Source organism: Domibacillus aminovorans, assembly GCF_001643235.1.
GTDB lineage: Bacteria > Bacillota > Bacilli > Bacillales > Domibacillaceae > Domibacillus > Domibacillus aminovorans.
Genome location: NZ_LQWY01000007.1, coordinates 57672 through 115342, shown reverse-complemented (window position 1 = coordinate 115342; position 57671 = coordinate 57672). Strand labels below are relative to the sequence as shown.

Annotated in this window: 55 protein-coding genes, 1 pseudogene and 3 riboswitches (2 of these 59 cut by a window edge); of the genes and pseudogenes, 14 read left to right on the top strand and 42 right to left on the bottom strand. The window is 41.8% G+C overall.

Annotated elements, in window-relative coordinates:
* A protein-coding gene (locus tag AWH49_RS04410) for a glutamine--tRNA ligase/YqeY domain fusion protein (RefSeq protein WP_063964778.1) crosses the window boundary here: on the top strand, positions 1 to 1021 show its 3' portion. The gene continues 629 nt to the left of window position 1, outside the view; the window shows 1021 of its 1650 coding nt (coding positions 630–1650); its start codon lies off the left edge, out of view; its stop codon occupies positions 1019 to 1021.
* A gap of 36 nt (positions 1022 to 1057) precedes the next feature.
* Here AWH49_RS04410 and AWH49_RS04405 read toward each other — a convergent pair.
* A pseudogene (locus tag AWH49_RS04405) lies at positions 1058 to 1366 on the bottom strand (5-methyltetrahydropteroyltriglutamate--homocysteine S-methyltransferase); the annotation flags it as partial.
* Complete coding sequence (locus tag AWH49_RS04400) at positions 1363 to 3270, bottom strand: sigma-54 interaction domain-containing protein (RefSeq protein WP_063964776.1); 1908 nt, start codon at positions 3268 to 3270, stop codon at positions 1363 to 1365. The pseudogene AWH49_RS04405 and the gene AWH49_RS04400, both read right to left, overlap by 4 nt.
* Before the next feature lie 238 nt (positions 3271 to 3508).
* On the opposite strand from AWH49_RS04400, the gene AWH49_RS04395 reads away from it, so the two are divergent.
* Both AWH49_RS04395 and AWH49_RS04390 read left to right on the top strand, forming a co-directional pair.
* Positions 3509 to 3865, top strand: a complete 357-nt coding sequence (locus AWH49_RS04395) for a DMT family transporter (RefSeq protein ID WP_063964775.1) — start codon at positions 3509 to 3511, stop codon at positions 3863 to 3865.
* A complete protein-coding gene (locus AWH49_RS04390; RefSeq protein WP_018395562.1) occupies positions 3865 to 4176 on the top strand; it encodes a DMT family transporter in 312 nt (103 codons plus the stop codon). The genes AWH49_RS04395 and AWH49_RS04390 overlap by 1 nt, the downstream gene beginning before the upstream one ends.
* A gap of 84 nt (positions 4177 to 4260) precedes the next feature.
* Here AWH49_RS04390 and metE read toward each other — a convergent pair whose 3' ends face one another.
* The 3 genes from metE to AWH49_RS04375 form a co-directional block, all read right to left on the bottom strand.
* A complete protein-coding gene (metE, locus tag AWH49_RS04385; RefSeq protein ID WP_063964774.1) occupies positions 4261 to 6522 on the bottom strand; it encodes a 5-methyltetrahydropteroyltriglutamate--homocysteine S-methyltransferase in 2262 nt (753 codons plus the stop codon).
* A gap of 168 nt (positions 6523 to 6690) precedes the next feature.
* A riboswitch (cobalamin riboswitch) is annotated at positions 6691 to 6879 on the bottom strand.
* 45 nt (positions 6880 to 6924) lie between these two features.
* Positions 6925 to 7028: riboswitch (SAM riboswitch) on the bottom strand.
* Between the two features lie 58 nt (positions 7029 to 7086).
* Positions 7087 to 8559 carry an alpha-amylase gene (locus tag AWH49_RS04380; RefSeq protein WP_063964773.1) on the bottom strand — a complete coding sequence of 491 codons (1473 nt, stop codon included), beginning with the start codon at positions 8557 to 8559 and terminating at the stop codon, positions 7087 to 7089.
* A gap of 263 nt (positions 8560 to 8822) precedes the next feature.
* Positions 8823 to 9281: an N-acetyltransferase gene (locus AWH49_RS04375; RefSeq protein ID WP_034288794.1), complete on the bottom strand. Its 459-nt coding sequence runs from the start codon at positions 9279 to 9281 to the stop codon at positions 8823 to 8825.
* 167 nt (positions 9282 to 9448) lie between these two features.
* Here AWH49_RS04375 and argJ point away from each other — a divergent pair, with 167 nt between their 5' ends.
* From argJ to AWH49_RS04355, 4 genes are all read left to right on the top strand, one after another.
* Complete coding sequence (gene argJ, locus AWH49_RS04370; protein ID WP_063964772.1) at positions 9449 to 10597, top strand: bifunctional glutamate N-acetyltransferase/amino-acid acetyltransferase ArgJ; 1149 nt, start codon at positions 9449 to 9451, stop codon at positions 10595 to 10597.
* Positions 10598 to 10682: 85 nt separating this feature from the next.
* Positions 10683 to 11231: a TetR/AcrR family transcriptional regulator gene (locus AWH49_RS04365; RefSeq protein WP_063964792.1), complete on the top strand. Its 549-nt coding sequence runs from the start codon at positions 10683 to 10685 to the stop codon at positions 11229 to 11231.
* Positions 11232 to 11238: 7 nt separating this feature from the next.
* Positions 11239 to 11592: a DMT family transporter gene (locus tag AWH49_RS04360; protein WP_018395556.1), complete on the top strand. Its 354-nt coding sequence runs from the start codon at positions 11239 to 11241 to the stop codon at positions 11590 to 11592.
* Positions 11589 to 11903 carry a DMT family transporter gene (locus AWH49_RS04355; protein ID WP_034288788.1) on the top strand — a complete coding sequence of 105 codons (315 nt, stop codon included), beginning with the start codon at positions 11589 to 11591 and terminating at the stop codon, positions 11901 to 11903. The genes AWH49_RS04360 and AWH49_RS04355 overlap by 4 nt, the downstream gene beginning before the upstream one ends.
* 79 nt (positions 11904 to 11982) lie before the next feature.
* Here AWH49_RS04355 and AWH49_RS04350 read toward each other — a convergent pair whose 3' ends face one another.
* From AWH49_RS04350 to AWH49_RS04310, 9 genes are all read right to left on the bottom strand, one after another.
* Entirely contained in the window at positions 11983 to 13314 is a 1332-nt protein-coding gene (locus AWH49_RS04350; RefSeq protein ID WP_063964771.1) for a DUF2252 domain-containing protein, read from the bottom strand.
* A gap of 181 nt (positions 13315 to 13495) precedes the next feature.
* Positions 13496 to 14389: an acyl-ACP desaturase gene (locus AWH49_RS04345; protein ID WP_063964770.1), complete on the bottom strand. Its 894-nt coding sequence runs from the start codon at positions 14387 to 14389 to the stop codon at positions 13496 to 13498.
* 96 nt (positions 14390 to 14485) lie between these two features.
* Positions 14486 to 15175, bottom strand: a complete 690-nt coding sequence (locus tag AWH49_RS04340) for a phosphoribosylaminoimidazolesuccinocarboxamide synthase (protein ID WP_063964769.1) — start codon at positions 15173 to 15175, stop codon at positions 14486 to 14488.
* A 73-nt stretch (positions 15176 to 15248) separates the two neighbouring features.
* Positions 15249 to 16265 (bottom strand): ABC transporter substrate-binding protein, encoded by a 1017-nt coding sequence (locus tag AWH49_RS04335; RefSeq protein ID WP_063964768.1) that lies wholly within the window; start codon positions 16263 to 16265, stop codon positions 15249 to 15251.
* Positions 16262 to 17005: an ABC transporter permease gene (locus AWH49_RS04330; RefSeq protein WP_018395550.1), complete on the bottom strand. Its 744-nt coding sequence runs from the start codon at positions 17003 to 17005 to the stop codon at positions 16262 to 16264. Before AWH49_RS04330 ends, AWH49_RS04335 begins: the two co-directional genes overlap by 4 nt.
* Positions 17002 to 17763, bottom strand: a complete 762-nt coding sequence (locus tag AWH49_RS04325) for an ABC transporter ATP-binding protein (protein ID WP_018395549.1) — start codon at positions 17761 to 17763, stop codon at positions 17002 to 17004. Before AWH49_RS04325 ends, AWH49_RS04330 begins: the two co-directional genes overlap by 4 nt.
* A complete protein-coding gene (gene tenA / locus AWH49_RS04320; RefSeq protein ID WP_018395548.1) occupies positions 17756 to 18430 on the bottom strand; it encodes a thiaminase II in 675 nt (224 codons plus the stop codon). Before tenA ends, AWH49_RS04325 begins: the two co-directional genes overlap by 8 nt.
* Positions 18417 to 19712 carry an acetylornithine deacetylase gene (locus tag AWH49_RS04315; RefSeq protein ID WP_094777137.1) on the bottom strand — a complete coding sequence of 432 codons (1296 nt, stop codon included), beginning with the start codon at positions 19710 to 19712 and terminating at the stop codon, positions 18417 to 18419. Before AWH49_RS04315 ends, tenA begins: the two co-directional genes overlap by 14 nt.
* An 84-nt stretch (positions 19713 to 19796) precedes the next feature.
* A riboswitch (TPP riboswitch) is annotated at positions 19797 to 19902 on the bottom strand.
* 46 nt (positions 19903 to 19948) lie between these two features.
* Complete coding sequence (locus AWH49_RS04310) at positions 19949 to 20941, bottom strand: zinc-binding dehydrogenase (protein ID WP_018395546.1); 993 nt, start codon at positions 20939 to 20941, stop codon at positions 19949 to 19951.
* 73 nt (positions 20942 to 21014) lie between these two features.
* On the opposite strand from AWH49_RS04310, the gene AWH49_RS04305 reads away from it, so the two are divergent.
* The 3 genes from AWH49_RS04305 to AWH49_RS04295 are packed head-to-tail and all read left to right on the top strand — an operon-like array spanning position 21015 to position 23020.
* The gene (locus AWH49_RS04305) at positions 21015 to 21821 is read left to right on the top strand and encodes an arylamine N-acetyltransferase family protein (RefSeq protein ID WP_063964766.1); all 807 of its coding nucleotides are present in this window, start codon (positions 21015 to 21017) and stop codon (positions 21819 to 21821) included.
* Positions 21818 to 22417 (top strand): class I SAM-dependent methyltransferase, encoded by a 600-nt coding sequence (locus tag AWH49_RS04300; RefSeq protein ID WP_063964765.1) that lies wholly within the window; start codon positions 21818 to 21820, stop codon positions 22415 to 22417. Before AWH49_RS04305 ends, AWH49_RS04300 begins: the two co-directional genes overlap by 4 nt.
* 39 nt (positions 22418 to 22456) lie before the next feature.
* Positions 22457 to 23020, top strand: a complete 564-nt coding sequence (locus AWH49_RS04295) for a DUF3267 domain-containing protein (protein WP_063964764.1) — start codon at positions 22457 to 22459, stop codon at positions 23018 to 23020.
* A 165-nt stretch (positions 23021 to 23185) separates the two neighbouring features.
* On the opposite strand, the gene AWH49_RS04290 is transcribed toward AWH49_RS04295, so the two are convergent.
* The 11 genes from AWH49_RS04290 to AWH49_RS19860 all read right to left on the bottom strand — a co-directional run bounded on the left by AWH49_RS04290 (position 23186) and on the right by AWH49_RS19860 (position 34444).
* Positions 23186 to 23857 carry a thermonuclease family protein gene (locus AWH49_RS04290; RefSeq protein WP_063964763.1) on the bottom strand — a complete coding sequence of 224 codons (672 nt, stop codon included), beginning with the start codon at positions 23855 to 23857 and terminating at the stop codon, positions 23186 to 23188.
* Between the two features lie 79 nt (positions 23858 to 23936).
* The gene (locus AWH49_RS04285) at positions 23937 to 24329 is read right to left on the bottom strand and encodes a hypothetical protein (protein ID WP_063964762.1); all 393 of its coding nucleotides are present in this window, start codon (positions 24327 to 24329) and stop codon (positions 23937 to 23939) included.
* 241 nt (positions 24330 to 24570) lie between these two features.
* Positions 24571 to 26193: a hydroxysqualene dehydroxylase gene (locus AWH49_RS04280; protein ID WP_063964761.1), complete on the bottom strand. Its 1623-nt coding sequence runs from the start codon at positions 26191 to 26193 to the stop codon at positions 24571 to 24573.
* A gap of 194 nt (positions 26194 to 26387) precedes the next feature.
* Complete coding sequence (locus AWH49_RS04275) at positions 26388 to 26894, bottom strand: (2Fe-2S)-binding protein (protein ID WP_063964760.1); 507 nt, start codon at positions 26892 to 26894, stop codon at positions 26388 to 26390.
* Positions 26885 to 29158, bottom strand: coding sequence for a xanthine dehydrogenase subunit D (gene pucD / locus AWH49_RS04270; protein WP_063964759.1), 2274 nt, complete (start codon positions 29156 to 29158; stop codon positions 26885 to 26887). The genes AWH49_RS04275 and pucD overlap by 10 nt, the downstream gene beginning before the upstream one ends.
* Positions 29159 to 29172: 14 nt before the next feature.
* Complete coding sequence (locus tag AWH49_RS04265) at positions 29173 to 30069, bottom strand: FAD binding domain-containing protein (protein WP_082862665.1); 897 nt, start codon at positions 30067 to 30069, stop codon at positions 29173 to 29175.
* A complete protein-coding gene (locus AWH49_RS04260; RefSeq protein WP_082862664.1) occupies positions 30066 to 30716 on the bottom strand; it encodes a nucleotidyltransferase family protein in 651 nt (216 codons plus the stop codon). Before AWH49_RS04260 ends, AWH49_RS04265 begins: the two co-directional genes overlap by 4 nt.
* Positions 30713 to 31759 carry an XdhC family protein gene (locus tag AWH49_RS04255; RefSeq protein ID WP_063964758.1) on the bottom strand — a complete coding sequence of 349 codons (1047 nt, stop codon included), beginning with the start codon at positions 31757 to 31759 and terminating at the stop codon, positions 30713 to 30715. The genes AWH49_RS04260 and AWH49_RS04255 overlap by 4 nt, the downstream gene beginning before the upstream one ends.
* 563 nt (positions 31760 to 32322) lie before the next feature.
* A complete protein-coding gene (gene rlmD, locus AWH49_RS04250) occupies positions 32323 to 33699 on the bottom strand; it encodes a 23S rRNA (uracil(1939)-C(5))-methyltransferase RlmD (protein WP_063964757.1) in 1377 nt (458 codons plus the stop codon).
* A 167-nt stretch (positions 33700 to 33866) separates the two neighbouring features.
* Entirely contained in the window at positions 33867 to 34223 is a 357-nt protein-coding gene (locus tag AWH49_RS04245; RefSeq protein ID WP_063964756.1) for a DUF2085 domain-containing protein, read from the bottom strand.
* Entirely contained in the window at positions 34220 to 34444 is a 225-nt protein-coding gene (locus AWH49_RS19860; RefSeq protein ID WP_157723661.1) for a hypothetical protein, read from the bottom strand. The genes AWH49_RS04245 and AWH49_RS19860 overlap by 4 nt, the downstream gene beginning before the upstream one ends.
* A 211-nt stretch (positions 34445 to 34655) precedes the next feature.
* Here AWH49_RS19860 and AWH49_RS04235 point away from each other — a divergent pair, with 211 nt between their 5' ends.
* Positions 34656 to 35078: a pyridoxamine 5'-phosphate oxidase family protein gene (locus tag AWH49_RS04235; protein WP_063964754.1), complete on the top strand. Its 423-nt coding sequence runs from the start codon at positions 34656 to 34658 to the stop codon at positions 35076 to 35078.
* Between the two features lie 117 nt (positions 35079 to 35195).
* Here AWH49_RS04235 and AWH49_RS04230 read toward each other — a convergent pair whose 3' ends face one another.
* From AWH49_RS04230 to AWH49_RS04205, 6 genes are all read right to left on the bottom strand, one after another.
* Entirely contained in the window at positions 35196 to 36926 is a 1731-nt protein-coding gene (locus AWH49_RS04230) for an ABC transporter ATP-binding protein (RefSeq protein WP_082862663.1), read from the bottom strand.
* Entirely contained in the window at positions 36907 to 38637 is a 1731-nt protein-coding gene (locus AWH49_RS04225; protein ID WP_063964752.1) for an ABC transporter ATP-binding protein, read from the bottom strand. Before AWH49_RS04225 ends, AWH49_RS04230 begins: the two co-directional genes overlap by 20 nt.
* Before the next feature lie 127 nt (positions 38638 to 38764).
* Positions 38765 to 39964 carry an MFS transporter gene (locus AWH49_RS04220; protein ID WP_063964751.1) on the bottom strand — a complete coding sequence of 400 codons (1200 nt, stop codon included), beginning with the start codon at positions 39962 to 39964 and terminating at the stop codon, positions 38765 to 38767.
* Complete coding sequence (locus tag AWH49_RS04215; RefSeq protein WP_063964750.1) at positions 39957 to 40400, bottom strand: MarR family winged helix-turn-helix transcriptional regulator; 444 nt, start codon at positions 40398 to 40400, stop codon at positions 39957 to 39959. Before AWH49_RS04215 ends, AWH49_RS04220 begins: the two co-directional genes overlap by 8 nt.
* Positions 40401 to 40531: 131 nt before the next feature.
* Positions 40532 to 41449 carry a diacylglycerol kinase gene (locus AWH49_RS04210; protein ID WP_034288729.1) on the bottom strand — a complete coding sequence of 306 codons (918 nt, stop codon included), beginning with the start codon at positions 41447 to 41449 and terminating at the stop codon, positions 40532 to 40534.
* Positions 41450 to 41471: 22 nt separating this feature from the next.
* Positions 41472 to 42035 carry a thioredoxin family protein gene (locus tag AWH49_RS04205; RefSeq protein ID WP_063964749.1) on the bottom strand — a complete coding sequence of 188 codons (564 nt, stop codon included), beginning with the start codon at positions 42033 to 42035 and terminating at the stop codon, positions 41472 to 41474.
* Positions 42036 to 42201: 166 nt separating this feature from the next.
* On the opposite strand from AWH49_RS04205, the gene argC reads away from it, so the two are divergent.
* Genes argC through AWH49_RS04190 form a run of 3 tightly spaced genes read left to right on the top strand, consistent with a single transcriptional unit; the run spans position 42202 to position 45180 of the window.
* Positions 42202 to 43239: an N-acetyl-gamma-glutamyl-phosphate reductase gene (gene argC / locus AWH49_RS04200; protein ID WP_063964748.1), complete on the top strand. Its 1038-nt coding sequence runs from the start codon at positions 42202 to 42204 to the stop codon at positions 43237 to 43239.
* 16 nt (positions 43240 to 43255) lie between these two features.
* Positions 43256 to 44023: an acetylglutamate kinase gene (gene argB / locus AWH49_RS04195; RefSeq protein ID WP_063964747.1), complete on the top strand. Its 768-nt coding sequence runs from the start codon at positions 43256 to 43258 to the stop codon at positions 44021 to 44023.
* Positions 44020 to 45180: an acetylornithine transaminase gene (locus AWH49_RS04190; protein ID WP_063964746.1), complete on the top strand. Its 1161-nt coding sequence runs from the start codon at positions 44020 to 44022 to the stop codon at positions 45178 to 45180. The genes argB and AWH49_RS04190 overlap by 4 nt, the downstream gene beginning before the upstream one ends.
* Positions 45181 to 45210: 30 nt before the next feature.
* On the opposite strand, the gene AWH49_RS04185 is transcribed toward AWH49_RS04190, so the two are convergent.
* The 11 genes from AWH49_RS04185 to ligA form a co-directional block, all read right to left on the bottom strand.
* Positions 45211 to 45972: an alpha/beta hydrolase gene (locus AWH49_RS04185; protein ID WP_063964745.1), complete on the bottom strand. Its 762-nt coding sequence runs from the start codon at positions 45970 to 45972 to the stop codon at positions 45211 to 45213.
* A 339-nt stretch (positions 45973 to 46311) separates the two neighbouring features.
* Positions 46312 to 47739: an Asp-tRNA(Asn)/Glu-tRNA(Gln) amidotransferase subunit GatB gene (gene gatB / locus AWH49_RS04180; RefSeq protein WP_063964744.1), complete on the bottom strand. Its 1428-nt coding sequence runs from the start codon at positions 47737 to 47739 to the stop codon at positions 46312 to 46314.
* Positions 47740 to 47752: 13 nt separating this feature from the next.
* Positions 47753 to 49198 (bottom strand): Asp-tRNA(Asn)/Glu-tRNA(Gln) amidotransferase subunit GatA, encoded by a 1446-nt coding sequence (gene gatA, locus AWH49_RS04175; protein ID WP_063964743.1) that lies wholly within the window; start codon positions 49196 to 49198, stop codon positions 47753 to 47755.
* 12 nt (positions 49199 to 49210) lie between these two features.
* Positions 49211 to 49501: an Asp-tRNA(Asn)/Glu-tRNA(Gln) amidotransferase subunit GatC gene (gatC, locus tag AWH49_RS04170; RefSeq protein ID WP_018395518.1), complete on the bottom strand. Its 291-nt coding sequence runs from the start codon at positions 49499 to 49501 to the stop codon at positions 49211 to 49213.
* Between the two features lie 166 nt (positions 49502 to 49667).
* Positions 49668 to 50468, bottom strand: coding sequence for an ATP-binding cassette domain-containing protein (locus tag AWH49_RS04165; RefSeq protein ID WP_063964742.1), 801 nt, complete (start codon positions 50466 to 50468; stop codon positions 49668 to 49670).
* A gap of 16 nt (positions 50469 to 50484) precedes the next feature.
* Positions 50485 to 51243 (bottom strand): aliphatic sulfonate ABC transporter permease SsuC, encoded by a 759-nt coding sequence (gene ssuC, locus AWH49_RS04160; RefSeq protein ID WP_063964741.1) that lies wholly within the window; start codon positions 51241 to 51243, stop codon positions 50485 to 50487.
* Between the two features lie 5 nt (positions 51244 to 51248).
* A complete protein-coding gene (gene ssuD, locus AWH49_RS04155) occupies positions 51249 to 52403 on the bottom strand; it encodes an FMNH2-dependent alkanesulfonate monooxygenase (protein WP_063964740.1) in 1155 nt (384 codons plus the stop codon).
* A gap of 44 nt (positions 52404 to 52447) precedes the next feature.
* Entirely contained in the window at positions 52448 to 53434 is a 987-nt protein-coding gene (locus tag AWH49_RS04150) for a sulfonate ABC transporter substrate-binding protein (protein ID WP_063964739.1), read from the bottom strand.
* Between the two features lie 407 nt (positions 53435 to 53841).
* Entirely contained in the window at positions 53842 to 54651 is an 810-nt protein-coding gene (gene zupT, locus AWH49_RS04145; protein WP_063964738.1) for a zinc transporter ZupT, read from the bottom strand.
* Positions 54652 to 54772: 121 nt separating this feature from the next.
* Positions 54773 to 55942 (bottom strand): CamS family sex pheromone protein, encoded by a 1170-nt coding sequence (locus AWH49_RS04140; RefSeq protein ID WP_244886769.1) that lies wholly within the window; start codon positions 55940 to 55942, stop codon positions 54773 to 54775.
* Between the two features lie 12 nt (positions 55943 to 55954).
* Positions 55955 to 57671 carry the 3' portion of an NAD-dependent DNA ligase LigA gene (gene ligA / locus AWH49_RS04135; RefSeq protein ID WP_063964737.1) on the bottom strand. 293 nt of this gene lie beyond the right edge of the window, so only the last 1717 of its 2010 coding nucleotides appear in the window; the start codon falls outside the window, past its right edge; it ends in the stop codon at positions 55955 to 55957.

Below are 57671 nucleotides of genomic sequence, written 5' to 3'. Positions count from 1 at the left end.
TCACCCGCTCGAAGATGCCATTGAAAGTGTGACACATTCTCTTTGTACGACTGAATTTGAAGACCACCGTCCTCTTTATGAGTGGGTTGTGCGTGAATGCGAAATGGACACTCAGCCGCAACAAATTGAGTTTGGCCGTTTAAATATTACGAATACGGTTATGAGTAAGAGAAAGCTGAAGCAGCTTGTCGATGGTGAGTTTGTGGACGGCTGGGATGATCCGCGCTTACCAACAATTTCTGGAATGCGCCGCCGTGGTTTTACAGCAGAGGCAATCCGTGACTTTGTGAAAGAAACAGGAGTCTCAAAAGGGTCCGGTACGGTTGATTCAGCAATGCTTGATCATTTCGTTCGGGAAGATTTGAAGCTGAAAGCACCACGCACGATGGGCGTGCTTCGTCCATTGAAGCTTGTCATTACGAACTATCCGGAAGGACAAGTCGAATGGCTTGATGCGGAAGTGAATCCTGAAAATCCCGAGATGGGTACACGAAAGATTCCTTTTTCTCGTGAAATTTATATTGAGCAGGAAGACTTTATGGAAGAGCCGCCGAAAAAATATTTCCGTCTCTTCCCTGGCAATGAAGTTCGCTTAAAGCATGCTTATTTTGTTAAATGTGAAGACGTCATTAAAGATGCAGATGGCCATGTAACAGAAATTCACTGCACATACGATCCGGATACGAAAAGCGGATCTGGCTTCACAGGCCGTAAAGTGAAAGGCACGATTCATTGGGTGGACGCCTCGCATGCACTGCCCGCTGAATTCCGTTTATACGAACCACTCATTCTCGATGAAGAAATGGCTGAATCAGAAGACAAAACGTTTTTAGATCATGTTAATGCAAATTCGCTTGAAGTGATCAACGGCTTTATTGAGCCGAATCTAGAAAACATTGAAGCGCAGGAAAAGCTGCAATTTTTCCGTCACGGCTACTTTAATGTAGACCCGAAACATTCAGAGCCGGGCAAACCAGTCTTTAACCGCATCGTTTCATTGAAAAGTTCATTTAAATTATAAGAAAAAGGTTCCTGCCGACGCAGGAACCTTTTTTCATTAAACGATGGCGGCTAATTGTTGACGCACTTCTTTTGCCGCTTCGACCATCACCTTTAAGGCAGCGATTGTCTCTTCTTCTTTACGTGTCTTCAGTCCACAATCCGGATTGACCCAAAATTGCTTCGGATCAAGTACGCGTAATGCACGACTGATGTTTTGAATTATTTCTTCTTTCATCGGCACCCGCGGACTGTGAATGTCATAGACACCAAGCCCGATTTCTTTATCATAGTGGTAGCTTTCAAATGCGCTGATCAATTCGCCATGGCTTCTTGACGTTTCAATTGAAATAACATCAGTGTCTATATGATAATGTTTAATATTTTCCCTAATCTTTTAATTTCAGAGTTGATATAAGATTTGCTGTAGTCATATCCGATTAGGGCAATGACTTCTCCTGTTTGATCAACTATGGGAGCGAAACTAGTTTTCCATTCTCCGTAAATATCTTGATACAATGGTGTTACTCCCACTTTTCCCTTCATCGCTGCACACGCGACATCCATCATCTCAGGCGGTCCTTTATAGATTTCTCCAGGTTTTATTACAAAATCCTCGTCGGCTACAAGATGGAGCATACTTTTACTGTCTATAAATTTAAAGATGTACATCCACTCTATGCTTCCCTCTTGTTCTCGGATTATTGTGAATTTTTTTTGTAATTTCTGATAGGCAGGATTTGAAGGAGAAACATTTTTTTCTAATTGAATAACTTCTTCAGGATGAATAATAGCGGCAGTAACAATTGCTATGGAACGTAATTGTTTATCCAATTGTTCTTCGAGAATTCTCCTCTTATTAGATGGTGAAAGATTTGCCTGCTGTATTTTTTCACGGATTTTTTTATATTTTCTACTCATTGTTGGCTGACTTACCTCGAGCACTTTAGCAGCAAGTTTGACTGATTTATATTGCTCCATCGCCATATTGATTAATTGCTCTTCAACAAGATCAATCGCCTCTTGTAAAGGCATAATGTGCTTGAAAACGGGTGGCTCTTTTATCGTTTCTGTCTTCCTTGGTAAACTCTTTTGAACAGCAATGGCGTCTACTGCGGGATGTCTGCTAGTAACAACAATACGCTCAATAACATTCTCCAAATGCCTAACATTTCCGGTCCAATTATAAATAGAAAGGATTTCAATGGCATCAGGCAAGATTTGAACGTTTCTGTTATATAATTGATTATATTTTTGAACGAAATGATAAATTAAATAAGGGATATCCTCCACTCTCTCTCTTAATGGAGGAATTTCTATAGGAACCACATTTAAACGATAATAAAGATCCTCTCTAAATTCTCCGCTTTCGACCATTTTTTCAAGTGATTTATTAGTAGCAGCAATCACTTGAATGTTCAGTTTTATTGGCTTGGAGCCTCCTAACGGTGTGATTTCTCTTTCCTGGAGAGCCCGCAGTAACTTCACTTGTAGGTTGAGAGGCAGTTCGGCAACTTCATCTAGAAAGAGGATCCCGTGATTAGCAAGTTCAAACTTGCCGGAAGCTCCGGTCTTTCTTGCCCCACTAAATGCCCCTCCCTCATATCCGAACAATTCACTTTCTAATAAATTTTCAGGAATAGCCCCACAGTTAATCGCTATAAATGGCTGTGCTCTTCTATGCCCCATCTCATGAATGGCTTTGGCAATCATTTCTTTTCCTACTCCTGATTCTCCCAGTAAAAGGACGGTTGATGGAACGTCAGAAACCATTTCAGCCATGTGGAGTACATCTAACATTTTTTGACTGTGAACGACAAGAGGGGTTGAGAGATTTTTTGATTTAATAGGACCAGTGTCTTTCCCTTCTGAATCTTCCATATCAAGGGAATTGTTTTCTGTAATGTTTTTGATTCCCCACATTATTAAATTCCCAGTATTACTAGAATTCAGTTGGTAACTTGTCACCAGTATTTTTTTTCCATGCCAGGAAGTTTGAATAATGGACGTCTTATGTTGATTCAATAAGGTTTGTATCGAAGGTTCACCGAAAAACGTGGTTGTTTCAAGTTCAAACAGATTTTCGCCGATGATCTTATCTTGATAAGCTTCCCATAACCCCTTAACTTCTCCCGCCCTTTCTATAATAATTCCGTTAGGGTTGGTAATCATAACTTCGTCGTAAATGGACAGTAGCATTGATTTATAAGCTTGAGCTTTCTGTTTAGCTACTATTAATGAGGAGAATGATCTAGAGTAATTTTTCTTCATTTTCTGCATCTCCTTATTTATAAATACGATTAAGGCTAGTATAGCGATTTTACTATTGAATTAAAATTACAAAAATGAATTTTTGTAATTAATCTAGCACTGTTTTATAGGGGAATTTTTTTGGTACAAAACTTGCATTATATAAAGTAATAGGTTTATAAGGGGGAATATTCTGGATAGGGAAAGCCTTATTTAAGAAAACATGAATTCAATTTAATTGAAAGAAAGGGGAAATAAGATGAACCGAAATTGGCTATTTGTCTTTTTAGGAGGAGCGTTAGAGATTTTGTGGGTCTCTGGTTTAAAGCATTCGAGTAACGCTTTCGAATTGTTGATGACAGTTATTACCATCACTGTTAGTTTCTTTTTGCTAACGATTGCTTCAAGAAGTTTACCAGTAGGGACACTGTATGCGGTTTTTGCTGGAATAGGAACAGCTGGTACCGTTTTAGTTGAAATGGTCGTGTTTGGAGAACCTTTTAGTCCGGTTAAAATTTTGCTTATTGCTACGCTGCTAGGTGGCGTTGTCGGATTGAAAGTGTTAAGCAGTAGGGAAAACTCATCAGAATTTAAAAAACAGGAGGAGGTTGCCTAGTGTCTTGGTTAGCATTAGTAGCAGCAGGATGTTTTGAAGTAATAGGAGTATTAAATGTTAAAAAGTTAGGCGAAAAACAAAAGTATGCTCTTTATTACATGATTCTTTCCTTTGGGTTGAGCTTTCTGATGTTATCTTATGCAATGAAAGAAATCCCGATGGGAATGGCTTATGCGATTTGGACAGGTATTGGCACCGTTGGCTCTGCCGTACTAGGAATGTGTTTATTTGGTGAATCAAGAGATTGGACAAGAATACTATGCATTGCAGTTATTTTAATCTCTGCCGTTGGCTTAAAATTAACCGCTTAAAAGGAAACTGCAGACAATCGCTTTCAAAATGAAGCTTTTGTCTGCAGGCTAAAAGGTTCCTGCCAACGCAGGAACCTTTTTTCATTAAACGATGGCGGTTAATTGTTGACGCACTTCTTTTGCCGCTTCGACCATCACCTTTAAGGCAGCGATTGTTTCTTCTTCTTTACGTGTCTTCAGTCCACAATCCGGATTGACCCAAAATTGCTTCGGATCAAGTACACGTAACGCACGACTGATGTTTTGAATTATTTCTTCTTTCATCGGCACCCGCGGACTGTGAATGTCATAGACACCAAGCCCGATTTCTTTATCATAATGGTAGCTTTCAAATGCGCTGATCAACTCGCCATGGCTTCTTGACGTTTCAATTGAAATAACGTCCGCATCCATCGCAGAAATGCTGTCAATGATCTTTTCAAAATCAGAATAGCACATATGCGTGTGAATTTGCGTGTCTGACTCCACCGTTGAGACAGATAACTTAAATGCCTTGACCGCATAATTAAGATACTCTTGCTCATTTCGTTTTTTCAACGGAAGCCCTTCTCGGATCGCTGGTTCATCCACTTGAATCATATGGATGCCCTGTGTTTCAAGTGCTTTTACTTCTTTCCGAAGAGCAAGCGCAATTTGATTCATCACGGTCGCTTTTGGCACATCTTCACGAACGAATGACCAATTAAAAATCGTCACCGGCCCTGTCAGCATTCCTTTTACAGGACGGCTTGTCAAAGACTGTGCATAGACGGTTTCTTTTACTGTCATCTCATTAATAAAATCAACATCCCCGTAAATAACCGGCGGCTTTACACAACGCGAGCCGTACGACTGCACCCAGGCAAACTGTGTAAAATAAAATCCTTTCAGCTTTTCACCAAAAAATTCAACCATGTCCGTCCGTTCAAATTCACCGTGAACGAGAACATCGAGATCCAGCTTTTCTTGAATGTCAATCCACTTTTTCGTTTCCTGTTTGATAAACGACGCATAATCAGCTGCTGATAGTTCATTTTTACGCCATTGCTGACGTTTTTTCCTTACTTCTGTTGTTTGTGGGAAACTTCCAATCGTCGTTGTCGGTAATAAAGGCAGCTGGAACTTTTCACGCTGTAAAACTTGTCGTTCAGCAAATGGACGTGACCTGTCTCCTGTATCAAGTTCCGCTTGCTTCACTTCTTTTTGAACGTGAACACTATCTCTTCCTGGAATAACAGGTGCTACATAATTCAGCAATTCTTTTTCACGAAGCGCTGATTGCAATAATTGAAGTTCATCCAGCTTTTCGTTCGCAAACGCGAGTCCCTCTTTTAGAAATTCAGGCATTTTCGCTTCCGATTCTGTCGTAACCGGCACGTGCAAAAGGCTGCATGATGGCTGTATGATTAGACGTTCTTCACTCGTATGGGCTGTAAGTGATTTTAGCAGCTCCCACTGTTCACGCACATCCGCTCTCCAAATATTTCGTCCGTTAATCACACCGGCAAAAAGAACTTTTTCTTCCGGAAACCCGTTTTCTTCAATGCTTGATGCATTTTCTCCCCGATCATGAACAAAATCAAGCCCGAACCCGTCAACTGGCAGTGACGTGACAAACGTGTAGTCATCGATTGAATCAAAATACGTCTGAATAAGAAGGCGACTCGTTCCTTTCGCTTTTGAAAGAGCATCGTATACATTTGTAACAATTTCTTTTTCTTCTTCTGTCAGCGTGAATTGTAGCGATGGATCGTCAATTTGAATCCAATCAGCACCTGCTTCACTTAACTCACGAATGACCGTTTCATAATGCGGCAGCAGCGCATAAACAGTGGATCCAAATTCTTCTGGCGTATAGCCCTTTCCTAGCTTCACAAATGTGAACGGGCTAATGACCACAGGCTTTCCTGTAATACCCGCTTCATTTTTTGCTTCTAAAAACAGGTCAAGCGGCCGATTATGCACAAGCGATGGCGTGCATTTGTTTAATTCTGGAACGATATAGTGATAGTTTGTATTAAACCATTTGGTCATTTCCATAGCTACAGCTTGTTTTGACCCGCGTGCCATTTGAAAATATAGATCAAGCGATACACTGCCTCCATCGTATTCAAAACGCTCCGGCACAAGGCCGAACATCGAAGCCGTATCAAGGACATGATCATAAAAACTAAAGTCGCCGACCGGAATCACGTCGATCCCTTTCTCTTTCTGCGTACGTAAATAGCCAAGGCGAAGTTCTTTCATTTCCTGCAAAAAATCCGTTTGTTTCGTTTCACCGGACCAGTATTTTTCAATGGACCGTTTCCATTCTCTTTTTTCTCCAATGCGCGGGTATCCCGATACTGACGTTAAATAACTGTTCATTTTCTTCACTCCTGTAAGATGATTTCCCTCAAATTATGGTGATTTCCATAAAAAAGCTCTCTTTCTGTAACAGAAAGAGAGCAGAATATAAATCAACCGGGATTGAGATCATCATACATCGCGGCATTCATCATTTTCGACCACTCCTCTCTATAACGCGTAGAGCATAAAAAGTGCGTACATATGGCAGGTCTCCTGACTCTGGTTCAGCGTTTTTCATTCCTTCCCATTTCAAATGAAACAGTGGTTTTATGAAAAACTCCCCATTACAGTGGCGCGACCGTACCGGACTTTCACCGGACTTCCCTTTTAAGAAATGCTGAACTGCTGCATTTCACCATATGCTTGTATTAAATTAAAAAACTTCCTACTCGAAAACAGGAAGTTTATTTCATCATAAACCTCTCATTTCCCAAAGCGATCATGCTTTGCTGGAATTAGCACCTTTCATTTCTGATGGTTGCCGGGCTTCATCGGGCCAGTCCCTCCGCCGCTCTTTATAAGAGTATATATTCTTTTTAATGATTACGAAGATTCTATCATGCACTTTTTTTTGTGTCAACTTTATTCGACATCTTTCTCTGGTAGTCCCCAGACGGAAACACTGCCTGCGTTAACTGGAAATGTTGCCCACCCGTCTTCAGCAATTTTAATAATGTCTTCACGTATTTTCACAAAATCAACCCATTTTTCTCCGGCACGTTCTTTCCCGACAAACATTCTTTTTTCTCCGCCTTTCTCACTGTTATTAATAACAACAGCACAGCCTGAACGTTCAATTTCTTTAACACCGCGCCGTACCCAGCCAATTGTATTCGGGTGGTCAAAATAGTCTTCCTGATCACCATATGCTTTATGTAATCGACTATATAATAACGGATCAATCGCTTCTTTTTTGCCTTCGATCGGTTTCTCGCCGCCAATACCATAGTAATCCCCATAAAATACACATGGGTAGCCATCTTTACGAAGCAGTGTCAGTGCATAAGCGCTTTGTTTAAACCAGTCCGCTAAAAAGGATTCCAACGATTCACCCGGCTGCGTATCATGATTATCAACGAATGTAACTGCGTTTTGAGGATAGGTTTCAACGATCGTTCCCTTAAATATTTCCCTCAAATCATATTTCGCACCTTGCTGTGAGGCACCGTATAGATTATATTTAAGCGGTACGTCAAACAAATGAATACGGCCGTCTGCTTCTTTAATCATATGTTCACATTCATCCAGTTCTGGTACCCAAAACTCGCCGACGAAAAAGAAATCCTTGCCTCGCTCATCCTGTACTTCTTTCGTAAATTGATCAATAAATTCATAATCAATATGTTTAATGGCATCCAAGCGGTAGCCGTCACAATTAAGCGTTTTAGCCATCCACTTACCCCATCGGATCATTTCTTCACGCACTTTCGGGTGATTATAGTCAATGTTCGCAAACATTAAGTAATCATAATTGCCAAATTCATCATCGACATTTTCATTCCACTTTTTATGCTCGCCTTCAATGCGAAAAATACCGGTCCGGTCTTCTTTTGCATTATAATCCGTGCCGTTAAAATGTTCAAAAGTCCATTCAAAATCAGAATATTTGCCTTTTCGTCCGGGAAACGTAAATTTCGTCCAGCCTTCAATATCAAATGGCTTTTCTGAAATAATTTTTTTCCGGTCTTTCTGATCCACTTCAATGACTTTGAATGTTTCTTTGTCATCCGCACCTGCTTTATGGTTCATGACAACGTCGATGTACACAAGTATACCTTCATCGTGACATGCTTTAATTGCCTGTTCAAGCTCTTCTTTCGTTCCGTATTTCGTTGCAATTGTTCCTTTTTGATCAAATTCACCGAGATCATAAAAATCGTACACACCGTATCCAGTATCTTTGTCAGACTGCCCTTTGGTTACAGGCGGCACCCATACAGCACCAATGCCTGCTTCTTTTAATTCCTTTGCTCGTTCCTTAAGGCGCCTCCAATGCTTTTGATCCGCTGGCAGCTGCCATTCAAAAAATTGCATCATTGTACGATTACGTTCCATCTTTCTTCTCTCCCGTCATCTGCATATAAAAACTGTCTAACTTTACTTATACCCTTTTTTATAAAAAACGAACGGTCTTTTTTTAAAAAAAGCTACGTTAAACAATAGTATTGATAATACGATTTTTGATCCGAAACCGCGGTTTCGAATGCTTTTCAGCTTAGCTGGAGCTAAAATGAGCCTAAAATCAACAACGTTCTATAAACAGATCCTAAAAAAAAAGAGACTGTCTCAACTATGAGACAGACTCGGGTTGTATGTTATTACGCTGTTTTAATTGCCATCGCAATTTCATCACAGCTTGGAAACTTCGGACAATGAATGCAATCCGTCCATACTTTTTGTGGCATTTCTGTTTTTTGAATGACTTCAAAACCACATTTTTCAAAAAAGACGACTTGATACGTAAGCGAAATAAGTTTTGGTATGCCGATTTTTTTCGTTTCTTCGACAACTCGTTTGACGAGCATTTTTCCAATGCCGCGCCCTTTCGCTTTTTCCGTTACACCGAGCGAACGAATTTCGGCGAGATCATGGCCGAGTATCGCAAGGCTAGCGATTCCGAGGATCTCACCCTCCTCTTCCGCGACAAATATCGCCTGTAAATTCAACACGAGCGACTCATACGTTCGTGGCAGCATCAGCCCTTCATTTGCATATTGATTCACGAGTTCAAATACTTGCTCCACGTCAGCCAGCACCGCTTTGCGTACTTCGATCATGATTTCTCACCCTTTCTTTCCTTATGTTATCTTTATATTTTACTCACTTTCTCACATATGTCAAGCCTGTTATTCATTTTATTTGAATAAATATTCAAATACTCTTCCCGTATATCAATGTTACGTTGTATAATAAAACCACTATATTGTTACTAGGAGGATTTTATTTGAATACCTTTCCAAAAGGCTTTAAATCGTGCTCGGTCAATGCGGGCATTAAAGATAATACACTTGATTTTACAATTTTATTTTCAGATGTTCGGGCTTCAGCAGCTGCTATGTTCACAAAAAATCAGTTTTGCGGGGCACCGATTGTAATCGGCAAAGAAAGTGTCGCGGATGGATATTTGCAGGCGATTGCTGTCAATAGCAAAAATGCCAACGTGGCAACGGGTAAAAAAGGGCTTGAAGATGCGCGAAAAGTAACGGCGGCTGTTGCACAAGAACTTGCGATTCATTCAAATGACGTCCTCCCTTCTTCAACAGGGATCATCGGCGTACCGCTCCCGGTTGAGAAAATATTGACAGCCATTCCTGGGCTGAAAAATCAGTTGACTGAAGATGGGCTTGAACAGTCGGCTAAAGCGATTATGACGACGGATACATATCCGAAATTTCGCACGAGACAAGTTGGCGGTATAACCATTTCCGCGATGGCAAAAGGATCTGGCATGATTGAACCGAATATGGCGACGATGCTCAGCTATATTTTGACCGATGCCGCAATTGAACCCACTCATTTGCAAAAAATGCTGAAGCGTGCAGTCGATGTTTCGTTTAATAGCGTATCAGTCGATGGCGATACGAGCACGAGTGATACCGTTGTAATCATGGCGAATGGACTCGCTGGAGACGTAGACCTCGTGGAATTTGAGTCTGTTTTAACGGATCTATGCATCGACCTTGCGAAAGAAATTGCACGCGATGGTGAAGGCGCAACGAAATTAGTTGAAGTGCAAGTGACTGGGGCCGATGATGACGTTATAGCGAAAAAAATTGGCAAATCAATTATTAATTCACCGCTTGTGAAAACAGCGATTTTCGGTGAAGATCCGAACTGGGGCCGCATTATGTCGACGATCGGCAACTCGACGGACAAAGTGAATACAGAAGCTGTGTCTGTCTCATTTGCGGATGTTTACGTATTTAAAGACGGAGCACCTATGGAAGATAAACGTGCTGAATTGGAAGAGTATTTAAAAAACAATGAAGTGTTAATCCGAATTTCACTCGGCGACGGCCCAGGAAATTCGACCGTATGGGGCTGCGATTTGTCATATGATTATGTGAAAATTAATGGTGAATATACTACTTAAAAAACCGCATTATGCGGTTTTTTATTTGCTTTTTTTAACAAATGGTGCTATGTTAAAACTAACGAACGGTAGGAAGGTGTTTTTTTTGAGTGCGGATAAAATTAAAATAGAAGCGGCAGCTCTATTTGCGGAACATGGATATGCGGGAACATCACTTGCACAAATCAGTGAACAAGTTGGGATTAAAAAACCGTCTATTTATGCCCATTTCAAGAGCAAAGAACATTTGTTTTCAACACTTATTGACGATGCTTTTGCAGCTGAATGGAATATTTTACATGAATACTCTTCGCTTTTTGAATTTCTCGACAATTATGTAAAACGGTACGCTAATGATGCTTTATTTCGCTTTTTAATTACGAGTTCTTTTTTCCCGCCAGATCATTTAAAAGAGAATATTTTAAAACGGTTTTATGATTATTTAGATGCATTGGAAGAAAAATCAAGAGAAATTTTGCAAGAAGGAATCAAAACGGGCACCATTCGAAAGATTGACATTGCCGACACAGCAGCGATGTATACGATTATTCTTGATAGTATTTTAGTTGAACTCTGTTATGGAAGCCGTGAACGCACAGAAAAACGCCTTGACGTATCGTGGCGCTTTTTTTGGAACAGTATTAAGAAAGGATAAAATGATTATGACTAATAAATGGTTTCTTGTCTTACTTGCAGGCTTTACCGAAGTTGGCTGGGTTGCCGGACTGAAGTATGCTGATAGTTTTATTGAATGGGTATTGACAATCATCGCGTTAACGGCCAGTTTTTGGCTGCTCATTTATTGCTCAAAACAACTGCCTACAACGACCGTATACGCCGTATTCGTCGGGATTGGCAGTGCCGGCGCGGTCATTTTTGAAATGACGATGTTTGGTGAACCAGTCAGCTGGATCAAAATTGCATTAATTACTGTACTCGTCCTCGGCATTATCGGATTAAAAGTCGTGACGGCTGAAAACGATGAAAAGGCAGAAAAGGATGTGTCTGTCTCATGATGTGGTCTCTATTAATTCTTGCTGGGCTGTTTGAAGTAGCTGGTGTAACCGGCATGTCAATGATAAACGTACGAAAAAGTGTGTTGTCATGGGTCGTTCTTATCGGCGGTTTCAGTTTAAGCCTTCTTTTTTTATCGATTGCGATGACCGCGATTCCAATGGGGACAGCTTATGCAGTATGGACCGGCATTGGGACAGTTGGCAGCACAATGATCGGCATGCTTATTTACAACGAACCTCGTGATGCAAAACGCTTAGCTTTTATTGCAATAATCATTATGTCTGTCGTTGGATTAAAAGTTTTCGCCTAAATAAATGTATGTATTTTGTTTACGCTAAAAAAGAATTTCCTACGAAAAAACTGTCTGTAAGCGGACAGTTTTTTCTTAATTAAGTAAACTTATAATTAAGCCAGCCACAGAACAATACATAGTCCTGTTTGACTTGTTCTTTGTAGGCTTTTGATAAAAAGACGAGTTGTGCGGCAAATGCATCGTAATCGTCTCCAATCGCGTTTAAAATTTCTTCTTCACTATGATAAGAAAGCAGCGCATCTTCAACATCGGCATCTGCGCGCGCATGTATTTTGGCCGCAATGCCACCGTACACATCAAGTACTTGATCAAATTCCTTCTCGTTTTCAATATCTTCCGGCTTCACCCGTTTTTTATACGGCGACCGTTCACGCACATAAAAATGCCGGTCATCAATCGTCACATATCCTAGCAGCGGATCATCATGATGATGCATCGCTTTTTGTGTCGTCACAACACGTTCTCCTTGGTGGCTGTATTTCGCCCAGAATTCTTCATTATATGGCACAAAATAAGCCGGGACAGGCGCGCGCACTTCTTTCATTTCCAAAATAATATCATCCATTTGCTGATCACAGTCCTGCTTCCCTTCTATTAAAATATAATAGCGGTCAAGTCCAATCGAGGCGGTACCAGAACCATGTTTTCGGACAATATGCTTGATTGCATAAAATGCGCTTTTTTTTCGGTCTTCCGCGTCTAGGCTATCAATATACTCCGACCAGACAGCTTCGATTTTTTCTCGTTCTTTCTGTGTCACCTGTACAAATTCTGAAGACAATTCAAACACACGTGTAGCGTCTTCCTGTACAGTCCATCGCTCCAGAAGACGTGCTGAATCACGCTTCTCCAACTTTTTTAATACTTCGCGGATCGGTCCTTTTGTATTCTTCGTTGTGTAAAAAAAGGTGACAGGGTCTTCTTTTCCTTTTACAAACTTTTTCAACTGTTTGTAATACGATTCAAGAAACACATGCATTCTTTCTTCCGCATTGTCAAAACCATACTGCTCGCAGTACAAGGCAATACTCACAGTCATGCGCAGCAAATCGTATACATATGAGCCCAAATAGCCTTCGTCAAAGTCGTTCGCATCATATACAAGATCGCCTTCGCTATTTTGAAACGCACCGAAATTTTCAACGTGCATATCTCCTTGAATCCAGGTCGGTTTATCATCTGGTGTATGAAAAGAAAATGGGATTTTCGTCACATCATAATAAAATAAGTATGCACTTCCCCGGAAAAAACGAAATGGATTTTCCGTCATCTGTCTATATTTATGCTTTCGTTTTTCATGATTTAATCCGATAATACGCGCGTCAAATTCATTGAGTACCGTTTCGAGTAAATTTGACCGGAGCGCTCGCCGCGTTTTCTGTACATCGTCCATCCAGTTTCCAATCATCGTAAATCCCCCTTCCATATCTCATCCATTCCATTCTATCATAACCCAAAAAACGCGGCTTAAAAAACTGCGCTTACGAAAATGACTAGATCGGAAACTGAATTTTAAATAGACGAATGACGATTACAATAGTCATATGGATCGAAAATCCCGCCCTTAAAGGCAGGATCATCATACATTGTTATTTTTGCTGACGCTGGAATCGTTCTTTCACACGTTTCATCCGTGCATGATATTTCAAAATATCGAGACGTGCTTTTTCCGCTTCCGGTGCAATCGGGCGTAAGTTTTCAATGTCCCAATAATCAATGATGACATCCAGTACTTGATCAAAATATTCGAGCGGTCCATAGTTTGCTTCTTTTGCAATAATCGCCATCCGGTCTTCAAAGTCCGGCATGACGGCCCCAGGCATCTGAAAGTTTTTAATAACATGTCCGAGATGGTAGCAGTAGTTCGGTTCAAGCTGCAAATGGAACTTGATAACGTCACGGTAAAACGCATAATGCAGTGTTTCATCTTTTGCTAGACGACGTAAAAGACGGCCTAGATCCAGATCATGTTTGTTTGCTTCTTTCGAGACATTGTTGTAAAACACCATCGTCGCAAGTTCCTGCATAGATGTATACACCATCGTTTCAAACGGCGTATGGAAATCCGGGCTCCAGCCATTTTCCACGGTCATCTTATGAAGCTCATGCAAACGGCTCGGATCTACGCTGCGTGTAATGAGCAAATACGTTTCGAGTAAATTAGAATGCTGATCTTCTTCTGCTGTCCACGTATGAACAAAATCTTTTATAATTGACAGCGATCCCTTAAATGTTTGCGCCAAATGCGATGTAAACCACGGTAAGTTTACTTCTGTCAGGAGGGCGGTTTCAATAGCTGTAACGATGCTTGGCGGCAATGTGACTTGGCTTGCATCCCAAGGCACACGGCGAAAATCCTGTGCCTTATCCCAAGGTAAAAATTCATGGTAACCCCAATCGATTTTTGCCGAACGCTTTTTATGTTCCTCATACAGTTCAATCAGCCTCGGTTCAAGACGAAAATCGAGATCATTTGTTAACATGCATCTCCCCCCTTTACAATCGTTCTTAATTGTCTATTGTACCCAAAAAAATAAACAAACTACCTGAAAAGTCGTTTTTTCAGGTAGTTTGTTTTTTTATTTGCCAGCAAGCATTAATTGCTCAAGTTTGAGTGGCTCAATATATTCTCCAGCTTTGTATGCACGCATGTTTCCACCGGAAATTTCATCGATTAAAAGGATAGTGCCTGTTCCTTGCTCACGGCCAAATTCGAATTTAATATCATACAAATCAAGCCCTTTTTTCGCCATTTCCTCTTTCACAACGGCGCCAATTTTTTGTGTCTGCTCTTTTAACACAGCATATTCTTCTTTCGTCAAAATACCGAGCATATCAAGTGCATCGCTTGTAATCGGCGGATCTTCACGCTCGTCATCTTTAATCGTTACTTCTACGAACGCATCCAGTTCCTGTCCATCTGTTGCGTATGCACCGTAGCGGCGGAGGAAGCTGCCCACTGCGCGGTAGCGGCAAATGACTTCAAGTCCCTTGCCAAACACGTTCGCCGGCTTGACTGTCATCGTCGCTTCTTCAATGTTCGCATCGACATAATGTGTATGAATGCCCTTTTCTTGTAACTTTTCAAAAAAGAATTTTGTCAAACGAAGACCTGCTTGTCCGGCACCTTCAATTGTCAAACCAACCGTATTCGCACCTGGGTCAAAGACACCATTTTCGCCTGTCACATCATCTTTAAATTTTAATAAAAAATTGCCATCTTCCAATTTAAATACATCTTTCGTTTTACCTGTATAAATGCGTTCCATTTTGCCATCCCTCTCAACGAAAAAATTTCGAACAATTTTCATTATACAAGAGAAATCTTTCGGAAAAAAGACTTTATTCTGGCATGTTGACGAATAGTTCTTCTACATTTGGATCTTTTTTAATCAATCCACTTTCTTTCATCCAGTTCGCTGTATCGACCCACGGCTTTTCTTCCTGATAACCGAATCCTTTATCTGATGTCATCATCGGCAACAATATCTTCATACTTTCCCGTTCAACTTTTTCTTCCAGCGGGAAATTCTCTTTTTCCTGATTGTCCATTAAAATTTTCAATGCTTCGTCGGGATTTGCTTTCATGTCATCAAATCCTTTTTCGGCTGCACGCCAGAATGCTTCAATTAACTCAGGTTCTTCTTCCCACGTTTTATCACTTGTCACGGCAATTAATTCATAAAATGACGGCACACCGTATTCTGTTAAATCAAAGTTCGCTGTCGGATACCCTTCAAATTCAAGTAGCGGCACTTCATGGTTAATGTACGCACCAACAACGGCGTCCGCTTTTTTGCTGATGAGTGTTGAGTTAAGTTCAAAACCGATGTCAATCAATTCCACTTTTGACGGATCGCCGCCGTCTTCTTTCACCATCGTCTGCACGATTGACTCATTCAGCGGAATGCCAGTATAGCCAACTGTTTTTCCTTCCAAATCTTTTGGTGATTTGATATTGCTTTCCTCAAGCGACACAACACGATTGAGCGGCTCGCGTACAATGGCGCCAACTGACTTCACACCGACTCCTTGTTCCGTCCGTGCCACGATCACGTCCGGCTGATACGTTATGCCGAGCGTCACTTGTCCAGATGCCGCTAAAGTAATCGGATCAGTCGGGTTGGCTGGAAATTGAATATCTAGATCAATGCCTTCTTCTTTAAAATACCCTTTTTCATCGGCGACGTACAAAAAGCTGTGCACCGCATTCGGATACCAGTCAAGCATAATGCTGACATCTTTCAGCTTTTCCTCACCTCCGCCTGATGTTTTTGTTTCTTCCTCTGTGTTACCGCCACAGGCTGTAAGCATCATCGCTGCCATCATCACGGCTGCTGGTTTCATCCACTTTTTCATTCTGTTTTCCTCCATTTTAACGATTTATGTTCAAGCACTTTCACAATGACAAACAGCACAATGCCGACAGCTGATAATAAGACAATCGGCGCAAATACGGCTGCTCCGTCAAACTGCGTCATCATTCTTCGGCTGAAATAGCCTAACCCTGCTTGTGCGCCAAGCCATTCACCGATTGCTGCCCCGATCACACTAAGCGTGACGGCCACTTTTAATCCCGAATAAAAATACGGTTTTGCGGATGGAACTTGCAGTTTAAAGAATATCTCTTTTTTCCCCGCACCCATCGCCAAAAGCAATTCTCTTAACTCTTTACTGCTCGATTTCAACCCGTCAAACGTGCTGACGGTAATCGGAAAAAATGTAATTAGCACGGTGACGACAACTTTGCTCCAGATTGAATAGCCAAACCACATAATAAAAATGGGCGCGATTGCAATCGTCGGTATCATTTGCGACGAAATAATAATCGGGTAAAATGCGCGTTCCGCGATTTTACTCATATTCATCCAGACGGCGAGCCCTACGCCAAGCACAATCGAAATCGCAAGACCGATTAAAATGATTGCAAGTGTCGACGGCAAATGGTCAAATAACAACACTTCTTTCAGTTCCCATAGCTTCAAGGCGACCCCTGATGGCGACGGCAAAATGAACAGTAAATTAATTGAACGAGCGACCGCTTCCCAAATGAGTAATAGGAAGACGATAAGACCAGCTGCCGGGAGATATTGTTTCATAGGGTCACTCCTCCTCGCAGCTGTTCAATTAATTCATCTTTCCATTTCAAAACAGCCGGATCATTTAAATCCCGTAGTGACCGTGGACGGCCGAGCGGTACGACGACTTCTTGTAACTTGTGCACCGGTGCTTCTTGAAACACGAAAATGCGGTCTGATAAAAAGAGTGCTTCATTCACATCATGCGTGATGAACAAAATCGTTTTTTCACGTTTTCCCCACTGTTCTAAAAGCCACTCCTGCATCGACAACCGCGTAATCGCATCGAGTGCGCTAAACGGTTCGTCAAGTAACAGGACATTTGATCCTGTTAAGATTGAGCGTAAAAACGAGACGCGCTGTTTCATTCCACCGGACAATTCACCAGGGAATTTGTTTTCAACGCCGGTTAAACCAAACTCATCCAGGAGCGGCAAAATGTGTTTTTGGGCGTCTTTTTTGCTAATGCCGCTAAGTTCTAACGGCAGGGCAGCGTTGTCCATTACTGTCCGCCACGGCATTAATAAATCTTGCTGCGGCATATAGCCGACTTTGCCATGACGGTTTTGATGGTTTTCACCGTTGATCAAGACCGTACCTTCGCTTTGAATTTCAAGCCCGGTGATGAGACGGAACATCGTACTTTTCCCAGAGCCGCTTGCACCGATGATCGTAATGAATTCGCGGTCGTAAATAGTCATATCAAGATGATCAAGAATCGGTTTTTGGCTGCCGTATGAGAACGACACGTCCCGGAATTCGAGCACCGGTTTACACATCGCCAGGCCACATTACTCCGTTGTACGCCATGTCCCAGAACATGTATTCAAAACGGGTTGTGTTTAAAAAGATTTCTTCCAGTTTCGCGAGTTCCGCTTCTGACTTGCCAACTGTGTGCTCATCTAAAAGATCGATGCACCATTGTGCCATCTGGCCAAATTCCTCTGATGCATACATATTGATCCATTCGCCGTACAGCTCATGATCAGCAGCTCCGGGGACCCTATGCAGTTCTTTGCCGATTTCCCAGTAACTCCATGCACAAGGGAGAACAGCTGCAATCACCTCTGCAAGTGTACCGTTCTGGGCCGCGTGCAGCATATAATGTGTGTATGCGAGTGTAATGGGCGACGGTTTAGCAGTCTCTAACTCTTCTTCTGATATGCCGAATCGGGCCGCGTATTGCCGGTGAAGTGACATTTCTTCGTTTAATGTTCCGTCCAGGAGCGCCGCGAATTTGCCCATTGTCTGAAGATCATCCGCTTTGACCGCGCCGAGTGCGAACACTTTCGCATATTGAATTAAATACAAATAGTCCTGCACCATGTAAAAACGGAACTTTTCCGGGTCAAGCGTACCGTCTGCTATTCCTTTCACGAAAGGATGATCGTGATTTTGACGCCATATCGGTAGTAATTTTCCATGTAATTGTTCACTGAATTTCATTGACTTTTTCCTCCTTTTTCCTATTCGTCCAATCATAGATAAATTGAATCATTACTTTCGTATAGTCGACGAGTTCGTTAATGGCAAGCTGCTCGTTCACCGCATGGGCGTGACGCAGATGGCCAGGTCCATAAATCGCTGTCGGTATACCCGATGAACCGAGCCAGCCGCCGTCTGTGACAGATGGTGACACATCAACAACTGGTTTTTCGTCGAATACAGACACATGTGATTGAATAAGTGATTGAACAGCCGAATGATTAGGATCAACTTCAAACGACGGGAATATTTCACCACGTTCTTCAATCATGGATGTACCTCCCCATTCAAAAATCGGCGGGTTTTCCTGCATCCAAAGATCGCCTTTCGCTATGTTACGAATATAGTCTTCCACTTCTTTCGCAACTTGTTCATGCGTTTCATCCGGATAAAAATGAACAGTAATCCAGAGACGGCACTCATCAGCGATAAATGCCGCGTGTCTTCCCCCTTCAATAACCGCCGGATTGATTGTCGTCGTGCCAGGCGGAAAGCCCGGATAGCTTTTCATGACTGCCCAATGACGCTCCAATTCTTGCAAACCATTGATAACTTTTGTCATTTTTTCAATCGCACTAGCACCCATCAACTTGCCGCCGGCGTGAATCATTTGCCGGCGCGTCGCATCGTGAAACGTCTGCTCACTTTTTAGCGTAATCCAGCCGGTAATGACGCCACCCTGCCCTTGAATATGTAGGTCACTCGTATCAACGACAAGCGCAAAATCAGCCATATAGCCGCGTTTGCAGCATTCAAGCGTGCCCGCTTCACCGACTTCTTCGCCAATAACCGACTGAAACGTTAGATCACCAGGGAGTTGAATACCCGCTTCATGCAGCAGCTGAATAGCAAATAGGGCACCAGCAAGGCCCCCTTTCATATCAGCAGCACCCCGTCCGATAACCGTACCGTTCTTCACAATAGGTATGAACGGATCGGTCTCCCATTTCTCATCGGGGCTTACTTCCGCTACATCTATATGGCCGTTAATAATCAGACTTTGATAGTTTTCGCTGTCCGTGCCTTTTAGCGTTCCAACAACATTAGGGTCGCTCGGATACACATCCCATTTATCAATCTTGAACGCTCTTTTTTCAAGAAAGTCGGCCATGAATTGCTGTGCCTCACTTGTGTTTCTCGCAGGCGGTGCCGGTGTTTTAAACGATATCAATGTTTTTAGTAGATCGATAAGTTCATCTTGTCGTTCATCGATTTCATTATGTAGTTTTCGAATTTTTTCCATGTTGTACTCCTTTCCGAAACGCAAAAAATCCGTCTCTTCGCAGGGAAGAAACGGATGTGATGACGTTATAATGGAGTGATACAACGGTTCAAGACACCTCTTCCCTACGCCGGCATTATCCGGTTCAGGTTATAAGGGTTAAAGCAATTCGCCTCTCTCAGCTCCATTATGAGCACCCCCAGCGGTGATTCCTATTTAATTTAACCTCATTAGTAGTTTTATCACATTAAAGTAGTTTATTCAATGGCAAATACAATTTTCCCTAACTGCTCTGCTTTGTCTATGCGTGTAAATGCCTGCTCAAATTGATCAAGAGGATACACTTGGTCAACAATCGGGTGTAACTTGTACTGTTCGATCAATTGTATCATTTCCTCAAGCTCTTCCCCACTGCCCATCGTCGAACCAAGCATATTGAACTGGCCGTAAAAGAATGCACGCAAGTTAAACGTTACTTCGTCGCCTGCTGAAGCACCGAACGTAACAATTGTACCACCTTTACGAAGTTGATTGAGCGATTTACTGAATGTCGCTGCACCGACGCATTCGATAACGAGATCCATTTTTTGATTGTTTAGCGCTTCTGCCCAGTCACTTTCTGAATCGATCGCTTTGTCCGCACCAAGTTCGATTGCTTTTTGCCGTTTTGCTTCTGAACGGGACGTGACAAAAACACGAGCGCCTGCTGCTTTTGCGAATTGTAAAAGGAATGTTGCCACACCACTGCCGATACCTGGAATGAGGACATTCATGCCTTCTTTTACCTGGCCGCGAGTAAATAGTGCACGGTATGCTGTCAGTGCTGCAAGTGATAATACTCCCGCTTCTTCCCATGACAGATGCGCCGGTTTTAAAACAGCATTTTCAGCTGGAATAACGATCGATTCCGCAAATGTGCCATGAAACGGCAAACCGACAATTTCAAATCCTTCCGGCGGCGCATCACTGTTTTCCTTCCACCCAAGGCCCGGGTTAATGATGACTTCATCGCCCACTTGGACAGACGTCACCCCTTCACCAACCGCGTCAATGATACCCGCTCCGTCTGATCCGATAATGAGCGGCGGCTCGTTTTCTTTATGCCGATGCAAAACGAACAGGTCGCGATGGTTTAATCCGGCTGCTTTTAATTTCACCCTCACTTCCCCTGAAGATGGCAACCCTTCTTCCATCTCACGGTATGTAAGCCCTGCTATTCCTGCTTGTCCTTCGTGAACGACTGCTTTCATAATATCCCCTCCAAGTAGGTCTCTGTGCTATAATTTTAACATATAAGTAATAATTTGAAAGGATTGAAGCAACATGAATTCGTTTTTCAAACAATTTGCAGGACATGATCTTTCATTTATCTTAAAACGGTTTGCGGAACTTTTTCCTTTTGAAAACCTAGATGTTTTAAATAGATATGAACAGGAAATCACACCAGAATTCCTGAAAGAGAAACTAATCGATAATCAGCGTGGGGGTCTATGTTATGAACTGAATGCTCTGTTATTTTTAACGTTGAAAGAGCTCGGTTTTGACGTACAACTCACGACTGGCACAGTGAAAAATGAAGGGGTTTGGGCAATTGATCATACGCATGCGACCGTGTTGCTGAAACAAGATGGGCACCTTCATCTTGTTGAGAGTGGCTTCGGTAACCGGCTGCCGCTTTCCCCACTTTTATTGGACGGTGAATCTGTATCATCTCCAGCCGGGACATTCAGATTCCGGACGGTTACAACAGAAAAAGGCACATTAGCAATGGAACAGCTCGTAAACGATGAATGGATCGTACGCTATGGGTTTTCTCTTGAGCCTGTGAACTGGAGCGAATTAACGAAAATGAAGGAGACGATTCACCACGATGAGCGATCGACTTTTACACAAGCTCCGGTGATCGCTGGTATTACAGGCGGCGGAACGTTTTCAATCGCAAGGGACCGGCTTCGTTTGAAATGGCCGGACAGATCAGAAAAAATAGTTGAATTTGAACATGACAATGATTTTTTAAAAGAAGTCGCCCGTTACTGCTCACCATCTATTGTGAAAGAAGCAGAATTATATTTAAATACTGAATTTCGTGACAAAAAAAGAAACGAAAGTAAAGAAGGCGATCACAAATGAATATGTGGCATGAACGCTTTAAAGCAGATGAATATATATATGGAAAAGAACCAAATGAATTTATCCGAACTGCCGCTCCATTCATTAAAAAAAGCGGTCAAGTTCTTTCAATTGCTGAAGGCGAAGGTCGAAACGCCGTTTTCCTAGCCGGTGAGAAATTCATAGTTAACACATGGGATTATGCACAGTCCGGCATCGATAAAACGGAGAAACTTGCAATAGAAAAAGGTGTCGTTGTAAACATGGAACTGCGTGATCTCGCCGACGTTGAATGGCCGGAAAACAAATGGGATGCCATCATTCACGTGTTCGGACACTTTCCTGAGCCGATTTTTAACCGAACAATGGAAGGCATTAAAAAAGCAATTAAACCGGGTGGCCTGTACATTGCTGAATTATTTACAACGGACCAGCTTCGTTTCAAATCCGGCGGACCCCGGGCCATCAACATGTTATGCACGCCTACTCAAATAATGAAAGAATTTGACGGCTGGTATAGTAAACACTTTTTTACTGGCGAAGTAGAACGAAACGAAGGCCGGCTGCATCAGGGCACAAGCCATGTCATTCAGTGTGTATTGCAAAAGCCACAATAATGGTATTTAACTTTGTTTCTATGAGGAGGTGTTGTTGACATGAATTTGCCGCATGAACCGGATCATACCGTTACATTTAATATAAAAAAAATACACATTCAGGCACTTATCATTACAGTTGCATCGATTGTCGTTGGAGCTGTTTTGATGGCTTTCTTTCATCTAGAAAGCGGATTTGAAATTTCATTCTGGAATTTCTTTTTATGGGCCGTTTTGTATACCGCACTGATTATTTTGCATGAAGTGTTTCATTTGATCGGCTTTATGATCTGGGGGAAATGTAAAAGAAGCGATCTCGTGTATGGCATTAACCGTGAGCTCGGCGTTGCGTACGCCGGTACGAAAAAAGTGATTGTGAACAAGGCAATGAAAAAAGCATTGCTGCTGCCGTTCTGGATGACGGGCATGCTGCCATTTGTCATCGGTATATGGCTAAACAACTCTGTCCTGATGATTGTCGCCGCCTTTTTAATTGGCGGCGCGGCCGGTGACTTTTCGATGTACAATCAGCTGCGAAAAATCAAAAAAGATGCGTTTATTCTGGATGATGTAAATGAACCGAAGCTATATGTGTATAACAAAAACCCGTCTGTATTCAACTGACAGATGAGCTTTTGTTATACATTCTTTTTCTCACATTTCCCTATATATGTTGCTTATTTCTATAGTCTCTCCTATTTTGTTACAAGGCTTCTGACGCTTGTTCACTTTTTGGAAAGATCAGCTCAGGTAACCGAAGAGTAATAGGCGTTCCTTTTCCCTCCATGATTAATCCGAATTAAAGCCTCGATCCGTTACATAATTGCCAATTGACCAGACACCTATGCCTTTGTTTTTAGCAATTTTCTGTTTTGCTTCAAATTCATCGAGATAACGTGTATTCGGTGGATACACGTATGCAACCCGCGCCATTCCTTCTTCAAGAAGCGTTTCCTGCACGCTTTTCCCATCTACATACACATAAACGAGTATTCGGCTATACTTGTCTAAACGCTGGCCAACATCAAATTCAAGCGTAATTTCCCCTTGCTTAAGCAATTGTGCCGTCCGCTCTTTCGCCTCGTCACCTAATGGCTGTTTTCCTAGCTTCGGATGTCTCGTCTCAGGTGTATCAATTAACAAAAAACGGGCACTAAATTCTTCCTCTTTTCCATCGTCGTCCGCATCAAATGCAAACACCGCCGTATCGCCATCAACTGGTCTGACGAGTGTAGCCGGAATAGGATCGATCGTGCCTTTGGACTTTAATATATTTGTTGATTCATTAACTGGCTCTTCTTCAGCCACTTTGTTTGATTCCTCTTGGCTCTGTTCCTTTTCAATCGCTGTCAGCACATCATCTGTCACTTCAAGTAAATCAGTGACATCTTGTTCCGTACAAGCTGATAAAACAAGAAGACTGCTCATCATGACCGCTATCATATATGTAAATCGCTTCACGTTTCTTTTCCTCTTTTCTTTCGTTTCTCCTTACATTTTAGCATTAAAACCATCAAAAAAAACCGCCCAAAAAAGACGGTTACTCTTTCACAGACTCTTCAATGTATTTTGCAATGATTGGAATCGTCAACTCAAGATTGCTTGTTATAAGAGTGTTTTTCACATATTTCAGCTTGCTGCCATCACTCGCATACGGCTGAATGCCAAGTACATTGTTAATATATATAACGCCTTCGTTCGTAATCATCGGTTTGATAATGTTCCCGTCTGTCTCATCGTAATGACGAATTTTCTCAAGACCATTGACGAGCCCTTTATCAAACAAATCATTCATCGCAATTTCATATACTGCCGGTGCCATGTTCTCGCTCATTTGCTCATGCAATTCATACATCACATCCGGCTTGTTTTCCAAATAGTACTGCACATAATACGCAAGAAGTACTTGCTCTTTTATCGCTAATTCCCCCATAAAAATGCCCCCTTTTCCTGTCTTTTCTATTATACATTATTTTGGCATAAAGACGTTAATTTCCTTCTATCTCTTATATGCCAATCCGATGACACTCAACGCAAATTTGCATAATGTATAGTAACTAAATTAAATCGGATAGGATGCGGTCCAATATAATGGAGTAATAACTGATTCATAAGGGCTTCTTCAAATAATATAACGAAATATGCCGAATTATTGAGATCATTCTTCTTATGTGTTAACATTTTCCATTCCAGGGAAGTCCTTTCTGATAACGTCGAAAATCGTGAATGTGCCATGGTATCAGCAATTCATAATCAAACATTTCCCATATTTTACATTTAGGTGCTCTTGATCCCGAAACATCAATGATGCAATTAACAGCACGGCGGGCAGCCTCGTTTGCGCCTTCCATAGTGGCTAAGTCCGTGTTCGTTCGAACATAATCAGATGCCAGAAAAAAGTTCTTAATTCTTGTATATGCATAAGGTCTTAACTCCCAAGTACATACTTTATTCACCAATAAAGGAGAAATGTTGATTTTTTCGGTATCGTTAAAAATCATATCCGAGTCTAAAAACCAAGAATGAAAATCGTCGTCTTGAAGAACAGTTTTCTCTGCATTAAAACTTTTTTTAAGCTGTGTCCAAACTTCGTTTTTAATCTCTTCTAGTGTGCATTCTGAAGCTTTTTTTTCATATATGATTCCCGGGATATGCCACTCAGATATACAAACTGAAAGAATTCCTTTGACAGTACCATCTCCATATTCCTTAAGATCAATCGAAGGCCAAAATTGCTTTTGGGATACAATCGTCAAAGCCCAAGGAGCATCTTGACATATTATGTGACCATGAATGATCGGAATATCTCGTTTTAAAAAAAATTGAATACCATTCATCCAGCCTAAGCTTTTACTTAATTTTTTGATTCCTTCCAAAGTTGGATCAGCTTCAATCATTTCACGTGAGATTAATTTTTCCATAGCTTCTACAGGCAATGCGGAAAGAAAATAATCCGCCTTAACAGTTAAAATTCGGCTATGGTGTTTTATTGTCATACTGACAATCGTTTCTTGATCACTTTGAATATTAATACACTCAGCATTAGTAAAGTAACGTACTCCCTTTTTTCTTAAATAGTTCAGCCACGGATCAATCCAAACTTCATTTGTCGGTCCGTTCAAAAGCCTGTCATTCTCGGATCCCGGTAAAATACAATCTAAAATAATTTGGGAAAGAACGTTGCCAATCGTTTTCATGCTGGCTTCTCTTGCATTTGCTGCAACTAGAGACCTTGTTATTCCTGTAAACATTTTTTGAAAGTCCTCTGATTGACGGTCACCATCCAGATAGTCCCACCAGCTTATTCTTTCATATTCATCCATTCGTCTTTCTTTGCAGCTGGTCATTACTTGCCATACTCTTTCAACTAAAAATTCAAGTTCATGTTCAGATAGGCCCCAATTTGTCTCAAATAGAGCTTTTATATTTATTTTAAGATCGACCATTGACTTTGGAAACCCTAAAACGAAGGGCACAAGAGGTTCATTAAAACGAGCAATTCCCATTTTTGTAGCTTCAACTAAATTAGCATAAACGGTGTTATTTCCTTCAAGCGGAATTCTTTTCATCGTATCAATAATATGGTTATAAAATTTAGGAAAAAAACGGAAACCATGTTCGCCAGGTAGTTCTTTTCTTCCATTTATTCCAGAGCCCGGAACAGGTACTGACCGAGCTTTTCCACCGGAAATCGATTTAGCTTCGTATACTGTGACATCGTAGCCTCGTTCGATTAATTCATGTGCAGCACTCATCCCAGCAACTCCACCACCCAAGATAATCACTTTTTTTCTCATCTGATCACCTATCTTATGAATAATGAATACCCCGTTATATCTGATCACTCCTTCTTCTTGTTTTTCTCTATGTCAGACACATTCCCGATCACAAAATTGAGGCTGGTTTTCCATGTGTTAACTCTAAAATATGTGTAGTTAATCCGCTCAAAATATGCCTCTCATATCACTTATCTTTTTTGACTGTGTTTATATCATGCATTCCCATTAGCTAAACGTTGGACAGCTCTAATAATTCCTCCATATCCTGTACAACGACAAAGATTACCTGAAAGTGCCTCTTTAATATCTTCTTCTGTCGGATTAGGTACCGCATCAACAAGTGCCTTTACTGCCATAATCATTCCTGATGTACAATAACCACATTGAAATCCACCCTCGTGCAAAAAGGCTTCTTGAATATTTCTATTGCCATCTGTTCCTAACCCCTCGATGGTTAGGACGGATTTCCCATTTACTTGATACGCCATTACTAAGCAAGCATTGACGAGCTGTCCATCTAATAAAACAGAACATGCCCCACAACGACCAATTCCACACGAAACTTTTGTGCCTGTTAAGTGCACTTTCTCTCGTAAAATATCAACAAGACGAGCAGAAGCTTGAACCGGCAATTCATGCTTTTGTCCATTAACAAGGAAAGAAAGTGTGAACTCCTCTTTCATCTTTGAAACTACATGATCTGCTTTATTCAAGTCCATTCAAGCATCCTCCTTACTTCAATCGCCTCTAAAATTTCTTCAGATGAAACCGGCAAATGTTGGACCCAATGGCCAATTGCATCGTGAATGGCGTTCACAATGGCTGGAGTGATCGCAATCGTTCCAATTTCTCCAACTCCTCTTGGGCCATGAGAGTCATCTTTATATAAAGCTTCGATCGCTTGAACATTCGTATGAAAGGGAATATCAGCTATACCCGGGATCAGGTAGGTATCAAAATTTTCCGTTACATATCTGCCGCCTTCCATCTTGGCTTCTTCCATTAATGTATAACCTAAAGACATGACACCTCCACCTTCTATTTGACCACGATACCCATTTGGACTGATAACGGGGCCCGCAGCGATTACATGATCTAGATCCGTAACCTTTACTTTTCCAGTGAGAAGATCCACTTCAACCTCTACTTTTACACCCCCAAAGGTATATAAATAATGACCACCAATCACCGCATCAGGCGTAGTAGGAAAATGAAAATTCGTATATACAACAAGAGGACTTCCATCCTTCATTTCCTGTGCCAGTTGTTTATAGGTCATACACGGGTGCTTACCGTTCACTCTCCAAAGTCCGTTTTCTCCAAGAATCAATTCGTTTTCAGGAATACTTAGAAGTTGTGATACTCTTTTACAAATCTTTTGTGTAAAAGGTTCCTTCATTCTTTGCACAGATTGCCATACTATACTCGTACCTCGAGAAGCTGTAGATGAGCCTGAAACAGGAACGAGTGCCGTATCGCCTATCACGATTTTTAGATCATTTTGAGAACAACCAATTTCCTTAATGACTATATTTTCAATAACAGCTAATAATCCTTGTCCGCATTCCTCAAAACCAAAGGCAATTTCAATTTTTCCTTCATGATTTAAGGCTAGCCGTCCACCAGCGCTATCTAAACGCCCAAAGCCAAGCCCACCTCCGTGCATAGCAAGTGCCATTCCTGTTCCCTTACGCTTCCATTTTGAACAAGGCTCTTGTTTTTGTTTTTCTTTTTGCTTCATACATAAAGCATTTATACTTTCGAGCACTTCTAATGCCCCATTTGAAGGTGCAATTCGTTGTCCTAAAGGTCCTTTGTCTGTGGCCTTCCGTATATTTTTCCTTCTTAGTTCAATTGGATCTATCCCAAGTGCTTCAGCTAGACGATTGATTTGTCCTTCAAGCGCAAAGGTTATTTGATTTCCACCAAATCCTCTAAACTCTCCCGAAACACCATTATTCGTAAAAACAGATAGCCCTTCTATATCGATATTGGGAATGATATATGGTCCTGAAGCATGCTCTACTGCAAAATCTAAAACGGCTGGACCTAGTGTTGCATATGCACCTGTATCTGCGATAATCCGTACTTCATGTGCAACAATCTTCCCCGTCTTACTGGCACCAGTTTTCATGGTAATTCTCATGGGATGTCTTTTTAATCCGGCCCAAACCGATTCTTTTCTAGTATGATGAACCTTTACCGGACGTCCTGTTACTAAAGCAAGTATGGCCCCATACGGTTGAATATTTAATTCATCCTTCCCACCAAAGGATCCACCCATCGGACTGGAAATAATTCGTATCTCATGTTCTGGTTTTGCCAGAATACGAGCGAGCTGAAAGCGATCTTTAAATCCATGCTGTGTTCCAGCATATACAGTAATACTCCCATCCTCCTTTGGGACAATTACCCCTCCTTCAGTTTCTAGATAGGCATGCATTTGTCTTGGTAACTCGTACGTTTCTTCTACGACAGTAAAACAATCATCAAAGGCTTTACTTACATCTCCATTTTTGAATGTTGCACGGTGAAGAATATTTCCACTTGGATGTAGCTTCGGTGCATCTTTTGCTAAAGCTTTTTTTGGGTCATCAATGACTGGAAGCTCTTCATATACGACTTCAATTAACGCTAGCGCCTCATAGGCAATGGCTTCCGATTCTGCTGCAACAGCTGCAATGGCATCTCCCATATATCGCACTTTATCTTCACAAAATACTGGTTGATCTGGAAAAATAATCCCAAATCGATTCATCCCTGGTACATCTTTATGTGTAATAACTACTGCTACACCAGGCAATTGCTCTGCTCGCTCTGTTTTAATTGAAACAATGTTTGCGTGTGGATATGAGCTTCTTAATATTTTTCCATGTAACATGTTTGGGAACGTCAAATCCGTTAAATACTTTAAGTCACCTGTCACTTTTGCCATTCCATCTGGCCGGACACGCCCTTCCCGTTCCGAAATATTAAACTTCATAGCACAGGCTCCCTTCATTTAAGCGATGGAAATACTAGTTCTTGAAGCTCTGAAATAATGATATGTGCTGCTACTTTTTTTCGATAATCAGCAGACAAAAAAGCATCTGTGGTTGGTAAGAATTCTTTTAATATTGATGAATATACTTCCTTCCAAGTTACTGTTGATAACTTCTCCCCTTTGAATAAACGTTCCGTAGCTTTAAGCCGGTGCGGCAGATTATCTCCACCTCCAACTGCAAGCCTAACATGGTCCAATTCCCCTAACTCATTCAAGGACATAGAGCCAGCAACCGTAACAATCGCAGCTGTAAATGCCTCTCTACGTCCGATTTTTTTATAAAAATAATGCATATTTCTCTCCTGTTCATTGATGGGAAGATGAACCTGTGTTAGCAAATCATCCTGTTGATCTTCTTTATCTTTTAACCAACTCCATACACTTTTCTTTAGACTAGAAACCTTATTACAAAGACTAATTTCTGCATCCATCACGAGAAGAGCAGGAATAACATCTCCACTACGACCAGCTATATTCCCACCAATCGTTGCCTGGTTACGTACGGCCGGTGCGGCTATATGTTTTACGACTTCAGACAATAGCTTCCTTTCCATCGTCACTAAAGAATGGTTTTGACAAGTAGCTAAAGTAGAGAGTGCTCCTATCGATAGCACTTTGCAATCATGATCACGTTCTACTTCAATCCCTTGCATCTTTTGAATAAGTTGCAAGCTAATAAGATTTTTCGGTACTTTATTCCCATTTTCCCACTGTAGTTGCAGAAGGGTCCCTCCAGATATAAAGCAAGCGTCAGCTCCAAACTCCTTTTTCTTTGCCAATGCTTCTTGGATCGTTGTAGGTGTCCAGATCACACTCGATGCTAATGATGAGTTCTCCTTTTTAGTGGTCACTTATAAGGGATTCCCTCCTTTACTTGCTCATACTCTTCTCGTGTATCAATGTCGAAGAAAGCCCTTTCATCTTCATATTCAATGGTGTCACCATTACCTATAAAAGATTTTCGAATTAGCTTTCTAGCTCCCATGTCCCCTTCTAACTTCTCTAATGTCGGGAACATGTTGCGAGAGAATAAAATCGGTGGTCTTACAATTCCTTTAAAGCTAGCCGCGACAAAATCTCTTTCTCTTCCTTCATTTAAAATAGTTCGATACCGTGATATAAGATTATTCATGATTCTGACTGTAACAAATGGTTGGTCTGCCAAAAAGACTAACGCCGCCTCCGCTTTCATCGCATTCACTTCTTGCAATCCACGGCGAAGTGAGTAAGCCTGCCCCTCTTTTGCTTCAGCACACGTAACATGCGTCCATCGTTTGACAAACAAAGAAGTAAAAAAGATATAATCCAACCAATCTAACGGATCTTCCTCTTTTGTAACGACTACTATATGGTCAAGATTGGTTGTTAAAGCTGTATTCAAAGCCAGACTACCAAGCGTCGTATTTTTTAACGGAAGCAATAGCTTATTCTCGCCCATTCGACTACTTTTACCTGCTGCTAGATAGATCCCAACAATTTTTGAGTCTTGCATCTTCATCGCATAGCATCCATCTTGGAATTCTTTTGCAGCCTCTTTACTCTAATTAAGTCAGCCACAATGCTGATGGCAATTTCTTCAGGTCCTTCTGCACCAATAGGCAATCCAACAGGAGTTCGAATGTTACCTAGATCTTCCCCATTACTTAACAAGCGTAGGGTCCGAGCCCGAGAGCCAAGGACCCCTAAATAGCCTAACTTTTCATTAGCTAATAATTGAAGCAGCTCTTGATCTCGCTTAAAGTTATGCGTCAAAACGATGACATGGTCATCCGGACGGAAGTGAATTTGTTTAATCGCAGCGACAGGAAAGTCGACAATACATTCCGTTGCACTTGGAAAATTGTCTTTGTTACATAATGCAGGGCGCCAATCTGAAACGAGTACAGAAAATCCAGCTTTAGAGGCAAATTGGACGAGCGGGATCGCATCTTGACCTGCTCCAAAAATAATTAAGCGTGGTTTTGGTTGATAATGATGAAGATAAACGGGAGCAGAAAGTTCTTCCATGTATATAATTCCGCTCTTTACAATGGGGGAACGTGAATCCAAAAGGCATTTAATCCTAGCAGGAATACTTCCTTGCCACTCACCAAATAGCTGATGGTCTTCTGTTAAAAAAATATAATCCGTGACGCTATAATCATGTGTTAATTTTTTCATAATAACTACAGACTTTCCGGCTTCAAGGTATGTTTCAAGGGTATGAAGGTGTGAGCGTAGACGATGACCAATCGGTTCAAGCAAGACTCGAAGAACACCATTACATCCCGCTCCCTGTCCCCACGAGAAGTCATCTTCTGCTCTCATGTCAAAAACAATCGTTTGCGACAGTCCATCATTGAACAAATCCTTTACTCTTTCTGCGAGATCATCTTCAATGCAGCCAGCACTTAGTAAGCCCACTCGAGTGCCTTCCTCTTTAAATAACATCGAAGTCCCTTCCTTGCGATAAGCCGATCCTTGAACATCAATAATAGTGGCTAAAATGTCTTTCTGGGATGATAAATGAATCACATCTAATATTTGATGGATACTTTCCATTCAATACTCACCGTCCCTAAAGATCCATTTACTATTATGAATATAGAATTTTTTGCTAATCGTATAATGAAATGTATTTAATGAGATAAAGGAAAAATCCATTTTTTATTTACATTCAACAATTTGTTCCTATAACAATCACCACATACAAACACAGTTATATAAATACAAAAAACTTAATTTCCAGCTTGACAAATCTAAGTTTTCATTGATTCGTAATCGTCATCATATAAAGTTTTAATTTGATACAATTAATTATATTTACGTGATAATGGAAGTAAAAATAACAAACGCAATGTATAATTATTAATTTTTTTGAGTGACTCGATAGTGTCACTTAAAGCAAAATTAGTCTTAAGGCAAAGACCATTTTGTTATTTGTTTAAGCGTAACTACTCAACCTGCCATATTTTATGCAAGACAAAGAGAGGTCACTGCTAGTAAGCAGTACCTCTGTGAACTTGGAAGAAAAGGATTCAATTTTCCCTTCCCGAATAAGTTAATCCATCGAGTGGAAAATTAGTTTTCCTTGTTATTATGTTTCGGGAGTTTTTATTAGTTATCTACAACTTCAAAACCAATTTCACTACCGCCTCAATATGCGTCGTCTGCGGAAACATATCGACCGGCTGCACTTCTCTTGTTTTATATCCACCGTCTTCGAGTACCCGCAAGTCCCGTGCAAGTGTTCCCGGGTTACAGGATACATAAACAACTTTTTTTGGTTTCATCTCCAAAATCGTCTGCAGTAACGCATCGTCGCAGCCTTTGCGCGGCGGATCGACGACAATGACGTCCGGCCGGATACCTTGTTTATGCCAGGCCGGGATCACTTCTTCTGCTTTCCCTGCTTTAAACTGCGCATTTGTAATGCCATTTAACGCTGCATTTTTCTTCGCATCTTCAATCGCTTGCGGCACAATTTCGACACCATATACTTCTTTTGCTTTTTTGGCGAGAAAAAGGGAAATCGTACCGATGCCGCAATAAGCGTCAATGACAATTTCATCACCTGTCAATTCTGCAAATTCAAGCGCTTTTCCGTAGAGTACTTCTGTCTGCACCGGATTCACCTGATAAAACGAACGGGCAGAAATGGCAAATTTCACATCGCCGATTAGATCATAAATCACATCTTCGCCCCACAATGTGCGCGTTTGATTTCCAAAAATGACATTCGTTTTATCAGGATTAACGTTTTGTACAATAGATGTAATACCTGGAATCGCGTCACGGATGCCTTTAATGACCGCATCTTTATTTGGCAGTTCAGCTGTACGCGTGACGAGCACCACCATCATTTCCCCTGTTGTGTAGCCGATCCGCGCCATCACATGCCGAAGCACACCTTTATGCTGCTGTTCATTATACGGCATGACACCGTTCGCTGCACACACATCTTTCACTTTTTGAATGAGTTCATCACTTTGTTCATGCTGAATAAGACATTCAGTCATATCAATAATCTCGTGGCTGCGTTTTTTGTAAAAACCGGCGACAATGCGGCCCCCGTTCATGCCGACTGGAACCTGTGCTTTGTTCCGGTAGCGCCATGGCCCTTCCATGCCAAGCACTGGATGAACTGGCACGTCCGGCAGTTTTGCAATCCGGTCCATCACATTTCTCACCTGGTTATATTTCATCTTAAGCTGCCCTTCATACGTCATATGCTGAAGCTGGCAGCCGCCGCACTCATCATATACAGAACATGGAGGCTTCACGCGTTCAGGCACTGTTTTATCAAGGCGGAGCAATTTCGCAAATCCATATCCTTTATTCAGTTTCGTCACTTCAATTTCACCGGTTTCGTCCGGCAACGCACCTTCAACGAACAGCGGGTAGCCATCTATTTTCGCCACTGCTTTTCCTTCATGCGTTAAATCGGTAAACGTGACGTACAACACGTCTTTTGTTTTTACCGGGGCTTGAATCTTTGCCACAATTACTCCCCCTCATTTATTAAGCTTGTCTGCCGGTTCACATTAAGACCAGGCAGAGAATCGTTTACTTGAAAAACGATATCCTTCATCTTACATTGATGCGCCGCTTCTTTCAACAGCAGCTCCAGTTTTTCATACTTATCGCTCTGCATGGATATGATACTTATTTAAAACCATTTTAAAATCAGCTCTGCACCTGTATTCGCTGCACTTACTGCAAATTGCGCCAGCCCGAATCCTGCTGAAAAGCCGGTAATAACACGGAGCAAATTATTGCTTGTGCGAAACTGCCGTTTTTGTGTGAATCCATCCAGCAGCATCGGAATGTTCAATGCGATCGCCATTAAAAATGCCGGGATAAAAGACAAAATTGGTGGGAAGAAGGCCATCGGAACAGCTAAAAATAAGCCGATTAATAAAAACATACATCTATAACAGATTGGAAACTGCCTGCCGCACACAATAAGTGACCGTTCTGGGCGGCGGTGGCACGGCATGAACTGCAGCGTAAAAAACTCCTTCATGACGGACAGTCCGGACCGCAGTCACAGTCCCCATCGTTGTCGCAGTCGAATGTTTTCTTGCTTATAGTCGGCGTTGGACAGTCGCAATATGAGTAATCATCATCTTTTCCTTTTTTGCGTCGTTTCTTGTACCAGTAAATCGTATAAATAAATAAAATGAAGCCAAAACTGAACCAACTGATCAAAATGAATCGCTCGTTTCCAACTGGGTTTGACGTCAATCCAATAACACTCCCTATGATGCAAGTGAGAGCGACAAAAAAACTGATAAAAATCAATCTCCCAGCACCGCCTTTCAACGTAATCTTATCATAAATCAATACGATAAAAGGAAGATGCTTTTCAATATCTTTACTCATAATAAGTGATGTTTAAAAAAAGCCGGTAAAGGAATAGTAATATGAGACGTGAAACAAATAGGAGATGAACATGATGAATCAAAACGAACTGAAAAAGCAGGTTTTAACACTTTTACAGGAAAGTCGGATCGGAACGATGGCGACCATTCATGATAACAAGCCACGCTCGCGTTATATGACCTTTTTCAATGATGATTTGACTCTTTATACGGTGACAAGCAAAGATATGCACAAAACGGAAGATATCGAACAAAATCCGTATACACATATTTTGCTTGGTTATGAAGGTGAAGGAATAGGCGACACATATGTGGAAGTAGAAGGAAAAGTTGTCGAGTCTGACGATGAAAGCTTGAAGGAAAAAGTATGGAATGAACATCTCGAGCCTTGGTTTGATGGCCCAGAAGATCCAAATTTGCTTATTTTGCAAATTAAGCCGGATCAAATTCAATTAATGAACAAAAAAGGCCAGTCCCCGCAAATACTGGATCTTTAATCAAACGAAAAAGGCACCGCTATTTGATGGCGATGCCTTTTTTATAAGCACATATTTTGCTTTTCTGATCCCTCAGCTAAACTTCTGACCATCCGAGCACTTTTCTGACCGCTTCGCTTATCCGTGATGTTCCACTACATCTTCGTATGCACCCATTGCCTCAATTCGGCCGGCACGCAATCGAATGACTTGATCAGCGCGACGAACGGTATTCAATCGATGCGCAATTACAAAACTTGTGCGTCCTTCCATTAACCTTCCAAGCGCTTCTTGAATATGCAGCTCGGTAATTGTATCGATGCTGCTCGTCGCTTCGTCCAAAATCAAAATAACTGGATCGGCTAAAATCGCCCGAGCAATCGCGATCAGCTGCCTCTGTCCCTGACTAATACCCGAACCTTCTTGACTCAGTTTTGCTGCGTAGCCATCTGGCATTTTCATAATAAATGAATGGGCATTGGCGAGCCGTGCAGCTTCGACAACTTCTTCATCTGTCGCATTAAGGCGGCCATAGCGGATATTTTCCATGACCGTTTCTTCAAACAACACCGTGTCCTGCAAAACAAATCCCATCTGTCCACGCAAACTCGCACCAGAAATGTTCCGACTATCGACACCGTCAAATACAATCGAACCGCTATCCGGTTCATAAAATCTTGCCAGCAAGTTCATAATCGTTGTTTTACCTGATCCGGTCGGCCCAATAAGCGCGATTGTTTCTCCCTTTGAAGCACTGAATGTGACACCAGAAAGTGTCTCTTTTCCTTTTTCATACGAGAATGACACATCTTTGAATATAACTTCGCCTAAAATGTTATGGCGAGTACCTGTCTTCCCATCGACTGTTTCTTCTGTGTCGATAATATCAAACACGCGCTCCGCTCCGGCAACAGCCGATAACATCGTATTATATTGATTCGCAAGATCATTGAGCGGCCGCGTAAACTGGCGGGCATATTCAGTGAAAATCACAATCGTTCCGACCGATGCCTGGCCATTCAGCGCCAAAATCCCCCCGGCGAGCGCAATGAATGCGAAACTTGTATTGTTTAAGACGTTCATCAATTTTGGAATAAATCCGGAATACGCCTGCGCTAAGTAGCCAGCTTCTCTCAACTGCTCATTTCTCTCCATAAAGTCCGCGATCATTTCATCTTCACGTGAAAACATTTTTACAATATGACGACTTGAAATCGCTTCTTCAATAAAGCCATTCAAATCACCGAGATGCCGCTGCTGTTCTTTAAATTTCGGGCCCGTCCGTTTTGTTATCCACTTCATCCCGCCAAACATGAGCGGAATAATCAGCAATGTGACGACAGTCAAAATCGGGCTTAAATACAGCATCACGACAATGGAACCAGCAAGCGTCAAAATGCCCGATGCAATTTGAATGATCGAACTGTTAAGCGTGCTGCTTATATTTTCGATATCATTCGTCACGCGGCTCATTAATTCACCGTGACGGCGTTTGTCAAAAAAGGCGATCGGTAACTTGTGAAAATGCTGAAATAAATCATCACGCAGTTCATACACCGTTTTTTGCGCAATATCGGCCATCCAGTAGTTTTGCAAAAATAGGACCCCCGAATAGCTCACATAGACGAGCGCAAGTCCCCCAAGAAGCCATAAGAGACCATCTTCATCTCCTGACGCTATATAATTATCAATGGCAACGCCGATTAAAAATGGACCTGCTAGTGCTAAAACAGAACTGAGCGCCACCGTAACAATCGTTAAGATGAGCTTTCCTTTTCTCTTTAATAAATAACCAGTGATACGTTTCAATGTGCCGGACATATTTTGAATTTTTGGCTTCGGTTGTGGATTAGCCCCGTGTCTGTTCATGTATGTTTTCCTTTCTGCCTTGCGACTCCATGAGGCGTTTATACAATCCATTTTGACTAGATAGCTCTTTGTGCGTGCCCGACATAGCCACTTGTCCATCTTCAATCATAAAAATACGGTCCGCCTGCTCTGCCGTTGATATTTTTTGTGTAACAATTATAATCGTACATTTTTCTTCCGTAATCGCATCAATTAACGCTACTTCTGTTTTTACATCAAGAGCACTTGTACTATCGTCTAACAGTAAAATATCCGGCTTTCGAATGAGTGCACGGGCAATCGATAAACGCTGCTTTTGCCCGCCAGATAACGTAACACCTTTTTGACCGATCATCGTATGATAGCCATCTGGCAATGCCGCTACTGTTTCATGGATTTGCGCTTTACGTGCTGCCTCAACGATTTCTTTTTCCGTTGCGTTTTTTTTCCCCCAACGAATGTTATCAAAAATTGAACCGGTAAACAGATGCGACTCCTGTGGAACAAAACCAATTTCCCGGCGAAGCGAATCCATTTTCATTTGGCTAATATCACGCCCGCCGATCGAGATGATCCCTGAATCCGGTTCATATAAACGTGGAATAAGGGATAGTAACGCCGATTTCCCCGATCCTGTTCCACCTAAAATCGCCGCCATTTCTCCCCGCTTCACCGTCATCGATAAATCTTTTAAAACGGGTGCAGTTCCACCTGGATAGGTAAAGAACACATTCTCCAGTGTAAGATCGCCGTCTTTCGGATACGTTTCCGTCACCCAATTCAGCTTTTCCTGTTCGACGTTCAGCACTTCATCAATCCGACCTGCTGAGGCTTTCCCGCGTGCAAATGCAATTGTAATAAATGTGAAAATCGACAGTGAAATGATAATTCGTGCCGCATAGTTAATGATGGCAACAATTTCACCAGTTGTCACTGTCCCATTTTGCATTTCGACAAAGCCCAACCATAAAATGAGGAGGAGAGCACCGTTCATGACGAGCAGCAAAAGCGGCACGATGCTTTCAAACGTACGGATCACACGAATCGTTTCATCCATGAGTGCCTTACTCGATTTCTGAAAGCGCGACTTTTCATGATCGCTTCGGACGAATGCCTTAATTAAACGAATACCAGTTAAGTTTTCACGCATGACACTGTTCACTTTATCTAATCTTTTTTGAACGCGTTCGAACATGCTGGCACCCCGTCTCATCATAAACATCATGAAAACGAGCATCACTGGTACTACAATCACCAACACAAGTGACAATCCAAAATGAACGTATAGCGCCATGGCTGTGCCAAAAACAATCATGAGCGGTGCACGTAGCATAATACGTAAGCTCATAAAGACAGCATTTTGCAGCTGTGTTACATCATTGGTCATTCGAGTAATGAGCGTGGACGTGTCAAAATGACCGTATTGAGCAAATGAAAAAGATTGCACTTTTTCAAAAAGTTTTTTCCGGATATCAAATCCGTAGTTTTGACCGATGCGGGCAGCAATAAATGAATTCGTTATACCTGCTGCAAACGAGAAGAGGGACAGCCCGATCATGATCACACCCCACCGGATTACCATATTAAGATTGCCGGCAATGATCCCGTCATCAATCATTTTCGCTATTAAAATCGGCATCACTAGCTCAACTGCCAGCTCTAAAAGCATGAGCCCCCACGCTGCCGCCATCGACAGTCGATACGGTTTTAATAATGATAAAACACGACTCATACGTACGCCTTCTTCCAACTTTATTTTTCATAAGTGTAGCAAACCAGCACCCTTTTTTAAATTTTTAGCGCCTTTCAAGATAAACAAAAAATCTCAAAAACCAGTATGCACTGGTTTTTGAGATTTTTTACTGTTCATTTAATTCGGGAACCGATGTTTTTTCCTTCTTTGTTTTCGCCGCTGTCATATAAACGAGTATGCCGATAAGTACATACACAGCGAGTGATGCATACATCGCTTTAAACCCCATACCAGCTACAGCGGCGGCGATCACGACTGCCCCCACGCCAATGCCGAAATCATAAAAAGAGAGAAAAGTGGCGGTCGCCGTTGCTTTTCGTTCAGGCCGTGCCCTAGCAATCGCAATCGTTTGAAAGCTCGGAAACAAGGTTCCCCAGCCGATGCCAATCATACCGGCTGCTACGAAATAAAGAACAGCTCCATTCGCCAGACTGAGCACGATGAGACCGGCCGCAAATAAGACAATCGATGGGATAACGATGATATTCTCACCATACTGGTCAAACCAGCGTCCTGTGAATGGACGAGAAAGCACAAGCAGCACCGCGTACACGATAAAGAAATAACTAGCAATTCCGCCGATATTCAGCTCCCCTGCATATACTGGTACGAACGATAATATGGACGCATATCCCACTGAGAAAAAAGCGCCTGTCAAAGCAATCGGCAGCGCCGACTTTTCAAATAAATGTTCCGGATGCAATTTTAAACGAAACATGGAACCTAAACGGGCAGAACCTGAATGATCTGCCGCCAAACTTAACCCGATGATTAGTGCTATAACAGAAATAACGATGCAGGCGATATAGGCGGCGGTCATGCCCCAACCGTTAAATAGCGTCAAACCGGCAAACGGCCCGATCGCCATCGCCAGATTGTTCGATAAGACAAAATAGCCCATTCCTTCTCCGCGCCGTGAATCGGGTATAATATTCGCGACGATCGCACCTGCCGCTGTTGTCGCCATCCCGAAACTAATTCCCTGAAAAAAACGCAGGGCAAGCAGCACATTAAAGTTTGTCGCAACTAAATACAAAATCATCGTAACAAGATAAAGAAACAGCGACGTGACGAACACTTTTTTTCGTCCGAACATTCCAATCCATTGACCGGCAAAAGGACGGATCAAAATCGCCGCTATTAAAAAAACAGTTGTGACAAGGCCGGCCTGTGCTTCTGTTCCGCCTTGCCCTTGCAAAATGTAGACAGGGAGCGTCACGAGTAAAAAGTAAAACGTCATAAACAAGAAAAAATTCCCTGCCGATACACTTATAAAATCTTTTGTCCATAATTTTGCTTTATTCATGTAGCGTCCCCTTCTGTGAGTTCTCTTTCACATTCATTAAATAAGATGACAATAATTGCTGCATATACTCTCGCTGTTCATCGGATACTCCTATAAGCAGACGATCATTCATTTGAAGAACGGCCGCTTCCCACTCCGGATATGCAGCTTTTGACTGTTCCGTCATCTCAATAATTTTGGCGCGGCGGTCTTCCCCCGTCACCTGCTTCACATATCCTTGTTTCATTAAGCGCTGGATCGTTCTTGTCATTGGCGGAGCCTCTACGGCAAGATAATCACACAGCTCTTTTTGAGTCATTTTTCCTTTTTCCTTTAATACGAACAGTACGGACCACTGCGCCGTATAAAGACCGAACGGCTGTAGTGTATGATTCGCCTGCTTCGCCAATTCACGCGATAACTGGTGAATCGTATGAAATAATTGATGTGTATTCATAATTCCCCCCTAAATTAATTACCTAGGTAACTAAATTTATCATACCATACATTTCAGGAAACAAAAGTTTTTTAATAAATAAAAAAACTGTTTCAAAAATCAGAGAGACTGATTTTCGAAACAGTTAATGATTAATAAATCCGATCCTGTGGCCTCAATTTTTCTACAGGTGCGAATACATCGAGATGGCGATATAAATTTTCAAACTCCGCTGGAATTTCTCCACCAAGTTCACCGTCCAAATTCACAAGCATCTTATCACTTGAATGAACGGTAATATGCTTTGCTTTCGTGTAAATGACGTGAGGATCATTTAAATGTTCCCCCCGCAGCGCAAGGCTGACTATACGAATAAACTCGGCCAGATTCGTTTTTTTCAAAATGAGCAATGTGAACAGCCCATCATTGACAGACGAATCTGGTGCCAACTTTTCAAAGCCGCCGACTGAGTTTGTTAAACCGATTAAAAAAAGAAGAGATTCCCCTTCAAACACTTGTCCGTCATATTCGATCGTCACATCGGTCGGTTTAATAGATGGGAGCATTTCAATCCCTTTTAAATAATACGCCAGCTGCCCAAGCATTGTTTTTAACTTGCTTGGTACTTCATATGTCAGTTCTGTCAAGCGGCCACCGCCGGCGATATTAATAAAAAACCGATCATTCATCCGACCGATATCAACAGGAATGGTTTCAGCCGCTGTAATAACATCCACTGCGCCTTGAATATCACGCGGAATATGCAATGCACGCGCGAAATCATTTGTCGTTCCCATCGGAAGAACACCGAATTTTGGACGATAGTCGTGTCCAGCAAGCCCGTTCACAACTTCATTTAGTGTACCGTCACCGCCGGCCGCAATGACCGTATCAAAACCTCGTTCAGCCGCGAGACGCGCCGCTTTTGTCGCATCGCCTTCACTCGTTGTCGCATGAGCAGATGTTTCATAACCTGCACGCTCTAACTTTTCAAGTGTTTCCGGCAAATGCTTGCGGAACACCTCACGGCCAGAAGTTGGATTGTAAATAATTCGTGCTTTTTTTGTCATCTTTATCCCAGTCTTTCTTCTATTAATATAATCGTTCCGTAATCGTCGTCTTCAAACTACTATACACTTCCTGCCAAAGCGTCTCATCTATCCGGTACGCTTCTGTCAGCTTGCTTATCATTTCACTGCTTTTTTCGTCAAAGTCGGCGTGTTCGCGCGGCGGCAAAGACGATCGATAATTCGTTACCATCTCCTGCACAGCTGGCGCACGTGGACCCCATACAGCCTGCTCTTCACCTTCTTCATTGATGAAAATGATGATAGGAATAGAACGAGACGTACCGTTCGTTAAATATTGATCGATCAATTCCAAATTCTCATCACGATGAAGCAGCCGAACATCCATATCAGCAGCTTTTGCGAGTGTCAGCAAAATCGGCACATTCATCATCGCATCGCCACACCAATCTTCGGTAATGACAATGGCACGCCAATTTGCTTCTCTCAGTTTATTCATAAGCGAGGCTTCATCACCGGACAGATGAAATTTTTTCAATACGTGAAGCAAATTTTCCTGATTCTTCGACATTTGTTCTATATATTGTTCGGGCGTTAACCCTTTCTCAAACCAGTTATTTAAATCCATTTTTCCCCTCCGTTGCTGATTTTCTAGCCATTCTCTGACTCCATTATGCACAAAAACCACTCATTTGACAAAATCGGTTGATTTAAAGAGACAGCAATTTTATAATAGAAGAATAGATATTAATATTTATGAATAATTATAAATAAAAATTCAAAGGAGTTTTCATATGAAAGCATCAGTTATCGGCGCTTCCGGCTATGGTGGCATTGAACTTATACGTCTTTTATCCAATCATCCTGATTTTGAATTACATGCAATTTATTCATCGAGCAAAGAAAATGTTTCCGTAACAGAAGATTATCCACACTTAGCAGAAGTTTGCTCGCTTCCACTGACAAAGATTGATCCAGACACCATTAAAGAAACGTCGGATGTTGTCTTTTTAGCGGTTCCATCAGGCGTTGCTTCCGGACTTGCACCTCAACTTGCCGGCGGTCATGCAAAAGTCGTTGATTTATCCGGTGATCTTCGCCTGAAAGAAACAAATGATTATAAAAAGTGGTACAAAAAAGAGCCTGCTGACAAAGCATTTATTGCAGATGCAGTATACGGATTGACAGAATGGAACCGTGAAAATGTGAAAACAGCGAAAGTACTCTCAAACCCGGGATGCTTTCCAACAGCGGCACTGTTAGGACTTGCACCCGTAGTGAAAAATAATTTGATCGATATGAAAAATATTATTATTGATGCAAAGTCAGGTGTATCCGGTGCTGGACGTGGACTATCACCACTCGTTCACTTCGCAGAAATGAACGACAACTTCCGCATTTATAAAGTGAACGAGCACCAGCACATTCCGGAGATCGAACAGCAATTAACGTGGTGGAATAAAGACACAGCACCAATTACATTCTCGACTCATCTACTTCCAGTATCTCGTGGGATTATGGCAACGACGTATGCCCCGCTCACAAGTGTTATGACAACCGAAGAAGTGTACGCACTATACGTTGAAACATACAAAAATGATCCATTCGTGCGCGTTCGTCCTTCAAAGCAATTCCCTGGTATTAAAGAAGTTGCTGGCTCGAACTTCTGTGACATTTCTGTTGACGTCGACACACGTACCAATCGTTTAGTGATCGTCTCGGTCATCGACAACCTCGTTAAAGGTGCGGCTGGTCAGGCCATTCAAAATGCGAATTTGATGTTTAATTTTGACGAAACATCGGGACTCAAAGGCTTCCCAATGTATCCGTAATGAAAGGATGATTTGTATGAAAACAGTCGTTGTAAAATGCGGCGGCAGTGTGTTAAAAGAGCTATCGGACAGCTTTTTTTCAAGCATGACCTCACTGCTGGCAGACGGATACAAAATCGTATTTGTTCACGGCGGTGGTCCAGAAATTAACGCCATGTTAGAAAATATGAATGTGAAAAGCGAGTTTAAAAACGGTCTTCGTGTAACTTCACAAGACGTACTCGAAGCGGCGGAACTCGTCTTGTCTGGCAGTATGAACCGGAAGCTCGTCCGCTTACTAGAAGCACATGGCATTGCGGCAATTGGTTTACAGTCAAGTGACCAAGGTATTCTTAATGCTGATTTCATCAACAAGGAAGATCTCGGTTTTGTCGGTGACGTAACATCCGTCAATCAAACTGTTTTAGAAATAATTTTAAAGGCAGGACTTCTTCCTGTTTTAACACCAATTGCGAAAGGGCCGAACGGTACAGTGTTGAATGTTAACGCTGATCACGCAGCCGGTGCTGCAGCCCGCGCACTTTCCGCAGATCACTTGCTCATGGTAACAGATGTAGACGGTGTATTGAATGATGGCCAGCTTGTACCAGTTCTAACAGGTGCAGAAACGAAGAAGCTAATTGAATCAGGTGTGATAAGCGGCGGCATGATTCCGAAAGTTCAAACCGCCCTAAAAGCACTTGAAAGCTGTGAACATGTACACATCGTGTCAGGTAAAAAAACATTTTACGAAGATGGCCAGTGGTATGGCACACAGTTTAATAAAGAGGAGGAGACAATTTGAGTCATTTATTCCCTACATATGCGCGCTGGGATGTAACACCTGTAAAAGCGAAAGGCGCTTATCTTACTGCAAAAGATGGCAAAGAATACCTTGATTTCACGTCTGGCATTAGTGTGTGTAATCTTGGACATACACCCGACAATGTAAAAAAAGCAGTGGAAAAACAGCTTGAAAAATTTTGGCATACGTCGAATTTATTTCAAAGTGAATTACAGGAAGATGTCGCAAAGCAATTAACTGATGCATCCGGACTAGATCTTGTCTTTTTCAGCAATAGCGGTGCGGAAGCAAATGAAGCCGCAATCAAACTCGCCCGCAAATCAACAGGCCGCACAAAAATTATTACGTTTATCGATTCATTCCATGGACGGACATTTGCGACGATGGCGGCAACCGGACAAGATAAAATTAAAACAGGCTTTGGCCCGATGCTTGAATCTTTTGAATATGTGAAAATGAACGACATTGAGGCGTTGAAGACAGCGCTTGATTCAAATACAGCAGCAGTTATGTTTGAAGTCATCCAAGGTGAAGGCGGCATCAATTCAGGTGACGCAGACTTTTTGCTTGAAATTGAAAAGCTGGCTCATGCAAATGGTTCTCTTGTGATCATTGATGAAATTCAAACCGGCATCGGCCGGACTGGCAAAGCGTTTGCGTTCCAGCATATTGGTCTTGATCCGGATATTATTTCTGTTGCCAAAGGGATTGCGAACGGCTTTCCGCTTGGTGCTATCGTTGGAAAAGCCGCGCTCGCTGAAGCATTTTCAGCCGGTTCACACGGCTCGACATTCGGAGGTAACCCCGTTGCCCTCGCTGCTGCAAAAGAAACATTAAACACGATTTTCAATGATTCATTTTTAGCTGATGTAACCGCAAAAGGTGATAAGTTGAATGTATTATTAACAAAAGCTCTTTCCGGCGTTCATTTCGTTAAACAGTTAAAAGGAAAAGGCCTTATGGTCGGCATCGAGTTGACTGAAGAAGCAGGCTCATTTGTGACAAAAGCACGCGAACAAGGACTGCTCATTTTAACAGCGGGAACACACGTATTGCGCCTTCTTCCACCGCTTAACGTCACAGATAAAGAAATGGAAATAGCAGTCGACGCGATTGCGACTGTATTACAAGAAAAAGCTGTCCAGCAAGACTCCTAATTCAAGGAGTCTTCCGGACAGCTTTTTTATTTATCCTACTGCTTTAGAACGGATTTGATCGAGGACGAAATCAGCGACAGCGCTGACGATTGTATGCTGATCGTGATCCATCGTTGCAACGTGATATGAATTCGGCAACGTCACAATTTGTTTCTTACGTGATGAAATGGACTGATAAATAAACGATGTATTTTCAGGTGGCACGACATTGTCCTTAGCTGATTTGATGCATAATGCTGGTACATGTATTCGATGTAAAAGTGCCGGTACAAGCCCCATGAGCTTTTGCAGTTCGCGAATGGATTGAACCGGTGCTTCATCATACGTAATTTCATGTACATTTTCTTTTTTAATATCCGGTTCGCCTTCTTCAATAAAACGCGGTGCGGGATCATGCCGTAAATACTCAAGTGACGGGAGTGTAAGTGCGGCATTGATCGTAATGATGCCTTCAATATCATGATGCTCGGCCGCAAATTGCAGTGTCAGCGTGCCGCCCATCGACTGCCCCATTAAAAAAATACGTTTATTGCGCTTTTTAAGAAAACGATACGCGCGAGAGTAGCTTTCATACCAATCTTTGTGTGTGCAGCGTTCCATATCTTCTTGATGTGTCCCATGTCCTTTTAAACGCGGCGCAATAACAGAGAATCCATGTTCATTTAGCGCCTCTGCCACATCTCGAACACTTTGTGGCGTGCCAATAAATCCGTGTGAAAGCACAATTCCAATGTCGTTTCCTTCAAGATAAAATGACTCTGCTCCTGGCATGACTGCATACTCTTCTCTCATCATCATTTCCTCCTTTTTTTAAATCCGATTGTTTTTATTGGTTATATATAATTTAATATATCTTTTCCGATAAGTCAAGTTGGAATTAAAATAAAAAACTACTGCTACATGATAATAAGTGTATTTGTAACGTGTAAAAAAGTGAATCGTCCATAAAATCACAAGTTTAATCTCATCATTTTTGATCGCTCACACGACTTTCCGCCACTTCCCTATTTTATTTAAAAATTAACTGTCATAGTGACGGCCTTTTCTTCATTCGTCACGTAAATGTGATCATTAGTTATCATACAAATTAAAACAAAAACCGCCGGCACATAGCCGGCGGTCGTCTATACATTATCGCTTGGCAATTTCTTCTGCAAGCAATTTGTTGATTGCCTGCGGATTTGCCTGTCCTTTTGACGCTTTCATAATTTGGCCGACAAGGAAGCCGATTGCTTTTTTCTTGCCGTCTTTAAAGTCCGCGATCGACTGCGGGTTCGCATCGAGCGCATCGTTGACGAACTTCAAAAGAGCTGATTCATCTGAAATTTGAACCAATCCTTTTTCTTTCACAATCGCTTCAGCATCGCCGTCGTTTTCAATCAGTTCTTTGAAAACGGTTTTGGCGATTTTGGATGAAATCGTTCCTTTTTCAAGCAGTGAAATCATACCCGCCAGATTATCAGGCGTTAATTTTGTTTCAGCGAGCTCTTTGCCTTCCGCATTCAAATACGCAGGCACTTCCCCCATTAACCAGTTGGATGCCAGTTTTGCGCCGGCACCTGCTGCCACTGTCGCTTCAAAGAAATCCGCAATTTCTTTTGACATGGTGAGTACTTTTGCATCGTGCGCCGGAAGTCCAAGTTCGTCCATATACCGCTTTTTGCGTGCATCTGGAAGCTCTGGAATAGTTGAGCGAACGTGTTCTTTCCACTCGTCATCAATGTACACCGGAAGAAGATCCGGTTCCGGGAAGTAACGATAATCGTCTGATCCTTCTTTCACACGCATGAGCAAGGTTTTGCCTGTCGATTCATCAAATCGGCGTGTTTCTTGATCGACTTTTCCGCCTGATGAGACAACTTCAGCTTGACGTTTTTCTTCATATTCGAGCCCTTTACGTACAAAGTTGAATGAGTTTAAATTTTTCAATTCCGTTCTCGTACCGAATTCTTTCTGTCCATATGGACGAATCGAAATATTCGCATCACAGCGAAGCGATCCTTCTTCCATTTTACAGTCTGATACTTCTGTGTATTGAATAATCGCTTTTAATTTTTCCAAAAACGCATATGCTTCTTCCGGTGAACGAATATCCGGCTCAGATACGATCTCAACAAGCGGCGTGCCTTGACGGTTATAATCACATAAAGAGTGCTTGCCAGCATGCGTCAGTTTACCGGCATCTTCTTCTAAATGAAGACGCGTAATGCCGATTCGTTTCGTTTCGCCGTTCACTTCAATTTCAACCCAGCCATGTTCACCAATTGGTTTGTCATTTTGCGAGACTTGATATGCTTTCGGATTATCAGGATAAAAATAGTTTTTTCGGTCCCAGATGGCTTCTTCAGCAATTTCACAGTTAATCGCCATTGCGGCTTTCATTGCATATTCAACAGCCGTTTCATTCATAACCGGTAAAACACCTGGGTAGCCGAGGTCAATGACGGTTGTATTTGTATTCGGTTCCGCGCCAAAATGGGCCGGTGCCGATGAAAAGATTTTTGAATTCGTTTTTAATTCAACGTGGACTTCAAGTCCGATGACTGTTTCAAATTCCACCTTGTACCCTCCTTTACAACTCTGGTTTTTCTTTATGAAAATCAGTTGCCTGCTCGTACGCATGTGCGACACGGTAAACGGTTTTTTCATCAAAATGACGGCCGATAATTTGCAAACCGAGCGGCATTCCATCAGAAAATCCGCATGGAATTGAAATACCCGGTACACCTGCTAAGTTAACCGGAATCGTCAAAATATCATTCGCATACATTGTGAGTGGATCGTCAATGATTTCACCGATTTTAAAGGCTGGTGTCGGCGTTGTCGGTCCAATGATGACATCATAGTTTTCAAAGACATCTTCAAAGTCTTTTTTAATAAGCGTACGTACTTGCTGCGCTTTTTTATAATACGCATCGTAATATCCAGAACTTAATGCAAATGTCCCTAGCATAATCCGACGCTTTACTTCGTCGCCAAAGCCTTCTGCACGTGTTTTTTTGTATAAATCAATTAAGTTTTCCGCATTTTCGGCACGATAACCGTAACGGATTCCGTCAAAACGGGCAAGGTTGGACGATGCTTCAGATGAAGCGAGTAAATAGTATGTCGCGACTCCATATTTTGAATGTGGAAGTGACACTTCTTCCCAACTAGCACCTTGTCCTTCTAGCACTTTCAGAGCAGCTAACACAGACTGCTTCACTTCTTCTGAAACTCCTTCACCGAGATACTCTTTCGGCACTGCAATGCGTAGTCCCTTCACATCTCCAGTTAAGTTTTTCGCAAAAGATTCACCTGCTACATTTGCCGAAGTCGTATCGTACGGATCGACGCCGACAATCGCTTCAAGCAAGTGCGCATTATCTTCTACGTTGCGTGTAATCGGACCAATCTGGTCAAGCGATGAGGCAAATGCGATTAAGCCGAAGCGGGATACACGGCCATATGTCGGCTTCATGCCGACAACGCCGCAAAATGAAGCAGGTTGACGAATCGAGCCGCCTGTATCGGAACCAAGTGAAAACGGTACTTCACCTGCCGCAACAGATGCAGCAGAACCACCAGATGAACCACCCGGCACGCGGTCTAGATTCCATGGATTACGTGTTTTCTGGAAGCTTGAGTTTTCCGTCGAAGATCCCATCGCAAATTCATCCATATTTAATTTACCGACTGTGATTGTGCCTGCTTCGCGCAGTTTATTCACAACCGTCGCATCATAAATCGGGTCAAAGTTATAAAGAATCTGGCTCGCTGCTGTTGTGCGAAGCCCTTTTGTAACAATGTTATCTTTCACACCGATCGGCACGCCGTTTAAAATCCCAGTTTTTCCTGATTCCTGCAATTCTTTCGCTTGATTGCGGGCATTTTCTTCATCAAGCGTTAAAAATGCTTTCACATCTCCGTCTACCGCTGAGATTCGTTTAAACGATTCGTCAACGAGGTCTGGAATAGTGATTTCTTTTTTATGTAACATCGACTGAATCTCGTTCAGTTTATGATCAAATAATGACACACTCTCTCCTCCTTATTCGATAATAGACGGTACACGGATTTGTCCGTCCTGCTGATCCGGTGCATTTTTCAATACGTCTTCGCGATCAAGTCCAGGTGCTGATTTGTCTTCTCGAAGTACATTTTTCATATCTAAAACGTGTGACGTTGGTTTAACGTTTGATGTATCAAGTTCATTTAGCTGCTCGGCGAATGTAATAATCGCATCGAGTTGTTCCGTAAATTTATGCACTTCTTCATCCGTTACTGCCAGTCGCGCCAGATGCGCTACGTGTCGTACTTGCTCTTCAGAAATTCGCGTCAATGTAATCCACCTCCGTAAAAAGTATCGGCATTCTTTTGTTTGCACAAAGTTTATTTTACCATGATTTCATCTTTCATTCATAATTGTTCAGAGAAAAAGAAAAACCACCTTGAAATTCAAGGCGGTTCCGTGTCCAAGGTCCGTTTATCTTCCTCTTATCGTTAATCTACGCTCTGCGCACACTTGCAGAGGTAGATGTCTTAGCTAATGTTGTTAAATTAGCTTCTACTTTTCGTTTTTTACCCATAATCCTATTTAATATTTGGCTGACTAGTGATGAAAATAAAGGGTTATCTCTTTGGCGTGGGTATGGTAAATGAACAGGTAGATCCATCACAATTTCACCCTCTTCAATTAAGATCACTCTATTTGCTAACGCAACAGCTTCTTCAACATCATGAGTGACTAATATAGCAGTGAATTGTTTTTCTTTCCATAGATCCTCAATTAATTCATGCATTTCCATCCGTGTTAAAGCATCAAGCGCACCCAACGGCTCATCTAGTAAGAGCAGCTCGGGATCATGGATAAGCGCTCTAGCAAGGGCTACTCTTTGTTTCTGACCTCCAGATAGGACAGCTGGCCAAACGTTAGCACGTTCGGCTAAACCAACTTGTTTTAAAATAGTAGGGATTTGTTTCTTCTCTTCTGATTTCAAACCTAAACCGACATTATCAGAAACTTTTTTCCAAGGAAGAAGCCTTCCGTCCTGAAACATCATTTTAGCAAGCTGATTTCTGCCTTTTAATTCTGTTCCATCAACTAACAAACTGCCCGAACTTATCTCCTCTAATCCAGCAATGATTCTTAATAATGTACTCTTCCCGCAGCCACTTTTTCCTACAACGGCAATGAAGTCCCCTTTGTTAACGTGTAAATCTATTTTTTTCAACACTTCTTTACCATCAAAAGATTTAACGATGTTATCCAACTGCAAAATAGGTTCATTTTTATGATCCTTTGTCATACTCTTCACCTCCATTTTATTTTTGGTAGGTTGGATGCCATTTTAAAAATCGTTTTTCCACTAACTTTGCTGTTATATCAGACAGTTTTCCTAGCAAAGCATAAAGAATGATACTTAATACAACAACATCTAATTGCATAAATTCTCTTGCGTTCATAGCCATATACCCGATACCAGAATTCGATGCAATGGTTTCAGCTACAATTAACGTTACCCATGTAATCCCTAATGCAAATCGTACACCTACGAGGATTGAAGGTAATGCTGCTGGGAAAATAACTTCCAAAAATAATGACAAGCCTTTTAGACCATATACATTCGCCATCTCAATTAAAGATTTATCAACTGAACGGATCCCATGAAACGTATTCAAATAGATCGGGAAAAAAGTTCCTAAAGCGACTAAAAACAATTTCGCTTCTTCTTCTATTCCGAACCATAAAATAACAATTGGAATTAAAGCTAGATGCGGTATATTACGGATCATTTGTATGGAAGAGTCAAGTAAACTCTCTGCCGTTTTTGACAAACCGTTTGCCAATCCTAGTAGAAAACCTATACCTCCACCTACAACAAACCCCCAGAATGCTCTTTGTGTACTTATCCAAACGTCTGCTACTAATTGGCCACTTTTCGTTAACTCAACAGCAGCGGTAAAAATATCGATTGGATTTGGTAACACTCTATTAGATATCCAGCCAATGGAAGAAAATAACTGCCATGATCCAAGCAAAACAATTGGGACAATCCACGGTAAAAGTCGTTTGAATTTCATTTTTGTTACCTCGTTGCTTCTAAATTTTTAGGTAGAAGTCCATTTGCAACAATTTCTCCAAACGGGCTGACAATATTGGGATTCTCAGATAGATCCACTGTTACATCTTGATTTAATTCTAAATATGGAAATAACAATTCTGATACACGATAGGCCTCTTCCAAATGTGGATAACCGGATAAAATAAATGTTTCGATACCGATATCTTCATATTCCTTCATTCGTTTAGCTACTGTTTCTGGGTCTCCTACAAGAGCTGTACCAGCACCTCCTCGAACAAGACCAACACCCGCCCAGAGATTTGGACTAATTTCTAAATTTTCCTTACTTCCATTATGGAGTTCGGACATTCTTTTTTGACCAACTGAATCATACCTTGATAAAGCTTTGTGAGAGGCAGTAATTAAATCGTCGTCTACATACTTAATTAAATCATTGGCAGCAGCCCAAGCTTCTTGTTCTGTTTCCCTGACGATGACATGAAGACGAATGCCAAATTTAACCGTTCTACCTCTTTCAGCTGCTAACACTCTCACTTTCTCAATTTTTTCTTTAACTTGTGCAGGCGGCTCACCCCATGTTAAATAAACATCTACATGGTCAGCTGCAATTTCATGACCGATATCTGAAGATCCGCCAAAGTACAATGGCGGGTATGGTTTTTGAATAGGTGGATATAATTGTTTGGCATCTTGCACGTCTAAATATTTCCCTTTTAGAGTTGATTCCCCTGTCTCTAACAACTCTCTCCAGATTGTTAAAAACTCATCTGTTAGCTCATATCTCTCCTTGTGAGTGTAATGCAAACCATCTCCTGCTAATTCAACAGGATCACCGCCTGTCACGACATTGATTAATAATCGTCCATTGGATAATCGATCGAAAGTTGCAGCCATTCTCGCAGCTTGTGATGGCGAAGTAATACCTGGTCTTACAGCCACAAGAAATTTCATTCGTGAAGTCACCGGTATTAAAGAGGAAGCCACTACCCAAGCATCTTCGCAAGATCTTCCTGTCGGCAATAAAGCTCCCGTAAATCCTAAACTATCCACTGCTTGTGCCACTTGTTTTAAATAGGGTAAATTCACGGCTCTTCCTCCTGTTGTAACGCCTAAATAACGTGAATCCCCATGTGTCGGTATAAACCAAAATACGTTCATTTCCCCCGCTCCTTTGATTGTTTATTTTCTACTATACATACAGATTATTTCGTTTCTAATGTTGCATCACTTGTTTTAATTTCTTTAGGTATTAACTGAAGTTTATAAAATTGATCGGCAATGGCTTGTTGATCGTTTATTACTTCATCTGTTATCGTTTCGATTCCGTATGTTCTTCGCTCAAGTACAATGTCTAACGTTTCCTTATCCATCCCAATTTGAGGGGCTAAAAATTCTGCTGCTTCATTTTTATTTTCAGATACCCACGTTTCCGCCTTATCAATTTCACTATAAATAATGTCTAAAACTTCCGGATTCTCTTCCGCAAATTCCTTTGATGCTAAAAAGAATTCTCTATTATTAACTAAATCGGTTCCATCAACTAAGATACGAGCTCCTGTCTTTCTTTCAGCTTCTGCTAAAAACGGATCCCAAATCACCCAAGCGTCAACAACTCCTTTTTCAAAAGCTGCTCTTGCATCTGATGGAGGTAAGAAGGACGTTTCAACATCTTCATATTTAAGTCCATTTGCTTCTAGCGCTTTTACTAACAAATAATGTACATTCGATCCTTTATTTAAAGCGATTTTTTTACCTTTTAAATCAGCAACACTTTGAATAGGAGAATCTTTTGGTACAATAATGGCTTCTCCTTTTGGATTTTTTGGCTCATTCGCAAAATAAATTAATGGAGCATCGGCTGCTTGAGCGAATATCGGTGGAGCTTCCCCTGTATGACCAAAGTCTAAACTGCCTACATTTAATGCTTCAAGTAATTGTGGACCACCTGGAAACTCAGTCCATGTAACAGTGAAACCTTTTGGTTCTAATTCCTTTTCAAGCGTTTCTTGTGCTTTTAAGAAATTCAACGTACCAAATTTTTGATAACCAATTTGAATCGTTTTTTGCCCGTCTTCTTTTGCCTCATCTGCTTCTTCATTTGAAGTTTCAGTGTTGCAAGCACTCAATACAAGTAAAAGAATGAATGATACGAGTAATAGCCACGTTTTATTTTTTACACTACTTAACATTTTTTCTCCTCCAAACATTTTTTAAACAAAAAGACCCCAGCCCTCTATGGTTTAGAGGTTGGGGCCTTCAGTTGACTGATCGGCATCTTTTTATTTGATTTTGTTTCTTAACGACTTGTGTAGTGCGTGCATCTGCTGCAAAAAACTGTTGTTAATATTGATGTACTTAAGATATTCTAATTAATCCGATGTGTCAAGTAGTATTTAATTTTTTATTTTTAAATTAAATCAAACTTTCACGCATACCGTTCTCTATTTAATTATTAATTGGTCAATGAAAATACGTGTAACAGCAGACCGCACATGAAGCGTTTGTGCAGAAACTGTTGTACTTAGCTTAACAATTCGTTACATATAAAAAACATCCCAATTGCCGGTGTGATCAGCTTTTGAGATGTTTTTCTTTTTTACATTAAGAGCAGCAAGCTTAATGCCATGACGAACATTCCCGAGACGACGCCATAAATAGCAAGATGCGTCTGATCGTATTTTTGTGCGGCCGGCAGCAATTCATCAAGAGAAATGAACACCATAATCCCTGCTACACCAGCGAATATCATCCCAAACATCGTATCCGTTAAATAAGGCATTAAGATGAGCCAGGCAAAGAGGGCACCGATCGGTTCAGAAAGTCCCGATAAAAAGGACCACTTAAATGCTTTTTTCCGGTCGCCTGTTGCAAAGTAAAGAGGAACAGCAACCGCAATGCCTTCGGGGATATTATGAATCGCAACAGCGACTGCAATGGCAATGCCAAGGTTCGGGTCCTGTATGGTCGAAGCGAACGTCGCAATCCCTTCCGGAAAATTATGAATCGCAATTGCAATTGCTGTAAAGATCCCCATCTTTTTCAAGCGTGCATACTCATCATGTGTCGGTTCCGTGTGGAATTCTTCCACCGTTTTAACATTATGGGGATTCCCAACGGATGGAATGAATCGATCAATAAGCGCAATGATGACCATACCGCTAAAAAAGCCGATAACTGTCCACCAGTAACCGGCTGATTCTCCGTGTTCCTCAACTAACGTACCTTTTGCTTTCACAAATATTTCGACCATTGATACGTAAATCATGACACCTGCTGAAAATCCAAGTGACCAGGCAAGAAACTTCGTGTTTGTACGCGATGTAAAAAAAGCCAGCGCACTGCCAATACCTGTTGCCAATCCGGCAAACAATGTTAAGCCTAGAGCTAATAACACGATCTCGTCCATACACACTATCCCTTCATCTTCTTTTTTATTATTGTATTTTAAAAATTGCTCTCATATAATTTTTTGTATGAGGAAATAAAAGGCCTGATTTGACGATAACGTCCAAATCAGGCTATTCTTCTTATTCATAAATATGCACATAAGGTTCCTCTGCATTGGCTGCTTTGACGATGAGCGCTTCCGTTCCGTTCATTGACGTAATGCTTACTTCGATTGGTATATACGCCGGGAAATGATCCATGACAAGTCCTGTCACAAACTGTGTAAATCCAATTGCTTCTGCCTTGCCATAAAACTGAATTGGAATTTCAATTTTCAAACTGGACAATTCACCACCGCTGTAAAGCGCACGGCCGATAACGCCATTAAAGTTATCAAAATATTTCTCCATATCCTGCTTAAAGTTCAAAAAGTATGTCGCGTCTTCTCGATGTGCTTCTTCTGCTGCAGTCGACGGAAACAGGACATATTCTTCGTTAATATTTTTCCAATCATTCGTTTCTGTTTCACCTGCATCCAGATGTGTATAGGCAATAAAATTGCCTGCTGTAACCGAGTTTTTCGGTGCCTGTTGAAATAAAGCAATCGTCACTGGCACATTTTTTGTTTTATCCATCGCCCGAAGACGCGCGGCAACTTGCGCGGCAATTTTCTTTCCTTCTTCTTCAATCGTTTCATCTGGAATCGTAAATTCATACTCTGCACCATATTGTTCTTTTTGATAATAGTGAACCGAATTTAGCGCAAGGCCGATGACAACCCCATCCAACTGCAATGAATTATCTTCTTTTTTTGTTAAATAATTTTGCTCCATAATGTGTGCCAAATAAATCGGTGCCCGTTCATTTCGTTCATCCACGGAGCCTTCACCAGTATCAATCGGATTCAGTCCCAGATTCTCTTCTGCTGTCATTTCTTTTTCTGCCAGCTGAGCATCTGTATACTTGCGGCTCAGCCACGATCGAACAACATCCGCTTCAAGCGTCTGTCCATCTCGAAAGAAATGCGTCTCCGGTGAAAAGTTTTCTTGTGCAATCCTCATTAACCCCGTTTCAAATTCAACGATATCATAGCGAGTATTCAAATTAGATACAATCATCCCGCGCGCCTTTCCCTCCTCAAAAGGAACTATCGTTCGGTAAAAGTTTTCTGAAATTTGATAGCTCGGAATAATTGCTGTCTGCTCTTCACCATTTCCCTGTGTCACTTCATCTTTATTTTGCAAAGCCGGTGCACATCCTGTTACGAGCAGCATAGCGGACACTGCTGTGAGAACCCATTTTTTCTTCAAAAAAGCCACCTCTTATTTTGTAAGTTCATCCATTAATTGTTGTTCATTCCAGACATCCACACCGAATTTTTCCGCTTTTTCAAGCTTTGAACCAGCTTCTGCACCGGCGATGACAATGTCTGTTTTTTTGCTGACGCTTCCTGCAATATTACCACCAAGCGCTTCAATCCGCTCTTTCGCTTCGTTTCTTGTAAGCTGCTCAAGTTTGCCTGTCAAGACGACAGTCTTTCCTGCAAACGGTGAATCCCCTTCTGCCACTTGAACGCGCATCGGTCCATCATACGTCATGTTAACACCAGCTGTCTTCAATTTCTCGATTAATCCCGCTACTTCTGGCTGTTCAAAATACAGAACGATCGCATCAGCCATTTTACTGCCGATTTCATGAATCGCTGTCAGATCTTCTTCAGATGCTTCTTTTAGTCGGTCAATTGTGCCAAATTCCATTGCGAGCGTTTTCGCTGCTTTGGCTCCAACATGGCGGATTCCAAGTCCGAACAATAATCGTTCAAGTGAATTTTGTTTTGATAATTCGATTGCTGCCAATAAATTATCAGCTGACTTCTCGCCCATCCGTTCAAGTTGAATGAGAGCCTCTTTTTCTAGAGAATATAAATCTGCGACATCTTTAATGAGTTTTTCACGATAAAGCTGAGCAATGACTTTTTCACCTAAACCGTCAATATTCATTGCGTTACGCGCAACAAAATGATTCATACCTTCACGTATTTGCGCTGGGCATTGTGGATTGATACAACGAAGTGCCACTTCTTCTTCTAGCCGGACGAGTTCACTGCCGCATTCCGGACATTCAGCCGGCATGTGAAATTCCTCTTCTTCACCTGTACGGCGATCTAACAAAACACTGACGACTTCTGGAATAATGTCGCCTGCTTTTTTCACAACAACCATATCGCCTATGCGAATGTCTTTTTCTCGAATTAAATCTTCGTTATGAAGCGATGCGCGTCCAACTGTCGTTCCAGCAACACGTACCGGCTGCAGTACCGCAGTCGGCGTCACAACACCTGTTCTTCCGACGCTTAACACGATACCAGTCAACTTTGTAACGACTTCTTCAGCTGGAAATTTATAAGCGATTGCCCAGCGGGGACTTTTCGCCGTAAAACCGAGCTCGTCCTGTTGGCTGAGTGAATTCACTTTGACGACAATCCCATCAATTTCATAGGGCAGCTTCGTCCGCTTTTCCGACTGTTTTTTCACATAGTTAATAACATCTTCAATCGTTTTACATACTTGACGCTCTTTATTTGTTTTAAAGCCAAGTGAATCTAACATATCAAGCCCTTCACTATGAGATTCCGCACCGATCGCTTCCGGGTTTCCAATACTGTAAAGAAAAATGTCCAAGTTGCGTTTGGCTGCAATACGCGGGTCGAGCTGGCGCAGTGATCCTGCTGCTGCGTTGCGCGGATTAGCGAATGGTTCCTCACCACGTTCATCTCGAATGCAATTAAGTGCGATAAACGACTGCTTCGGCATGAACGCTTCACCGCGTACTTCTATCGTAAACGGCTTTTTCAGACGGAGCGGGATGGAGTGAATCGTTTTTAAATTCGCCGTAATATCTTCACCCGTTGTTCCATCGCCGCGCGTCGCTCCTTGCACAAACAAGCCATCCTCATATTTCAGCGCCACCGCAAGACCATCAATTTTCAATTCACACACGTATGAATAAGGTACATTACCAATCGATTGGCTGACACGC

What these genes read in the sequence shown, in the direction of transcription:
- AWH49_RS04400 (WP_063964776.1), bottom strand. Translation starts at nt 3,270, where the DNA reads ATGAAGAAAAATTACTCTAGATCATTCTCCTCATTAATAGTAGCTAAA.
- AWH49_RS04395 (WP_063964775.1), top strand. Translation starts at nt 3,509, where the DNA reads ATGAACCGAAATTGGCTATTTGTCTTTTTAGGAGGAGCGTTAGAGATT.
- metE (WP_063964774.1), bottom strand. Translation starts at nt 6,522, where the DNA reads ATGAACAGTTATTTAACGTCAGTATCGGGATACCCGCGCATTGGAGAA.
- AWH49_RS04380 (WP_063964773.1), bottom strand. Translation starts at nt 8,559, where the DNA reads ATGGAACGTAATCGTACAATGATGCAATTTTTTGAATGGCAGCTGCCA.
- AWH49_RS04375 (WP_034288794.1), bottom strand. Translation starts at nt 9,281, where the DNA reads ATGATCGAAGTACGCAAAGCGGTGCTGGCTGACGTGGAGCAAGTATTT.
- AWH49_RS04360 (WP_018395556.1), top strand. Translation starts at nt 11,239, where the DNA reads ATGACTAATAAATGGTTTCTTGTCTTACTTGCAGGCTTTACCGAAGTT.
- AWH49_RS04355 (WP_034288788.1), top strand. Translation starts at nt 11,589, where the DNA reads ATGATGTGGTCTCTATTAATTCTTGCTGGGCTGTTTGAAGTAGCTGGT.
- AWH49_RS04350 (WP_063964771.1), bottom strand. Translation starts at nt 13,314, where the DNA reads ATGATTGGAAACTGGATGGACGATGTACAGAAAACGCGGCGAGCGCTC.
- AWH49_RS04345 (WP_063964770.1), bottom strand. Translation starts at nt 14,389, where the DNA reads ATGTTAACAAATGATCTCGATTTTCGTCTTGAACCGAGGCTGATTGAA.
- AWH49_RS04340 (WP_063964769.1), bottom strand. Translation starts at nt 15,175, where the DNA reads ATGGAACGCATTTATACAGGTAAAACGAAAGATGTATTTAAATTGGAA.
- AWH49_RS04335 (WP_063964768.1), bottom strand. Translation starts at nt 16,265, where the DNA reads ATGAAAAAGTGGATGAAACCAGCAGCCGTGATGATGGCAGCGATGATG.
- AWH49_RS04330 (WP_018395550.1), bottom strand. Translation starts at nt 17,005, where the DNA reads ATGAAACAATATCTCCCGGCAGCTGGTCTTATCGTCTTCCTATTACTC.
- AWH49_RS04325 (WP_018395549.1), bottom strand. Translation starts at nt 17,763, where the DNA reads ATGTGTAAACCGGTGCTCGAATTCCGGGACGTGTCGTTCTCATACGGC.
- tenA (WP_018395548.1), bottom strand. Translation starts at nt 18,430, where the DNA reads ATGAAATTCAGTGAACAATTACATGGAAAATTACTACCGATATGGCGT.
- AWH49_RS04315 (WP_094777137.1), bottom strand. Translation starts at nt 19,712, where the DNA reads ATGGAAAAAATTCGAAAACTACATAATGAAATCGATGAACGACAAGAT.
- AWH49_RS04310 (WP_018395546.1), bottom strand. Translation starts at nt 20,941, where the DNA reads ATGAAAGCAGTCGTTCACGAAGGACAAGCAGGAATAGCAGGGCTTACA.
- AWH49_RS04305 (WP_063964766.1), top strand. Translation starts at nt 21,015, where the DNA reads ATGAATTCGTTTTTCAAACAATTTGCAGGACATGATCTTTCATTTATC.
- AWH49_RS04300 (WP_063964765.1), top strand. Translation starts at nt 21,818, where the DNA reads ATGAATATGTGGCATGAACGCTTTAAAGCAGATGAATATATATATGGA.
- AWH49_RS04295 (WP_063964764.1), top strand. Translation starts at nt 22,457, where the DNA reads ATGAATTTGCCGCATGAACCGGATCATACCGTTACATTTAATATAAAA.
- AWH49_RS04285 (WP_063964762.1), bottom strand. Translation starts at nt 24,329, where the DNA reads ATGGGGGAATTAGCGATAAAAGAGCAAGTACTTCTTGCGTATTATGTG.
- AWH49_RS04280 (WP_063964761.1), bottom strand. Translation starts at nt 26,193, where the DNA reads ATGAGAAAAAAAGTGATTATCTTGGGTGGTGGAGTTGCTGGGATGAGT.
- AWH49_RS04275 (WP_063964760.1), bottom strand. Translation starts at nt 26,894, where the DNA reads ATGGACTTGAATAAAGCAGATCATGTAGTTTCAAAGATGAAAGAGGAG.
- pucD (WP_063964759.1), bottom strand. Translation starts at nt 29,158, where the DNA reads ATGAAGTTTAATATTTCGGAACGGGAAGGGCGTGTCCGGCCAGATGGA.
- AWH49_RS04260 (WP_082862664.1), bottom strand. Translation starts at nt 30,716, where the DNA reads ATGAAGATGCAAGACTCAAAAATTGTTGGGATCTATCTAGCAGCAGGT.
- AWH49_RS04255 (WP_063964758.1), bottom strand. Translation starts at nt 31,759, where the DNA reads ATGGAAAGTATCCATCAAATATTAGATGTGATTCATTTATCATCCCAG.
- AWH49_RS04245 (WP_063964756.1), bottom strand. Translation starts at nt 34,223, where the DNA reads ATGAAGGAGTTTTTTACGCTGCAGTTCATGCCGTGCCACCGCCGCCCA.
- AWH49_RS04235 (WP_063964754.1), top strand. Translation starts at nt 34,656, where the DNA reads ATGAATCAAAACGAACTGAAAAAGCAGGTTTTAACACTTTTACAGGAA.
- AWH49_RS04230 (WP_082862663.1), bottom strand. Translation starts at nt 36,926, where the DNA reads ATGAACAGACACGGGGCTAATCCACAACCGAAGCCAAAAATTCAAAAT.
- AWH49_RS04225 (WP_063964752.1), bottom strand. Translation starts at nt 38,637, where the DNA reads ATGAGTCGTGTTTTATCATTATTAAAACCGTATCGACTGTCGATGGCG.
- AWH49_RS04220 (WP_063964751.1), bottom strand. Translation starts at nt 39,964, where the DNA reads ATGAATAAAGCAAAATTATGGACAAAAGATTTTATAAGTGTATCGGCA.
- AWH49_RS04215 (WP_063964750.1), bottom strand. Translation starts at nt 40,400, where the DNA reads ATGAATACACATCAATTATTTCATACGATTCACCAGTTATCGCGTGAA.
- AWH49_RS04210 (WP_034288729.1), bottom strand. Translation starts at nt 41,449, where the DNA reads ATGACAAAAAAAGCACGAATTATTTACAATCCAACTTCTGGCCGTGAG.
- AWH49_RS04205 (WP_063964749.1), bottom strand. Translation starts at nt 42,035, where the DNA reads ATGGATTTAAATAACTGGTTTGAGAAAGGGTTAACGCCCGAACAATAT.
- argC (WP_063964748.1), top strand. Translation starts at nt 42,202, where the DNA reads ATGAAAGCATCAGTTATCGGCGCTTCCGGCTATGGTGGCATTGAACTT.
- argB (WP_063964747.1), top strand. Translation starts at nt 43,256, where the DNA reads ATGAAAACAGTCGTTGTAAAATGCGGCGGCAGTGTGTTAAAAGAGCTA.
- AWH49_RS04185 (WP_063964745.1), bottom strand. Translation starts at nt 45,972, where the DNA reads ATGAGAGAAGAGTATGCAGTCATGCCAGGAGCAGAGTCATTTTATCTT.
- AWH49_RS04165 (WP_063964742.1), bottom strand. Translation starts at nt 50,468, where the DNA reads ATGACAAAGGATCATAAAAATGAACCTATTTTGCAGTTGGATAACATC.
- ssuC (WP_063964741.1), bottom strand. Translation starts at nt 51,243, where the DNA reads ATGAAATTCAAACGACTTTTACCGTGGATTGTCCCAATTGTTTTGCTT.
- ssuD (WP_063964740.1), bottom strand. Translation starts at nt 52,403, where the DNA reads ATGAACGTATTTTGGTTTATACCGACACATGGGGATTCACGTTATTTA.
- AWH49_RS04150 (WP_063964739.1), bottom strand. Translation starts at nt 53,434, where the DNA reads ATGTTAAGTAGTGTAAAAAATAAAACGTGGCTATTACTCGTATCATTC.
- zupT (WP_063964738.1), bottom strand. Translation starts at nt 54,651, where the DNA reads ATGGACGAGATCGTGTTATTAGCTCTAGGCTTAACATTGTTTGCCGGA.